Source organism: Cobetia sp. 5-11-6-3, assembly GCF_013374055.1.
Classification (GTDB): domain Bacteria; phylum Pseudomonadota; class Gammaproteobacteria; order Pseudomonadales; family Halomonadaceae; genus Cobetia; species Cobetia marina.
The window spans coordinates 57,672-115,342 of record NZ_BLWJ01000009.1; the positions used below are offsets into that span (position 1 = coordinate 57,672).

Genomic DNA, 57,671 nt, shown 5'->3' on the forward strand with positions numbered 1-57,671 from the left:
ATGCCTGCGCCACTGAGCACGACCAGATGCCGACCATGGCGCGCGCCAGGATCTCTGAAACCTTCACTCATCCAACACTCTCTCTCGCTGTGAACTTGATCGTGACGTCCCATTGCCGAGCCTGGGGGCGCTTCCTGTCCGAACGCAAGCCTTCAGTCATCGATGAAGTCCTGGCTGCGATCGACCCCGAAACGTCGCTTGTTGCGATAGGGGTAGACATCGATCACCCGTCCCGCCGTGATGGCATCCTGCAGCCCCTTCCACCAGCTGGCCTGGAAGATTTCCGGATGCAGCTCGTAGAACAGCTTGCGCAGCCCAAGATCCGCGAACAGGAAGGGGCCGAATTCTTCCGGGAAGATGTCGTTCGGTCCCACGGAATACCAGGGTTCGCTGGCCATCTCCTGCTCAGGGTAGAGCGCTTCGGGAATCTCGCGGAAATTGCACTCGGTGAGATAGTTGATCTCGTCGTAATCGTAGAAGACCACCCGACCATGACGGGTCACGCCGAAGTTCTTCAGCAGCATGTCGCCGGGGAAGATGTTGGCCGCGGCCAGCTGCTTGATCGCATTGCCGTAGTCATTGAGCACGGCGCGCGTCTCATCCTCATCACACTGCTCGAGATAGAGATTGAGCGGCGTCATCATGCGTTCGGTATAACAATGCCGAATCAGTACCTTGTTGCCGCGCAGCGTGATGGAGGAGCTGCAGACCTCCAGCAGCTCGGCCAGGCAGTCGGGATCGAAATGATCGCGTCCGACGGCGAAATTGGAGAACTCCTGGGTGTCCGCCAGACGGCCGACGCGGTCGTGGCGCTTGACCAGACGATACTTCTGGCGCACCTGGTCGCGGCTCATGTCCTTGCTGGGCGCAAAGCGATCCTTGATCAGCTTGAATACCAGTCGATAGCTGGGCAGCACGAAGACCGCCATCACCATGCCTCGCACGCCCGGCGCGATGATGAATCGGTCGGTGCGACTGGCGACATGGTCGTTGAGGCCACGGAAAAGTTCGGTCTTGCCGTGCTTGTAGAACCCGATGGCAGCGTAGAGCTCGCCGATGGGCTTGTCGGGCATCAGTGTCTGCAGGAAGCCCACCACCTCACCGGGCACCTCGATCTCGACCTGGAAGTAGGCGCGGGTGAAGGAGAAGATGATCGAGACTTCCTCGGGCTCGATGATCACGGTATCGAGATAGACGCCGTCGCGTTCGGTATGCAGTACCGGCAGCACCAGCGGCAGCGTCTGCCCGCCGCCCTCGATGCGTCCGATGAGGTAGGCCCCCTTGTTGCGATAGAAGACGCTGCGCAGCACCTCGAAGGTGGCATCGGAGGCCTCACGCACCTCGGGTGGCAACACCTCGAGCAGCATCTCGGCGCCCAATGTCACGTCGCGCCCCTGATGTTCGAAGGCGATCCCCAGCGGGGCCTCGCTCAATACCGTGTCCAGCGCCCCTGCCCAATCACCCTCGACCGGCACACGGTGGCTGATGCTCATCCCGGAGTGGCGAGCTGGCGCCTGCCGGGAGGATGACACGAACATCCAGTCGTCCCGGATATGACGGTGGGAAAAGACACTGCAGAAGATGGAGTTGTAGAAGGTCTCGGCCAGCTTGTAGTCCAGGCGCTGATCGATCAGCGTCATGTAATGGCGTCGGGCCTCGCCCCACAGGGTGCATTCGCTCAGACGCTCAGGCTCGAAGGCGCGCGCCAGACGCTCCATGGTCGCGGCGACCTTCTCGTCATAGAGATTGATGCGTGCCGCCGAGGCCTGCTGTGCCTCACGCCAGTCGGCCTCGATGAAACGCCGTCTGGCATCGCTGGAAATCTGCTTGAAGCGCGAGCGGTACTCATCAAAGCCATGCAGCACCGTCGCCGCCAGACGTTGGCCCTGCTGACCATTGCCACGTTCATCGACATCATTGTCCATCACCGCCCCCCTGCCCTTGGGTCATCCGACATCCTCAGAGCATGCGGACAGTTGCCCCGTCAGGCGAGACGACAATGGTCGCGGGCCATCAACTGTCGATGACGTTCCACTCACGCACGCCAGCGCTGTCCCGTCTTGCCATTTACGGATTACCGGCCCTGAAACGCACGACGCCACCTCGCGACAGGCGAGATGGCGTCGGGGATTCGCGGATGTCAGCAGGATCCGGGCTTAGAGCTCCCGGCCCAATGAGGCCGCAGTCTCGGAGGCAGTCTGAACACGGCGCTCGGCTTCGAAGAGGTCTTCTGCCATGCCGGCCTGCTCCGAGTCCATGTCCAGCGCATCGATACGCGTGGCCTGGAAGCGATCGCGCTTCTCATCCAGCCCCGCGAAGTCGAACAGCTCACGGTCCGCCAGGTGCGAGGGTGCCACGGAAGTGACGGCACGGAACATGGTCTCGAGACGCCCGGGATGCTGCGTCTCCCAGTCCTGCAGCATCTCCTTGACCACCTGACGCTGCAGGTTCTCCTGGGAGCCACACAGGTTGCAGGGAATGATCGGGAACTGACGCGCCGTGGAATAGGCTTCGATGTCCGATTCGCGGCAGTAGGCCAGCGGACGAATGACGATATGCCGCTGATCATCCGACAGCAGCTTGGGCGGCATCGTCTTGAGCTTGCCACCGAAGAACATGTTCAAAAACAGCGTCTCGAGAATGTCATCGCGGTGATGGCCAAGGGCGATCTTGGTCGCCCCTATCTCGGTGGCAAAGCCGTACAGCGAGCCACGCCGCAAGCGTGAGCACAGCCCGCAGGTCGTCTTGCCCTCGAGCACCTTCTCCTTGACGATGGAATAGGTGTCACGCTCGAGAATGTGGTATTCCACGCCCACTGACTCAAGCCATGCCGGCAGCACGTGCTCCGGGAAACCGGGCTGTTTCTGATCCAGATTCACCGCCACCAGACTGAACTGGACCGGCGCATTGCGCTGCAGGTTCATCAGGATGTCCAGCATGGTGTAGGAGTCCTTGCCACCTGACAGGCACACCATCACCTTGTCGCCATCGCGGATCATGCCGTAATCCGTGATGGCGGTGCCGACATTGCGGCGCAGCCGCTTCTGCAGCTTGTTCAGCTCATGCTTGGCATCCGCTGCGTCATGCGTGCGGGAGGTGGCGTCAGTTTCAGGTGTGAACATGGGGCATCAGACAGGCAGTTTGGGAGGGCACACAGTCTAGCATCGGCCAGTGTCACGTCACAGAGGCGGACGGCCTGCCGCAATACGCAAGACGCCCGCAGTCAGCGGGCGTGGGGGGATTCGTGCAGATGCCGGGAAGCGATCAGAACAGCCGCAGGACTTCCAGATAGCGGATGACCACTCCGCCCAGCATCACCATGATGCCGAAGCGCTGCAGTCGGAATTCGAGCGCGGTGAGCGCCAGCTTGCGAGACCAGAACATCAGTACTCCCCGGACATCCTGGGTACGACGGATGTAGAGGGAATAGGCAAACAGAACGATGGCAAGGCCAATGATCAATAACGTGTTGGTCGCGATCAGCATGTCGCACCTCGTGGGCAAGAACCCTGAATAGGCAAGAAAGGCAACAGCGCGTGGTGCCCAATCTGAAACCGGGCCTCAGGCAGGTGCCCAAGGCCCGGTGCCATCACCTGGCGTAGTGATGGCGATCCCGAGAGTGCATCCGTCATCGCGCAGGGCGAAGCGTTCACATCCCTCGGGCCTGACTGGGGCTGGCTGACAGCAGGTCTTCGTCGATCATGACCTCTGCACGCTGTCGCTACCCCGTTATGATTATCAAGCTGCTCGGTAATGCATCCTGCATGGCTGACCGTGTTGCTGGTCGGTACTGCACTGGCGTGTAATCCGGTTCGACAAGGGCTCGCGCATGCCTGTCACGATGAGGAAAAGCAGCGTGGCGTCGTCGTATGGGGCCAGTGTGGCCAAGCTGGTGATGTCTTGCCATTGGACATTCCGGCAACAGACCTTGGTTTATTAGCCAAGAGGTTTAACAACGACAGGGCCATCAATCGCAGGGCCATCAACCACAGGCTCGTCGCCCGGGCGACGCATGGACCAGGTGGTTCAGGCTCATGAGCCTGAACAGGCATCGTGACGTGGCACGACTTGAGTGACCGGCAGCATCAGGCGCTGCGCCATCATGGCGCTGGTCACGGCATCCCCCAGCGCAGTGTGCCGCCCGATCACCGGCACCTGCAGCGCCTCGGCCATGGCCTCGAAGCGCAGGTCCGGCGCGGCCTCGGGCTGAGCGTGACGACAGCGCTTCAGGTAGTCGCGCGCGAGATCATGACGCAGATTGGGCAGGTCGAAGCCGAAACGTGGCCGCAGGTGGCGATTGATCACCGCGACATCAAAATCGATGCACCACCCCACCAGCGGGCGATTGCCGATGAAGGCCAGCAACTGGTGCAAGGCGTCGCCGAGCGCCTCGCCACCATGCAGGTCGATTCCGCGCAGGCGATGAATCCGGATGGAGTCACCGCGCAGGCCTTCCGGACACTGGAGCTGCAACGACAGCGCGCTGGCCGTCCTCACCCGGCGCGCATCGAAACGTACCGCCGCCAGCGAGACCAGCTCGGCACGCTCGACATCGAGACTGGTGGTCTCGCAATCCAGTGCCACCCGCTCTCCCTCATGTTCACTGGCGTGCCAGGGTCTGAACAGCTCGGCAAACTCGCCATGCCCATGGCGGCGGCGGTCTGCCGCACGACGTAGCTGCTGGAACATGCCATCTCCTTGCGGCGCTCGGCCGCGCGTCAGTAATCCAGGTGATAACGATGGGTCAGGCGCTGCTTGAAATCCTTGACCCGACTCAAGGCATCGCGCAGCAGGTCCCGCTCCAGCGAAGACAACGACTGGGTGATGATGAGATTGGCACTGGCGGTGCTGGCGTCACCCCGTGCCTCGGACAGCTCTTGCTCAGCGTGTCTGCCAGCGTTGGCCGGCGCCTCCTCGAGATGCCGCAACTGCTGACGCAGACGCAGTTCGGAGAACAGCGACAGGGCCTCAGACAGATCTTCGCTGTCGCTGGCCTCGATACGCCCCTCCTCTACCAGCGCCTCAAGACGCGCAAAGGTGCCGGTCGCCATCACGCCACGCTCCAGCGCCATGGTGCGTACCCCATGCACGATGGGAAAGATGCCGCCCTTCTTGATGTCGATGCCATGGCGGGGTGAGCGCAGTGAGCCGAACAGCGTCAACGGCGTCGAGAACCGCAATGCCGGGCGCGCGAAGTGCGACAGCAGCAATTCATCACGTCGGGCATGCTGCACCAGGTGTCCGCGCAGACTGTCGACCAGCTCGGCATTGCCACCGCTGGCGCGTGCATCGAAGACGATGGCCAGATTCATCAGCGCCTCCCCATCGCGTCCGGCACACCAGCGCGCCACCTTGCCGCGCCAGCGGGATTCGGTCGCGACCCACTCTGGATTGGAGACCATGATGTTGCCCGGACACGGTGGATAGCCGAGGCGTGCCAGGGTAGCGCTGAAGGTCTGCATGGCGTCGCTGCAGTCTGGCCATTGATGTCCATCAGCGAGAATCAGCCCGTTGTCCTGGTCGGTCTTGAGCATCTGCTCGCCACGCCCCTCACTGCCCATCAGCATCAGACAGCAGGAGACTCGGTGCTGCTCTTCCACCAGCAGGGCGAAGGTGCGCTCGATCAGACGTCCATTGAGGGCGCTGAGCAGTGCCATGGCATGGCGCAGATGCGCGCCCTGGAGAACCAGCGCGCGGACCAGCTCCGGCAGGCGAGCACTGGCCAGCGCCAGCGCCTCCAGATCCGCCGCGCGCTCGATCTCGAGACTGACCAGCTGGCTACGATTGGAGAAGAAGCCCAGCACATCGGTCAGCTCGATGACTCCGACCACCTTGGCATCGGCAGCGAGCGATTCCTGCACCACCACGCGGGCGACCCGATGACGCGTCATCTGGACCAGTGCCTGAAACAGATAATCCTCGGCGGTGACCGCCACCAGCGCGAAGGTGCCCAGAGGGGCGAGACGATGCGTGGCAGGAAGTCCCTCCAGCACCAGTGCGTTGAGCAGATCGGTGCGCGTGACCACGCCACAACGGCCCTGTACCTCGATGATCAGACTGTCAGCACCAGCCTCTCCCATGGCCTTCACGCCTGCCTCGATGCTGCTGCTGGCTGGCATCACCAGTGGCGGACGCATGCAATCCATCACCCTCGCCAGCATGAAGCCTGTCTGGTCCCGGCTGCTGCCGAGTCGGGTGTCCCGATACGCCGCGAGCAGCCGGGCCTTGTCACGCAGGCTGTGCTGGAAATACTCCTCGAACCCGGGATTGTCTTCACACAGCTGATGGAAGTGGTCGGCCGGCAATTGATAGCAGAGCGTTTCCTGCTCGCAGACGAAGCGTGTCCGGCATTCGCCGTTGAGCAGGGTCAAGGCCCCGAACAGATCTCCCTTGCTGTAATGCCCGATGCGCAGACTCAGCCAGGCGTCGTGACCCTCACGTCGCGCCTGCTCCAGGGTGGCGGTGTCCGGCAATGGCGTTTCTGCCGCCAGCTCGACCACCTCGCCCTTGTGGATGATGAAGAGCGCCTCTCCCACCGCTCCCGGTATCAGCGGTTGCTCCAGGGCCGCGAAGTACTGCAGGTCGACGTTCTCGGCCAGGCGTGCCCGGCTGCGCTCATCCAGCAGACTGAACGGCGGCTCGCCGAACGGAATTTCGACTAATGTGGCTTGCATGACACGACTCCACTGGCTCTCCGTCCCGAAGGGCACGGATCATCAAGCCATGAGGCCCCGCCTGCGAATGCACGACGGGGCCTCGGGATATGTAGGGCCTGACCCGCAGACCGAGAGGTCAAGCGGGCCAGGCGCTGTCGTCAGGGATCAGTGATCCACTGCCGTTCCTGCCCCGCGCGGCACGCGGATGTCCTCGACGATATGCTGGATGTGCTCGGGCGGCGGCGGTGTCACCTTGCAGACGACGACCGCGACGACGAAGTTGAGCACCATGCCCAGCGAGCCGATCCCCTCCGGCGACACGCCCAGCAGCCAGTACTCCGCCGTGTTGAGCTCCGGCGAGATGAACTTGAAGTAGACGATGTAGCTGAAGGTGAACACCAGCCCGACCAGCATGCCCGCGATGGCGCCTTCCTTGTTCATGCGCTTGGAGAAGATCCCCAGCAGGATGACCGGGAAGAAGCTCGAGGCCGCGAGACCGAAGGCAAAGGCCACCACCTGCGCCACGAAGCCTGGCGGATTGATGCCGAAGTAACCGGCGATCACGATGGCCACCGCTGCCGCCATGCGAGCTGCCATCAACTCCTGTTTCTCGGTGATGTCTGGCTTGAAGGTCTTCTTGAGCAGGTCATGCGAGATGGCCGAGGAGATGACCAGCAACAGCCCCGCTGCCGTCGAGAGCGCCGCCGCCACGCCACCTGCCGCCACCAGCGCGATGACCCATGCCGGCAGATTGCCGATTTCCGGGTTGGCCAGCACGATGATGTCGCGGTCGATGTAGACCTCGCTCTCGTTGTCGGTGGGCGTGTTGCTCACCAGACGCTGACCATACTCACCACGAGCGGCCTGGCTGTCGGCGTCGCCTTCATAGCTCGGCTTGCCCGCGAAGGGGTCACCGCCGCGCATCTGGATGATGCCGTCGCCATTCTTGTCGACCCAGCCGATCAGACCGGTGTTCTCCCAGTTGTAGAACCAGCCCGGCAGTTCCTCATAGGCTGTCTCGTTGACGGTCTCGACCAGGTTCACCCGCGCAAAGGCACCCACAGCCGGCGCAGTGGTGTAGAGCAGTGCGATGAAGAACAGCGCCCAGCCAGCGGAGATACGTGCATCCCTGACGGTCGGTACCGTGAAGAAGCGCACGATGACGTGCGGCAGACCCGCGGTCCCGCACATCAGTGCCGCCGTGATGAAGAAGACATCGATGGTGGATTTGGAGCCTTCGGTGTACTCGCGGAAGCCGAGGTCAGTCACGACCTGATCCAGCTTCTGCAGCAGATAGACGCCGGTATCGTTGCCCTGTGCATCCACCAGCGTGCCGCCGAAGCCGGTCTGAGGCAGCACGTGTCCGGTCATCATGATCGACAGGAAGACGGCCGGTACCAGGAAGGCGAAGATCAACACGCAGTACTGCGCCACCTGGGTATAGGTGATCCCCTTCATGCCACCCAGAACGGCATAGAAGAAGACGATCGCCATGCCGATGACGACACCGACGTTCACGTCCACTTCAAGGAAGCGCGCGAAGACGATGCCGGTGCCGCGCATCTGACCCGCGACATAGGTGAAGGAAATGAAGATGACACAGACCACCGCCACGGTACGTGCGACGCTCGAGTAATAACGGTCACCGACGAAATCCGGCACCGTGAACTTGCCGAACTTGCGCAGATACGGTGCCAGCAACATCGCCAGCAACACATAGCCACCCGTCCAGCCCATCAGATAGACGGAGGCGTCATAGCCCACATAGGCGATGATGCCCGCCATGGAGATGAAGGAGGCGGCAGACATCCAGTCCGCAGCGGTGGCGGCCCCGTTGGCGATGGGATGGACCCCTCCGCCCGCCACGTAGAATTCCTTGGTAGAGCCGGCACGCGACCACACCGCAATGCCGATGTAGAGCGCGAACGAGGCGCCCACGAAAAGGTACGTCAGTAATTGAACATCCATTGGCGTTGTCCTTGGCGATATCGATCATCTTGTTGTCGTGAGAGATGAAACGCTCAGTCCTGTTCCTTTCCTGCAGAGCCGTCGCTGTAATTCATCGCAGACCTGACCACGAAAGCGGTTCAACACCGCTCATTGCTCGTGGAGGTCGAAGCGTTCATCCAGCTTGTTCATCGAACGGGCGTACAAGATGATCAGCGCGAGGAAGAAATAGATCGCCCCTTGCTGAGCAAACCAGAAACCGAGTTTGAAACCGAAGAACTGGATATTGTTGAGGACATCCACCAACAGGATTCCGCATCCATAGGACACGACAAACCAGATCACGAGATACCCCATGATCAGTCTGATATTGGCGGCCCAATACGCCTTGGCATTCTCTTCCTTCATGACGGAGTTCTCGCATTGTTATTGTGATTGGCGAGAGACCCATCGGCGATGAACCGATGAATGGTCTCCATTGACTGAATCATTCGTCCTCATGGAGTGAGTGATATTCCCTGCGTCTTGCGTTGCTTATCAGGAAACTTGGCGACTCGCTTCTGACAGTAGCCAAGGGGCCAGCTCATCGCAGGCTGACTTTAGTCGAGAGCATGAGCATCCGCTTGAAGACCTCATGACGCCTCTCATCAACTCCTTAAATAACAGATACTTGAAAGATAAACTAAAGACGCACTCCCTTGGTCTATTGGCCAAATGAGTAACGAAACACTCTCATGACGCGTCGGCAATGATGGCGAGACGGCCCCGCTCTTTCGTCATGTCACTGAAAGAAAGCGGCGCAATTTTCTGCCGGAGACACCTCAGGCCGGGTGAGAACGGACGAGCGAGAGCAGACATCTTGTCGTCTGATGGCCAGGAGGAAGCCCCGAGCGGCCTGCAAGGCTTGGGACTCATGGCCGGGCCTGCGTAGAATGGCGCTTCCAGAGAGGAGAGCAACATGTTCCAGGGGTGGTGGCTAATCGCAGTGGCGCTGGGCTATATCGCGGTACTGTTCATGATTGCGTGGCGAGGGGATCGCAACGCCAAGAAGCACGGGTCGGCCAGTCGCCGACCGGCAGTCTACAGTCTGGGGCTTGCGGTCTACTGCACCAGCTGGACCTTTTACGGCAGTGTCGGCCAGGCCGCGACCAGTGGCTGGAGCTACCTGAGCATCTTCATCGGGCCGATCCTGACCTGTCTGCTGTTCTGGCCGATCCTCTTGAAGATGATTCGCGTCGCCAAGCGACAGAACATCACCTCGATCGCCGATTTCATCGCCTCGCGCTACGGCAAGACGCAGTCACTGGCCGTGTTTGCCTCGCTGGTGGCACTGGTCGGCACCCTGCCCTACATCGCTCTGCAGCTGAAGGCGGTGTCGAGTGCCTATCAGGTACTGACCGACACCAGTGACGTCACGCGCACTGCCTGGCTGGGGGATACCGCCTTCTATGTCGCGGCGGTGATGGCGATATTCGCCATCCTGTTCGGCACGCGGCATACCGATGCCACCGAGCACCATGTCGGCCTGTTGCAGGCCATCGCCTTCGAATCTCTGGTCAAGCTGATCGCCTTTTTGACGCTGGGCGCCTATGTCACCTGGGGCATGTTCAATGGCCTGGGGGATCTTTTCACCAAGGCGGACACCTATCTGGAGCTCCAGCAACAGCTCGAGAACCAGACCTTCGGCTCCGGCTTCTGGGCCCAGACATTGCTGGCGATGCTGGCCATCTTCTGCCTGCCGCGCCAGTTCCATGTCGCGGTGGTCGAGAACACCCACCACTCGGATGCCCGCCGCGCCCGCTGGCTGTTCCCGATCTATCTGATCGCCATCTCCTTCTTCGTGCTGCCCATCGCCGCCGCCGGCCTGACGATGTTCCCGGATGGCTCGGTGTCACCGGACAGCTTCGTGCTGGCACTGCCGATGGCGGCAGATCAGACCTGGTTGACCCTGCTGACCTTCATCGGGGGCTTCTCGGCCGCGACCGGCATGGTCATCGTCGCGGCGGTCGCGGTCTCGATCATGATCTCCAACGAGATCGTCATCCCGCTGCTGTTCCGTTTGCGCTGGTTCGATACCGAAGCCCGCGACTACAGTCATATCGTGCTGCTGGCCCGCCGCCTGACCATCGTGATGATTCTCGGCCTGGCCTACGGCTTCTATCTTCTGATCGCCGAATACAGCACGCTGTCAGCCATCGGGCTGCTGTCATTCGCCGCCGTGGCCCAGTTCGCGCCCTCTCTGCTGGGCGGGCTCTACTGGAAGCGTGGCAATCGCCTGGGGGTCATCGTCGGCCTCAACCTCGGCTTCGCCGTCTGGGCCTGGACCCTGCTGGTTCCGGCACTGGCCCAGGCAGGCCTGATGCCCGCCGACATGGTCAATTACGGTCCGCTCGGCATCGACTGGCTCTCGCCGCATGGCCTGTTCGGCTTCCGCTTCAGTGACCCGCTGACCCACGGCGTGATGCTGTCTCTCGGCCTCAACCTGTTCGGCTATATCTTCGTCTCGCAGATGACGCCGCAACGCGTGGTCGAGCGCATCCAGGCATCCTTGTTCGTCGATAGCGTCGAGACGCGTCAGACCAGCGTCTCGCGCCCGTGGACCGGCTCTACCTCCGTCTCGGACCTGCGCGTACTCTGTGAGCGCTTCCTGAGCCATGAGCAGGTCGAACGCGCCTTCGAAGATTACGCACGCCGCAGCGGCCAGCCGCTGGAACTCCACGGGCGCGCGTCAATCGACCTGATCCAGTTCACCGAGCGCTTCCTGGCTTCCGTGCTCGGTGCCTCCTCGGCACGGATCGTGGTCAACTCCGCCCTGCAGGGGCGCGGCATCGGTATCTCGGATGTCATCTCCATCGTCGATGAAGCCTCACAGGTGCTGGAATTCAACCGCGCCCTGCTGCAGGCCACCATCGAGAACATCCACCAGGGCATCAGCGTCGTCGACCAGCACATGCGCCTGGTGGTGTGGAATCAGCGCTATCTGGACATGTTCCGCTTCCCTGACAACCTGATCCGTGTCGGCGCCCCGATTGATCGCATCTTCCGCTACAACGCGCACAATGGTGAATATGGTCCGGGCGACCCGGAAGAGCATGTCGATCAGCTGCTGGACGCCATCCGTGACGGCGAGCCGCATCGCTACGTGCGCTATCGCCAGGACGGCACCGTGATGGAGATCCAGGGCAACCCGATGCCCGGCGGCGGCTTCGTCTATACCTACCAGGACATCACCCAGCAGAAGCGCACCGAAGAGGCGTTGATCCGCTCGGAAAACAACATCCGCATCTACACCGACAATGTGCCGGCGCTGATCGCCTACTTCGACAAGGAGTGTCGTTACCTCTTCACCAACCGCGCCTATGAAGCAGTGATGGGCATCGACCGTACCGCCGTCATCGGCGAGCCGGCCGAGGCGGCGATGCCTGAAGACATCTATCGCCAGCGCGCCCCCTGGATGACGCGCGCCCTGGCGGGGGAGCGCGTTTCCTTCGAGATCTCGCTGGAAGCCCCCGAGGGCGGTGTGCGTTACATGCTGGTGACCTATACGCCGCACTTCAGCGGCAAGGGCAACATCCTCGGCTTCTTTGCGCTCTATCAGGACATCACCGAACGCCGCCTGGCCGAGATTGCCCTCAAGGAAACCAACGAGAATCTGGAAGAACGCGTTCGCGTGCGTACCCAGGAGCTGTCACAGGTCAACGAGGCATTGCGTACCGAGAACCGTGTACGTGCGGAAGCCGAGCAGGCACTGCGTCAGGCCAAGCAGCTGGCCGAGGATGCCAACGCCTCCAAGACGCGCTTTCTGGCCGCGGCCAGTCATGACCTGCTGCAACCCCTGAATGCCGCACGTCTGTTCACCTCCGCTCTCGCCCAGCAGGTGGAAGGCGAGATGAAGACCACCACCAATCACATCGACAACTCGCTGCAGGCCGCCGAGGAGCTGCTCAGCACCCTGCTCGACATCTCCAAGCTCGATGCCGGCGCGCTGGCGCCACGCCGCAGCGTGTTCCGCCTGTCGGATATTCTCAAGCCGCTGAAGGCCGAGTTCGAGGTGATGGCGGAAGACCGAGGGCTGGACCTGAAGGTGGTGATGACCCAGCTGGCGGTGGATTCTGACGGCCAGATGCTGCGGCGCATCGTGCAGAACTTCCTGTCCAACGCCGTGCGTTACACCCGTCAGGGCCACGTACTGCTGGGCTGTCGCCGCCTGGGGGATCGCATTCGCATCGAAGTCTGGGACACCGGCCCCGGCATCCCCGAGTCCAAGCTGACCGAGATCTTCCAGGAATTTCGGCGTCTCGATCAGAGCGAGCGTCACAAGGAGAGCGAGAAGGGGCTGGGGCTGGGCCTGTCGATCGCCGAGCGCATGAGTCGCGTGCTCGATCACCCGATCACGGTGCGCAGCTGGGTCGGTGTGGGGACGGTCTTCGCGGTCAGCGTCCCGATCAGCAAGACACTGCCGGCCGCTGAACAGCCGGATGCCGTCCCGGCCCGCAAGCGCGCCGGCAACAAGCTGACCGGCACCCGCGTGCTGTGCATCGACAACGAGAGCCTGATTCTGGAAGGCATGAAGGCGATGCTGTCCGGCTGGGGCTGCGAAGTCTTCACCGCCACGTCCATCGGTGGTGCCAAATCCGTGATTCGCAATCTGGATGGTGATCCGGATGCCATCCTCGCCGATTATCACCTCGACAATGAAGTGACCGGTCTGATGGCGCTGGATGCTCTGGATGAACGCCTGGCAGGCTCCGTGCCCGGCATCGTCATCACCGCGGATCGCACTGACGAAGTCGCCGAGGAGGTACGCCGTGCCGGCTATCACCTGCTGCTCAAGCCGGTGCGTCCGGCGGCGCTGCGCGCACTGCTGACGCGTACCCTGCAGGCCAATCGTGCCGAGAAGCATGCCAGCGGTACCTCGGATGAGACAGGCGGAGCCCCGGAGAACGGCGATGGCTGATCGCGGGTGAATCGCGCAGCGCCTGTGAACGAGCAGGCGCTGTATCCGCAAAAAGCCCGCCCTGTCAGTGACAGGGCGGGCTTTTGTCTTTCCGAAGCAGGATCATGCTCATCGAACGGGATGCATCATCCCGTCAATCACAGCCACTTCAGGAGCGAACCTTCGGCGGCTCGACTTCCAGACGCTGCGCCGCGATGACGGCCTGGGTGCGGGAATGCACGCCAAGCTTGCGCAGAATGGCGGTCACGTGCGCCTTGATGGTGGCCTCGGACACATTCAGCTCATAGGCGATCTGCTTGTTGAGCAGGCCTTCCGTCAGCATGTTGAGCACGCGGAACTGCTGTGGCGTCAGCGAGGCGATCGCTTCGGCAAAGCGGGACTCATCTTCGCTGGACTCGCCCATGGCTTCGGCGATATCCGTCGGCAGCCAGACTTCGCCTTCGAGAATCTCGCCGATCGCCTCGGCGATCACATCCAGACTTGCGGACTTGGGGATGAAACCGGAAGCGCCATAATCGATGGCGCGGCGCACCACGTAGGGCTCCTCGCTACCGGATACGACGGCGACCGGGATATCCGGCGTCTGACCACGCAGCTGGATCAGGCCTGAGAAGCCATGGGCTCCCGGCATGTGCAGGTCCAGCAGGATCAGATCAGCATCGGGGTGGCGGGCAACGATATCGTTGGTCGCGTCCATGCTGTCGGCTTCGACAATCTCTGCCTGTGAGGCCACTTGCCTGAGTGCCTGCGTCAGTGCGGCACGAAAGAGCGGATGATCGTCTGCAACGATGAACTTCTGGGCAAAGGCCATTGAGTCTCCTCCAAAACCCCGATGGTGATCATCACCGACCTTCCTGGCCGGTCAATGATCGCCGTTATTTTCTGGCATGTTACCCCATGGAACGCGCGTTTAACAAAGCAGCCCACCATCGGGAGACATACTGATGTTTCGCTCGGGGAACACGAGTATCGCACGGATTGCCCAATGATGAGTGGACAATGCACAAGTGAATTCTGACAGCATCCTGCGGATGGAGAGTCAGACCACCCTAACCGCAACGCGACTCGCATGCCAACCGACCAGTGCCACACCGGCAATCAGCAGGAAACCCATGAGGCTGGCAGCGTCCGGCACTTCTCCCCAGATCGCCCAGCCGGCCAATGCGGAGAACACGATGGTGAGATAGGAATAGATCGACACTTCCCCCGCGGGCGCCAGCCGATAGGCCGTGGTCATCAGGATCTGGCCACCGGCCGCGAAGACCCCGATCCCCAACAGGGCCAGTGCCTGCGGCGCACTGGGCATCACCGGATTCATCAGCATCGGCACCAGGGTGACGATGCTGGAGACCAGCGAGAAATGTAACACGATTGTCGCGGAAGCCTCACGCCCTCGCAGCGCCCGAATCAGCGTGTAGGCAGCGCCGGCCAACATGGCCGAGCCCAATCCGACCAGCGCCGGAAACAGTGCCTCCACACCTCCCTCGGCGAACGCCAGCTGCGGCTTGATGACCAGAGTCGCCCCCACGAAGGCAATCAGCATGCCTACCAGCCGCCAGCCGCCCAGGCGCTCTGCCAGAAACATGCCGGCAAACAGCATCACGAAAAACGGCGACAGCTTGTTTAGGATAGTCGCATCCGCAAGCAGCAGGTGATCGATGGCGTAGAAAAAGCTCATCACGCCGCCAAGCCCGATCAGCGAGCGCGCCAGCAGCAACGGCTGATGGTGCCAGTGTCCCAGCAGACGCGCACCCGCCATGCGTACCATCACGACGGCAACCACCAGGCTTACGAGATTGCGCACGAAGACCTTCTCGAACAGCGGCAAGTCACCGCTCAACTTGACCATCGCCCCCATCAACGCGAAGGAGATCGCCGACAGGCACATCAGCACGACAGCGCGTGGACGGTTCTCGCCCTCGGTGGATGACGATGATGCAACCTGTGAGGAAGTGGCGGGCTGAGACGTGGCGCAGGATGCATCCGACTTGCCTGCTGACATGGGGGCTGCCTTGATCATGAAGTGAATGAGGAAATGCTCAGGGAGGCCATCAGGCCCACCTGTCGCATGCGGGTTGTCGCATCATTATCAAGTCAGCCGCTCATCGATGGCCAACCTTTCCTGCTTCAGACACGGCCAGGATGTGCACGAGACAGACACTCACGAAACAGGCACCCACGAAACAGGAGCGCATGACCCGGACGCACACGAAAAAAACGCGGGAGCCAGGCTCCCGCGCTTCGATGTCGCGACGTATCTCGTCAGGCCTGCATGGCCGCCATCCGACGAGTTCAGCGGTTGGCGCGATGCTCGATCAGATCATCCACCACCGTCGGGTCCGCCAGCGTCGAGGTATCCCCAAGACCGTCGGTCTCGTTGGCGGCGATCTTGCGCAGGATACGCCGCATGATCTTGCCGGAACGCGTCTTGGGCAGTCCCGGTGCCCACTGGATGACATCAGGTGACGCGATCGGCCCGATGTCCTTGCGCACCCACTGGGTCAGGGTCTTCTTGAGCTCATCGCTTGGCTCGATGCCATCATTGAGCGTCACGTAGATGTAGATACCCTGCCCCTTGATGTCGTGGGGATAACCGACCACCGCGGCTTCGGCGACCGCCTCATGCGCGACCAGCGAGGACTCGATCTCGGCCGTGCCCATGCGGTGCCCGGAAACGTTGAGCACGTCGTCGACGCGTCCAGTGATCCAGTAATACCCATCCTCGTCACGGCGGCAGCCATCGCCGGTGAAGTACATGCCGGCATAGGTGGAGAAATAGGTCTGCACGTAACGCTCGTGGTTGCCCCAGATGGAGCGAGCCTGCCCGGGCCAGCTGTCGAGAATCACCAGATTGCCTTCGGTGGCTCCCTCGAGAATGTTGCCCTCGTTGTCGACCAGCGCCGGCTGCACGCCGAAGAACGGCAAGGTGGCGGAACCCGGCTTGAGATCCGTGGCACCCGGCAGCGGCGCGATCATGATGCCGCCGGTCTCGGTCTGCCACCAGGTATCCACCAGCGGGCAGTTGCCCTTGCCGATCACGCGGTGGAACCACTCCCATGCCTCAGGATTGATCGGCTCACCCACCGAGCCGAGCAGGCGCAGGCTGTCGCGGGAACTGGAGTCCATCACGCCATCGCCGTGTGCCATCAGCGCGCGCACGGCAGTCGGGGCCGTGTAGAGAATATTGACCTGATGCTTGTCGACGATCTCCCCCATGCGCCCGTGAGTCGGATAGCTGGGCACCCCCTCGAACATCAGCGTGGTCGCGCCGTTGGCCAGCGGTCCATAGACGATGTAGCTGTGCCCTGTCACCCAGCCTACATCCGCCGTGCACCAGTAGATGTCGCCATCGTGGTAGTCGAAGACGTAACGATGGGTCATGGCCGCATAGAGCAGATAGCCGCCCGTGGTGTGCTTCAGCCCCTTGGGCGTGCCGGTGGAGCCGGAGGTGTAGAGAATGAACAGCGGGTCTTCCGCGCCCATCGCTTCTGCCGGGCAGTCGCTGGACTGACGGTCGACCAGCTCGTGGAACCACAGATCACGACTCCCCCAGTGCACGTCACCCCCGGTACGCCGCACCACCAGCACGTGGTCGACGCAGCCGGTGCCATCGCGCTCCAGCGCATCGTCGACATTCTCCTTGAGCGGCACTCGCTTGCCACCGCGCAGCGATTCATCGGCGGTGATCACGATACGCGAGCTGGAATCGGCGATCCGTCCTGCCAGCGCGTCCGGCGAGAAGCCCCCGAAGACCACCGAGTGCACCGCACCGATACGGGTACAGGCCAGCATCGCCATGGCCGCTTCGGGGATCATCGGCATGTACAGGGTGACCACGTCACCACGCCCCACGCCCAGTTCCTTGAGGCCATTGGCGAACTGGCTGACGCGCGCATGCAGCTCGCGATAGGTGATCGACTGGGACTCACTGGGGTCATCCCCTTCCCAGATGATCGCCACCTGGTCGCCACGCTCCTGGAGATGACGATCCAGACAGTTGTGGGCCACGTTGAGCTGACCATCCTCGAACCAGCGCACATCGACATTCTCAGGGCCGAAGTCGGTACTGCGTATCACCGAGGGCGCCTTGAACCAGTCCAGCGACTGCGCCTGCTCGGCCCAGAAATCCTCGGGTGCCTCGACAGACTGCTGATACATGGCCTGATAGCGCTCACGATCTACCCATGCACGGGCGGCAACATCAGGCTTGACCGGGTGAACCTTGGCATCTTCGCTCATTGTTGTTCGACCTCTGGAAGTTGGCGGGCGACACGCCTCGGGCTGCCTCATACGACACGGGTACGCTGCGGACGAGTCATGGCTAGTCCGTTTCAGCTTAAACCCAAGCATGGGGGGGCCACACACTAGACCTTGGTAGACAATTTTTTCCCAATAATTTCAACTATTTATCAACAAATAACACCAAGGTCACAGCGACTTTCGCCGCAGAAAACCCGCACTCCAGAGGGACTGAGCGCGCCACGGCGGCATTGAAAACGGGAGGCAGGACAGCACGGAAGGCGATGGCAGGCATCAGGAATCGCTCAATGGCCCCTTGAGCGCTTTCCCGCACTGCCGGCATCGGTAACGCTGCCCACGAAGCGCATTGGCATGTCGACGATGACTCAGATAGTGCGGTGTCTCGCAATCGCATCCGTAGGCCCAGGGCATCGGACTCGCGCGGGAAACATCCATGCGGTGGGTCACCTCAGGTGCGACACCATAGAGATTCGTCATGACCTGCTGCCACTCCGGGCCATGCGGCTTGACCCGCTGGCCGCGCGCGCGCTCCACCACTTCCATCACCACCCAGTGCGCCACCTCATGAGGGACGGTCTGGCTCAGGAAGTGATGGCGGTTCTCGCACAGCAATTGCCAGTTGAAGCGCAGGCGCTGGCGCGCCGGTTCGGCTGTCCCGGCAGTGCGTCCTCTGAGACGACAGGACACGGCGGGCATGCGCATCTCGGGATAGTGCGCACGTGCGCGCGCCAGACAGGCCAGCACACGGGATTGCAGCATGGCATGCAGTTGCGGCTCGCTGAGGGCATCCAGTGTCTGCTCATCGGCCAACGGCAGGGGGTCGGCGACCGCATCACCGAGACACGCCAGTACATGGTCGACGGGAAAGCGATATCGACTGACGACACTGCCATCCACGGCGTGCGCGACACGGGAACAAGACATGAGACGACCCCTTGATGCCAGACGATCGAGGTGAACGGCAACCGCTGAAGAAAGTGGAGAATTCGACGATTCAGGGGCTTTCGTGGCAACGAAAACCCTTGCCACGAGATGATACACTAGCCACATTCGCAGTGGCCGCGACGCCCTGCCCGACTTCTATCCCGCATGTGAGACCTTCCCCATGGCCGAGCCTGTCCAGACCCAGCCGTTGCTGGATGATGAATCCCTCGACATCCTCGATGAGTTCCTTGAATCCGACCTGGTCGGCCCGGAAGCCCTCGACATCATCAGCGCGCATGGCTTCATGCTGGCACTGGCCATCGCACCACGCGAAGTGCCTTCCAGCCTGTGGCTGCCGGAGCTGTTCCAGGGGCAGCCCGCCTATGAAAGCCCCGAGCAGGAAGCCCAGGTGGTCGCGCTGTTCGAGCAGATGCGCGCCAATGCCATCGACGCCCTCGAGCACGGCATCCTGCCTGAGCTGCTGTTCGAGCTGGAACTCGGTGGCCTCGACCCCGTCGAGACGCCGATCGGTGACTGGTGTGCAGGCTTCATGGAAGGTGTCTTCATGGACGAGGAAGCCTGGTTCGGGACCCAGGAAGAGACCGCGGCCGAGCTGCTGCTGCCCTTCATGGCCATCTCGGGCGTATTCGACGATGAAGACCCGGAGATCGGCGAGCTGATCGCCGACCCCGTCGGTGCCCAGCGCTTCGTCAACCAGCTGCCGGAACTACTGCTGGATCTCTATCTGCTCTATCGCGTGCCGCCGGAAAGCCCCAAGCCATCACCGCGCCGCAAGGGAGCCGCAACGCCGGGCGCCGCGGGCATTCCGCGTGGCAAGCATGCGGGCGGCAAGGGCAGTGGCAAGGGCGGCGCGAAGAAGCCTGCTGGCAAGGGTGGCGGCAAGAAGCGCTGAGCCCCCGCCATCCCCCTCTTTGCGCCGTGCAGCGCCAGACACGACAACGCCGGACGCCCCTTGGGGTCGTCCGGCGTTGTCGTGTCACGAAGCAGTGTCTGACATCCGTGAACTGGCTAGCGCAGCCGCGTCACCAGGCTATCCAGGGTGCCATAGCCCCACTCGCGACAGCGTTGCGCCAGAGAGCGTCGCTGCCAGGCAGCCCGGGTGATCTCGACGCTGCGCGCGAAATGCTGCTCGAACAGCGCCGCCACCTCCGCCGCGAAGCGATGGTCCTGCACCTCCTGATTGGCCTCCAGATTCCATTGCAGGCTCCAGTGATCGAAGTTGCATGACCCCAGCGTGACCCAGTCATCCGCCAGCGAGAACTTGGCATGCAGGAAGCGCGGCTGGAATTCATGGATCCGCACGCCCGCCTTGAGGAGACTCGCATAGAAACGCTGCCCCGCAGAACGCACGCCGGGATGGTCGTGATGCTGTCCCGCGATCAACAGCTGCACATCGACGCCGCGCCGAGCCGCCCGCTTGAGGCGTCGACGCATGCTGAAGGTCGGCACGAAGTAAGGCGTGCAGATCCACAGCCGCTTGCGGGTGCTGCTGGCCTGATGCTGGAGCGAGTGGCGAATCGCCTGATAACGAAATCCATGGCCCCAGACGACACGCCCGCGCATCCCCAGATATCCCGTGACGACGTTGACCGCATTGATGTTGACGCTGCGCACGGCCTCACGACGCCCCTGCCCCTCGCTGGCAGCGGAATCCCAGACCCGCGCGAACAGCCTGACCCAGTCACGGATACAGGGCCCCTCGATGCGTATCGCCACTTCTGACCAGGCCTCGGCAAACTCATCGACCGCCCCGAAACCGCCAGTGAAGCCCACCTCGCCATCCACGACCAGCAGCTTGCGGTGATCCCGCGTCAGGTTGCGACCGAACCGCCACCAGCGAATCGGGTTGTAGAAGCGCAGGGCGATGCCGGCCTCGGTCATGCGCTGGCGATCCGCCTCCTCGAGCCCCAGCGAGCCGAAGCCATCCAGCAGCACCAGTACATTGACGCCACGCTGGCACGCAGCGCTCAAAGCCTCGATCAGGACCCGACTGAGGTGACCGCTTTCGGCCAGATACAGTTCGAGCAGTATCGAGTGACGTGCGCCTTCCACCGCCTCCAGCATGCTGGGCAGAAAGCGCGCCCCCTCCGGCAGCAGGGTAAATCGATTGCCTGAACGCCACATCCCGAGCATGACATGCCTCCCGTTGCTCCCGCACTGGGCAATGACAGCTGATATCGGCGTCATCGAACAGAATGCGTATAATGATCAATATCATGCATGCGGCGACCCAACGTCGATATCCTCGGATCGCCACTCCCGCATCCTGTGAGTCAACGCAAACGATCCTGCTTGTGACAGCGTCTCACCATCGAACTTTTCGAGTACACCTGCGAGGCTCCGCCATGTCGCCCGTCACCCTGTTATTGCGCCCTCTGCGCAACCTCAGCCGCCGTCTGCTGGACAAATGGGTGGAGCTGCGCGCGGTGGAACCCGACATCAACGCGCTGGACCACAGTGCCCTGAATCTCGACCCCGACCTGCCGGTGGTCTACGTCTTCCCCTATCAGGCGCTCTCCGATGAACTGGTGATCGAGCAGCTTTGCGAGGGGCGTGGCCTGCCGTCTCCCACTCTGCCCTTGAGCATAGGCGACATGCGCCTGAGTCACTCGCGGTTGCGCCTGCTGCGTCACTCACGCAAGGGCAAGGGCCTGCTCTCCCGACGACTCGCGCAGCTGATCGAGGCACTGGAGAACGCCCCGGATGAGGTCGAGGTCCAGCTGGTACCGGTCAGCGTGTTCTGGGGACGTGCGCCGGGCAAGGAATTCGGCTTCTGGAAGTTCATCTCCGCTGACAGCTGGCGTGTCACCGGGGTATTGCGTCGCGCCATCGCCATCCTCGTGCATGGTCGCTCGGTGGATGTGCACTTCGGCCAGCCGCTCAAGCTCCACGAGGTGCTGCGCGAGGGTCCCGAGGATCAGGCGCTGGCGCGCCGGCGCATCGCTCGTCTGCTGCGCGTGCACTTTCGTCGCGTGCGCACCCGACTGCTGGGGCCGGACCTCTCGCATCGCCACACCATGATCCGCAATCTGCAGAAGGCGCCCGCCGTACAGGACGTGATCAGCGAGCTGGCCCGCGACCAGAACCAGCGTCCCGCGCGTCTCGAGAAGCGCGCGTTGAGATACGGCCGCGAGATCGCCTCCAACATGGGCTATCCCGTGCAGCGCTTCCTGGCTCACGCCCTCAAGCGCTTGTGGCACAAGCTGTATGACGGCATCGAGATCCGCGGCATGTCGCGCGTCAAGGCGATCGCCGGGGACTGCGAGCTGATCTATGTGCCCTGCCATCGCAGCCATATCGATTATCTGCTGCTGTCCTACGTGCTGTTCCACGAAGGGCTGATGACGCCGCACGTGGCAGCCGGCAAGAATCTCGACATGCCGGTGATCGGCCCGATCCTCCGGCGTGGCGGCGCCTTCTTCCTGCGCCGCAGCTTCCGTGACAATCGCCTCTATGGCGCGGTCTTCGATGAATATGTCCACCAGCTGATCACCCGCGGGCACCCGGTGGAATACTTCATCGAGGGTGGACGCTCACGCACGGGCCGCATGTTGCCGCCACGTCCGGGCATGCTGGCGATGACGCTACGTTCCTTCCTGCGTGACACGCGCCGCGAGGTCGCCTTCGTCCCGGTCTACATCGGCTACGAGAAGGTCTTCGAGAGCCTCAGCTATCAGCGTGAACTGTCGGGCGCCAGCAAGAAGAAGGAGTCGCCGCTGGATCTGATTCGCGTGCTGGGGCAGCTCAAGCAGCCCTTCGGCAAGGTCTATCTCAACATTGGCGAGCCGCTCAAGCTGGGGGCCTGGCTGGACAAGACCACTCCCGAGTGGCAGGCCAGTCGCCACCAGCGGCGCCCGGAATGGCTGACCAGTGCCGTGCCGCGACTGGGCAACGAGATCGCCACGCGCATCAATGCCGCCGCGGCCCTCAACCCTGTCTCGCTGTCGGCGCTGGTACTGCTTTCCACCGCACACCACGCCATCGAGTCCAGTCTGATGCAGCGCCAGCTGGCCATGCTGGTGCGGCTGGCCGGCAAGCTGCCTGGCCGACAGGACCACAGCCTGCCCGAAGGCACGCCGGAAGAATGGATCGCGCACTGTGCGCACCTGGGGCTGGTCACCCTGCGCCCCCAGCACCTCGGTGAGCTGGTGATCGCCACACCGGAACAGGCCAGCCTGCTGACCTGGTACCGCAACAACGTCCTGCATCTGCTGGCGCTGCCGGCGCTGATCGCCTTCGCCTTCCGCAACACCGCCCAGTACACCCTGCAGGCGCTGGATGAGCAGATCAGCCCGGCCTGGCCCGTGCTGGTACGTGAACTGTTCGTGCCGGAAGCCCCGGAGCTGAAAGGCGATATCGCCGCCACCCTCGCGCTGCTCAGCGACGAGGGCCTGCTGGAGCACCAGCCGGCAACCGAGAACACGCCCGAACGCTGGTCGCGTCCGGTCGCAAGCCAGGAATCCTCCGAGCAGCTGCGGCTGCTGGCCCAGCCGGTCCAGCCGACGCTGGAGCGCGGCTACCTGCTGATCGCGGCCTTGCTGCAACACGGCAGCGGCACGCTGGATCGCGAAGCCCTCGAGACCCACTCCGGCGCGCTGGCAGAGCGGCTGACGCTGCTCTCGGGCCTCAACGCGCCCGAGTTCTTCGACAAGCGACTGTTCCGCGGCCTGCTGGATACCCTGCTGGAGCTGGACTTCATCTGGCTGGACGACAATCGTCTGTGCTTCGGCGAAGCGCTGGAAGACCTGCAGACCCGTGGGCGCGACCTGTTCGACCCGGCATTGCGCCATCGCTTGCAGCATGTGCGCCTGCGCGATACGCCGGACACGCCAGAGGACAATGCTGACTCGGCTGACGAACCACGCTGACAACGGTGCCACGCCATCCCTTCGCATGAACGACAGGACCCCGCTCGCGGCAGACGCGAGCGGGGTCCTGTCATCTTCAGAGCGGTCATGCACGTCAGGGTGCATCACCCGGCCTTCGCGGCTAGCGCAGCGCCTGCTTGACGTAGACGTCGTAGCGGCTGGTCTTCTCCTCCACCACATGACTCGGCGCGATGCCGCCGATCGGCTCAGCCTTGCGTGGACGCTTGACCACCACCCGATGGGTCGCGACCTCCAGTGCCGAATCCAGCAAGGCCGGCGCATCCGCGTCATCCCCCGCCAGGGCACGGAAGAGCCGCATCTCCTTCTTCACCAGCGCGGACTTGTCACGGTGCGGGTACATCGGATCCAGATGCACCACCTGCGGCGGCTGATCCCACAGCGCGACGAGCTCTCCCAGATCACGCGAGGCATCCCCCTGCAGCGCCTGCATGCGTAGCGCGATCTCACGTATCTCGTCGTCTGCACAGCCCTGCGCGCGGGTCAGGCCATCGACCAGGATCGCCGCCGTCGCGGCGACACGCTCGATCATCAGCACCGGCGATCCGAGACTTGCCAGCACGAAGGCATCGCGCCCCAGCCCGGCGGTGGCATCGACGATGCTTGGCAGCGCGCCGCGATTCAGGCCACAGGCCCGCGCGATCAGCTGATTGCGCCCCCCACCGAAACGCCGGCGGTGGTCCGCCCGACCAGCGACGAAATCCACATGCAGCGGTTTGCCGTACTCGCGCTCGTCACCGGCGATCACGACCCGCGGTACGCCCTGCTCGTCCTGCGCCACCTCGAGCCGCAGAGCCGGCAACGCATCATCGTCCCGGATGGCGATCCCGAAGTGCGCCGCCAGCATGGCGAGCTCCGGATGCACCGCCAGCTGCGAGCGAGCGATGGCGATCACGGGGGTCGCGTCAGCGGCGTCAGAGGAAGGAGCGAGGGGATCGGATGGCAGCATGAACGGGCTCTATGGAAATGAAGAGACGCTGGGACTCGCGAAAGACCAGCACAAAGGCGACATGATAAGCGCAAGCAAGGCTGACAGAAACGCCGACGGCGCCGCAAGAGCGACGCCGTCGGAGAAAGACTGAACCTGCCGTACGCGACTTACAGCAACAGCATGCCGAACAGCAGCACGCCCAGCAGCAGACGGTAGATGACGAAGGGCAACATGCCGATGCTGTCGATGGCCTTGAGGAACAGCTTGATGCACACCAGCGCCGAGACGAAGGACAGCACCACACCCAGTCCGACATCGAACAGCTGGGCTTCACTGCCGGTCTCGATCAGCTCCAGCCCCTTGAGTGAGCCCGCCGCGAGAATCAGCGGAATCGACAGCAGGAAGGAGAAGCGCGCGGCGCTCTGACGCTCGAATCCCAGCAGCAGTGCGGCAGTGATGGTGATGCCCGAGCGCGAGGTGCCCGGAATCAGTGCCAATGCCTGGAACAGACCGATGATCAACGCCCCCTTGAGCGTGAGCGTCGCCAGATCCCGCGTGCGCGTGCCCTTGGCATCCGCCCACCACAGCAGCAGACCGAAGACGATGGTGGTCGTGCCGATCACGGCAGTCGAACGCCCGGCCGTTTCCACCACATCGCCCAACAGGCCACCGAAGACGACGGCCGGCAGCGTCGCCAGCAATACCGCCCAGCCCAGACGGCTGTCGTCGGTCTGACGCGCCGCAAGCCCGCCAGAACCGCTGAACTGTCCGAACCAGCCAGCGAGGATATTGACGACATCCTTGCGAAAGGCCATCACCACGGCCAGCAGAGTACCGACATGGACCGCGACATCGAAGGCCAGTCCCTGGTCCGGCCAGCCAAGCACCTGGGAGGGCAGGATCAGGTGAGCGGAGGAGGAAATCGGCAGAAATTCGGTCAGACCTTGAATGACGGCCAACGCCACCACGTGCATGAGTTCCATGAAACATCCTTTTAAGAGTAACGGGCCTCAATGGCCCACACGGACGAAAGACATCGCCTGTGGCACTGCGAGGTGCGGTGATGACAGAACGGTTCCCTGTCAGCCGATGCGCGACCGACATCAGGGGGCCGCAGTGTGATGCTGAAACCTTACGGCAGCCTTGGCAGACCACCTGACTGACGCGAGAGGATGGCGATCCCTGGCGCCATCAGCGCCATGCCACCTCGTTGCGCAGATAGACAGGCTGCGCCTCGACGGCAGCGACTGCCTCGCCGCGCGCAAAGGCCTGCGCCGCCAGGATGACCATGTCCTCGGCATCCGGCTGCGGTGCCTCCAGACGCTGCACGATGCTGGCGCGCAAGGCTTCCGGCAGCGCATCGTGCATGACCAGCCCGGAACCGATGGCCAGCCAGTCGTGCTCACGAAGCTCCTGGGGCAACTCCACGAGTCCCGGCGCCACGACCTGCTCGGGCAGCAGCTGGCTGACCTCGACCTCACCTTCGGCGGAGGTCGCCACACGATAGGCGCCGGTGTAAAGCTCGCCCATGCGGGCATCCAGCATCGGCAACACGAAACGGGCGTGGTGATGGCGATGGGCCTGCAGCGCCAGCGCCGCCAGGGTCGAGACACCGATCACCGGCACCTCAAGCCCGAAGGCCAGTCCCTGGATGGTGCCAGCCGCGATGCGCAGGCCCGTGAAGGAACCCGGGCCGTGGCCATAGGCCAGCGCGTCCAGGTCCTTCAACGTCAGCTGGGCGTCTGCCAGCAGCGTCTCGATCATCGGCATCATCAGCTGGGTATGCTGACGGGGAGCTTCACAGCGCTCGGCAGTAACAACGCCGTCCTGCCACAGGGCAACGGAACAGGCGGAGGAGGATGCATCAATGGCCAGAAGCGTGGTCATGGGCGGTTCATCATCAGAAAAATGTGACGCGATTCTACCCGTCCCCCGCTAGCAGCAAAAGACGCAGGGTGTCCACGGCAGGTGTCGGCGCTGTGCGTCAGTCGTGCCACAGGCCGCGAACCTGCGCTGCAGAAGGGGTCTGTCGCAACACGCCATTTCGCTTTCGCGACCAAAGAAAACGCCCGCAGACAAAGCCTGCGGGCGTTTTCAAGGCGCTTGATACCGAAAGAGCACATCATGCGGGCCATGGCGGCGCCATAGTCCTCATGCCGTCTCAGGCAACGCGACTCACTGCTCCAGCGCGCTGACCAGCTGGGCACGAATGTCATCGACGGAGCCGATGCCTTCGATGCGATGGTAGGCCGGTGCCTGGGCATCGCCAGTGGCAGACCAGCTGGAGTAGTACTCGACCAGCGGCTCGGTCTGCTCATGGTAGACGGACAGACGGTTGCGCACCGTGGCTTCACGGTCATCTTCACGCTGGATCAAGGCTTCGCCAGTGACGTCGTCCTTGCCTTCCTCGCGCGGCGGGTTGTACTCGATGTGATAGACACGACCGGAATCCGGGTGCACACGACGACCGGACAGGCGCTTGACGATTTCCTCGTCCGCCACGGCGATCTCGACCACGTGGTCCAGCTTCACGCCCGCTTCCTTCATGGCGTCAGCCTGCGGAATGGTGCGCGGGAAGCCATCGAACAGGAAGCCGTTCTCGCAGTCGGGCTGGCTGATGCGTTCCTTGACCAGAGCGATGATGATCTCGTCGGACACCAGCCCGCCGGTATTCATGATCTCCTTGACCTTGAGCCCCAGCTCGCTGCCGGCCTTGACCGCTGCACGCAACATGTCTCCGGTGGAAATCTGCGGGATGTTGAAACGCTCGCAGATGAACTGGGCCTGAGTGCCCTTGCCGGCGCCGGGGGCGCCCAACAGGATCAAACGCATCGGTACTGCTCCTTGAGTGTGCAAATGAAAAGCGTGAAACAGGTGTAAATGGGTCATCCGGGCTTGTGTGCCCTGCCCTCGACGGCAGATGGCCATCCGAGGCGCTCTGGCCGCCGAGCGCTCAAGACGACTCGGCTCACGCGCTGACCTGCGCAGTGTCTCCCCATCGACATGACAGTGAAGGAGACAGCCACGGGGCCTCGAGCGGCTTGCGACCAGGATGAAACAGGAAGCGGACCGACTGGTGGCGTGACGAACACTCTCCACGCACTGACGATCTCATTATGTCATCGCTATGCAACGCAAGGGCTGACGATACCGCTCACACGGCCATCGCACAAGCACACCAAAGGCGCGCATGACGCCCCTTGGCACTGTTTTGGCTCATTGATGACGGACGAGGCGATCGGCGCGTGCAGCGCCTCGTGATCCAGCCTCACGATGGCATGACGCCCCCGCGGCACTCGGTCGCAGGGGCGTCATGGTAGGGTTCCACTCATTTCAGGGTTCAGGCGTCATGGCCTGGGGGTCATGACCTCACTCGGCGACCTCTTCCGCCTGGCTGCTGCGACGCAGCCGCACCGCCTTGGCCCGCTTGCCGCGTAGCCGGATGTTGAGCATTTCCACCGCCAGCGAGAAGGCCATCGCCACGTAGATGTAGCCCTTGGGCACATGGACGCCGAAGCCTTCGACCATCAACATCATGCCGACCATGATCAGGAAGGACAGGGCCAGCATCTTGATGGTCGGGTGGCGATCGACGAAATCACCGATCGGCTTGGCCGCCACCATCATGATGCCCACCGAGATGACGATCGCGATGATCATCACCGTCAGATGGTCGACCATGCCCACCGCCGTTATCACCGAATCCAGCGAGAAGACGATATCGATCAACGCGATCTGGACCATGATCGCCATGAAGCTGGCACCGCCCTTCTTCGCGCCCTCTTCCGCCGGGTCCTCACCCTCGAGGTTGGCATGGATCTCATGGGTGCTCTTGCCGAGCAGGAACAGCCCCCCGAAGACCAGGATCAGATCCCGCCCGGAGAAGCTGAAATCCAGCACGCTGAACAACGGTGTCGTCAGTGACATCAGCCACGACAACGACATCAACAGCACGATGCGCATGCCCATCGCCAGGCCGAGACCGATCATGCGGCCACGTTGGCGCTGAGCCTCGGGCAGGCGCGCGACCAGAATCGACAGGAAGATGATGTTGTCGATGCCCAGCACGATCTCAAGCGCGGTCAGGGTCGCCAGAGCCACCCATGCCGAAGGGTCCATCAACCATTCCATTGTCTTGCTCCTTGTGTGTTGCGAGAACCGGCCTTCCCGGGGAGTGCCAGCACGATGCGGCAGATCGCGGCAGGTTGGCGTGAAGCATCGCATGTTGTGCAGGGCAGCAACAGCTGTCGCCGCCCTGCCACGCCAACGGACATGCACAAAAAAACGGCCTCCCGAAGGAGGCCGTTCTGTCGACAGGCCATCTGGCACCTGCCCTTGTCATGCAAGGTACGGATCAGAGCAGCAGACGACGCACGTCGGTCAGCACCTGAGCCAGATACGCCGTGAAGCGTGCCGCATCCGCCCCGTTCACCGCACGGTGATCGTAGGACAGTGACAGCGGCATCATCAGACGCGGCTGGAAGGCAGCGCCATCCCACACCGGCTTCATCTGCGCCTTGGAGACACCCAGGATGGCGACTTCCGGCGTGTTGACGATCGGCGTGAAGGCAGTACCCCCAATGGAGCCAAGGCTCGAGATGGTGAAACAACCACCGGTCATCTCTTCGCGCTTGAGCTTCTTGGTCTGCGCCTTCTTGGCCAGCTCCACGGATTCGCGGGCCAGCTCCAGCAGGCTCTTCTGATCCGCATTGCGGATCACCGGCACCATCAGACCGTCCGGCGTATCCACCGCGATACCGATGTGCACGTACTTCTTGTGCACCAGCGTCTCGCCGTCAGACTTGAGGCTGACGTTGAACTGCGGATACTTGGCCAGCGCGTGGGCAGCCGCCTTGATCATGAACGGCAGCGGCGTGAGCTTGGCGCCTGCCGCTTCCGCCTCGGCCTTCATGGACTTGCGGAAGGCCTCGAGCTCGGTGATGTCGGCTTCATCGAACTGGGTCACGTGCGGGACGTTGAGCCAGCTGCGATGCAGGTTGGTGGCACCCGCCTTCATCAGACGGCCCATCTTCGACTCTTCGATCTCACCGAACTGGCTGAAGTCCTGATCCGGCACCTGCGGGATACCGGCACCGCCGGTGGCCTGCGCGGCAGGGGCTGCCGGTGCGGACTTGGCCTTCTGCATCATCTGCTTGACGTAGGCCTGGACATCTTCCTTCACCACACGGCCCTTCGGACCGCTGCCGGAGACGTCCGCCAGATCGACACCGAACTCACGCGCCAGCAGGCGAACCGCAGGCCCTGCGTGGACCTTGGCACCCTTGCTCGGCTTGTGGGCCGCCATCTGGGCTTCCGGGCTCGGCGTACCGGCCGGTGTCGGCTCAGGCTTCTGCTCGGCCTTGTCTGCCTTGGGCGCGGCCGGAGCCTCCGCCTTGGCAGCCTTCGGCGCAGGCTTGGCACCGGCGACCTCGAGGTAACCGATCAGGTCGCCCTCGGACACGGTGTCGCCTTCCTTGACGGAAAGCTCCACCACCTTGCCCTTGTAGGGGCTCGGGATGTCCATGGTCGCCTTGTCGGATTCCAGCGTGATCAGCGCGTCTTCCTCGTTGACCTCATCACCGACGGCCACGGCCATCTCGATGATCGGCACGCTGTCGCTGCCGGAGAGATCCGGGACACGCAATTCCTTGCGCTCCGGCTCACCGGAGGCCGGCTCTTCTTCGGCAGCCGGCGCTTCAGAGGCGGTCTCTTCAGACGCAGACGCAGACGCGGAGGATTCTTCCGCCGGCGCTGATTCCGCCGCACTGTCACCGCCTTCACCGGCGATTTCCATCTGACCGATGACATCACCGGACGCGACGTTGTCGCCTTCCTTGACGGTCAGCTTGACGATCTTGCCCTTGTGCGGGCTCGGGACGTCCATGCTGGCCTTGTCGGACTCAAGCGTGATCAGCGCATCCTCGGCGTCGACTTCGTCGCCTTCGGAGACCGCCATCTCGATGATCGGCACGGCCTCGGAGTCGCCCAGGTCCGGCACGACGATGTCGACGGTCCGGGTACCACCGGAAGCGGCCTTCGGTGCAGCAGCGGCCTCTTTCGGCGCCTGCTGCTCAGACGCTTCCTGCTTGGGAGCCTCTTCCTTCGGCGCTTCCTGCTCGTCAGAAGCGTCAGAGGAGGTGTCACCACCGCCTTCCGCTTCCAGCTCCAGGATGTCGTCGCCTTCGGAGACGGTGTCGCCTTCCTTGACGAGAATCTTCACCACCTTGCCGCCCTTCGGTGCCGGCACATCCATGCTGGCCTTGTCGGACTCAAGAGTGATCATGGTGTCTTCGGCGGAGATAACATCTCCGACCGCCACCGGTATCTCGATGATCTCGACATCGGAACTACCGCCAATGTCGGGAACCTTGATGATTTCGCTGCTCAAGATCGTGCTCCTTCCAAAACGTGCACGGGGAGCGACACCCGAATCACCTTCGCATCATCTTGATGTCGAGGATGGAGTGCCGCTCGCCTGTTCCGCGATCTCCGCTCAGACGCTCAGCGGATTCGGCTTGTTGGGGTCGATGCCGTAGGTCTTGATCGCTTCCGCGACCACCTTGCGGTCGATCTCACCACGATCCGCCAGCGCCTTCAGGGCCTGGACGGTGACGAAGTTGCGGTCGACTTCGAAGAAGTGACGCAGCTTCTCGCGGGTATCGGAACGACCGAAACCATCGGTACCGAGCACGTGATAGTCAGCCGGCACCCAGGCGCGAACCTGGTCAGCAAACAGCTTCATGTAGTCAGTGGCCGCCACGACCGGGCCGTCACGTCCTTCCAGGCACTGGGTGATGTGCGGCTTGGCCGGGGTCTCTTCCGGCTTGAGGAAGGCCTGACGATCCAGTTCCAGCGCTTCGCGACGCAGCTCGTTGAAGCTGGTGACGCTCCAGATGTCGGCATCGACACCGTAGTCGTCCTTCAGCATCACGGCAGCGGCTTCGACTTCACGCAGGATGGTGCCGGAACCCAGCAGCTGAACGCGTGCCTTGCCGTCCTTCGCGCCTTCCTTGAGCAGGTACATGCCCTTGATGATGTCGTCTGCGGGCACCGTTTCAAGCTCCGGCTGCTCGTAGTTCTCGTTCATCACCGCCAGGTAGTAGAAGACCGGCTCGTGCTGCTCGAACATGCGCTTCATGCCGTCCTGCACGATGACCGCCACTTCGTGAGCGTAGGTCGGGTCGTAGGTGCGGCAGTTCGGGATGGTCGAGGCCAGGATATGGCTGTGGCCATCCTGGTGCTGCAGACCTTCACCGTTCAGGGTAGTACGCCCGGCGGTCCCACCGACCAGGAAGCCCCGTGCCTGCAGATCGCCCGCGGCCCACGCCAGATCACCGATGCGCTGGAAGCCGAACATCGAGTAGTAGACGTAGAACGGCATCAGCGGCAGGTTGTGGTTGGCGTAGGACGTTGCCGCCGCCACCCACGCGGACATGGCGCCCGCTTCGGAGATACCTTCCTCGAGGACCTGACCTTTCTGGTCCTCGCGGTAATACATGATCTGACCCTTGTCGACCGGCTCGTACTTCTGGCCTGCCGCGGTGTAGATGCCCAGCTGACGGAACATGCCTTCCATGCCGAAGGTACGCGCTTCGTCAGGAATGATCGGCACGACACGCTCGCCGAGGGTCTTGTGCTTGACCAGACCGTTGAGCACGCGCACGAAGGCCATGGTGGTGGACACTTCGCGACCGTTGGAGCCCTTGAGCTGGGACGCGAAGATCTTGTCGTCCAGCGGCGGGATTTCCAGCGTTTCATACTCGGTGCGACGCTGCGGCAGGTAGCCGTTGAGACGTTCGCGCATGAGGTGCATGTACTTCATTTCCGGGCTGTCGTCCGCCGGCTTGTAGTACGGCACTTCCTCGAGCTGCTCGTCGGTCAGCGGGATACCGAAGCGATCACGGAAGGTCTTGAGCGCTTCGTGCTCCATGGTCTTGACCTGGTGGGCTTCGTTGGCCGCTTCGCCATCGCCCATGCCCATGCCGTAACCCTTGACGGTGTGCGCCAGGATGACGGTCGGACGACCATTGGCGTTGTTGACCGCCTCGTGATACGCCGCGTAGACCTTGTACGGGTCGTGGCCACCACGGTTCAGACGCCAGATGTCGTCGTCTGACATGTCCTTGACCAGATCGGCCGTCTCCGGGTACTTGCCGAAGAAGTGCTCACGCGTGTACGCGCCGCCATTGGCCTTGTAGTTCTGGTAGTCGCCGTCGACCGCCTCGTCCATGCGCTTCTGCAGGATGCCTTTCTTGTCCTGCTCGAACAGCGGATCCCAGAAGCGCCCCCAGGTGACCTTGAGCACGTTCCAGTCGGCACCACGGAAGACGCCTTCCAGCTCGTCCATGATGCGGCCGTTGCCGCGCACCGGACCATCAAGACGCTGCAGGTTGCAGTTGATGACGAAGATCAGGTTGTCGAGGTTCTCGCGACCCGCCAGCGAGATGGCACCCAGGGATTCCGGCTCGTCACACTCGCCGTCACCCATGAAACACCACACCTTGCGGTCGTACATGGACTTCAACTCACGCGAGTTGAGGTACTTCATGACGTGCGCCTGGTAGATCGCCTGGATCGGGCCCAGACCCATGGAGACGGTCGGGAACTGCCAGTAATCCGGCATCAGCCACGGGTGCGGATAGGAGGACAGGCCATTGCCGTCGACTTCCTGACGGAAGCTGTCCATCTGCTCCTGGCTGAGACGACCTTCCAGGAAGGAACGTGCATAGATACCCGGTGCCACGTGGCCCTGGATATACAGCAGGTCACCTTCGAAATCGCCTTCCGGTGCACGGAAGAAGTGGTTGAAACCTACATCATAAAGCGTCGCACTGGACATGAAGCTCGAGATGTGACCGCCCAGGCCCTTGTGGGCACGGTTGTTGCGGATCACCTGAGCGATGGCGTTGTAGCGGATAAGCGAACGGATACGACGCTCCATGAACAGGTCGCCCGGCATGCGCGCTTCGCGGTGCACGGGGATACTGTTGCGATGGGGCGTGGTCACCGAGAAGGGTACTTGATGGCCATCACGACGCAGGCGGTCGGCCAGGCGTGACATCAGGTACTGGGCACGATCCTCACCCTCACGATCCAGAACCGATTCCAGGGAGTCCAACCATTCCGTGGTTTCGATCGGATCGAGATCTTCTCTTGCCTCCAGACTCATAGACGTCTCTCCGAGTGAAGAAATTTTTTGTCAGTTGTTCCGACGAAATGCTACATCGGAACCAGTGGCGCTCTTCAGTGTGGGCACAGCCTTCTGAGTGGGCCGCGTCTCCGATAAAACCGCGGCAACCGGAGACTCCGGCTGCCAGATGCGTTGTGCTTCGTGCGTCAAAGCAGGGCACAAGATGCAGTCATTTGGCGTGAAAGATACCGCAAACACCCCCCCGTGCCAATTCGGTGCGCATGGCTGCGCAGCCGTGCGCCATGGACTGGCACCGCCGTGGCCGTGCGGGTCTCGGCCAGTGCCGAGCGGGATTTCCCGCCGCATGCCAGCCGTCGCCTGGAGCACGTCTTGTAATAAAACTACCAACGCGCCCCGTGGCTACGCTCCCTGACCGGAATCCGGCCCCTGCATGCTGCATTGCACCATCGCGAGGCACTTGCGACCTTAGTCCTGAATGTCGTCCAGCAGGCGATCGAAGTAAGCCCAATCAAAGGCGGGACCAGGATCCGTCTTGCGCAACGGCGCAATCCGCGCATGCGAGGTGATGCGCTCACGGGTCAGCGCCGGGTAGCGGGCCATCAGGCCGGCGACCGTCCGTGCCAGCGTCCGGTACTGCACCTCGCGGTAGGGGTGCACCTCATCGCCCTCGAGCTCGATGCCGATGCTGAAGTCATTGAGCTCCACGCGCTCACGCGCTCCGTCATGCCAGCGCGACCGCCCCGCATGCCAGGCACGACGATCGAAGGGCACGAACTGCACCAGACGACCATCACGCTGGATCAGCACATGCGCCGAGACGCGCAGATGATGAATGTCGGCAAAGTAGGGATGGGCACCGGGGTCGAGCTGATTGGTGAACAGCTGCTCGATGGCCGGCCCCCCGAAGCGCCCCGGTGGCAGGCTGATGGAATGCAGCACCAATGCCGAGACCTCGCCCTCGGGACGCGCATTGTGGTTGGGCGACGGCACCTGACGGGCATTTTCCAGCCAGTGCTCAGGGGTGACGGCCAGTCGCGCCAGCTGGCCCGACCATGGGGAGGAAGACGAGGGGGGCATCGATGACTCCAGACGGGAACGACATTGCACGCGGGGCGTGAGTTTCATGACGGCCTGATCGTGACCCTGCCGGCCCGGTGCACCGTCAGGCGAGATATCGCACCGGTATCGCACACAGGGACTGACCGCCCGCGCGGCTTTTCCTATAATGGCGCACATTATGGCATGCTCGGCAGCCATGGGTCTGTGTCGGGGGGCTTCCTGCGGCGCGATACCAGCTCCGGCAGCACTTCTTGCACAAGGATCAGACGCGCATGAACTTCCACGACGCCCTCGCCGAGGATATCCGCACCAGCGCCGCCCGCCTGCTCGCCGAAGATGTTGGCGGTGGCGACATCACCGCCGAGCTGATTCCCGAAAGACAGTGGGCCAAGGCCCGGGTGATCAGCCGTGAGGCGGCCATTCTGTGCGGCGTGCCCTGGGTGGATGAGCTCTTTCGTCGCCTCGACTCGCGTGTCAGTCTCAAGTGGCTGGCCAGCGATGGTGACCGACTCGAGGCCGACACGCCCTTCCTTGAGCTGGAAGGCCCCGCTCGCTCGCTGCTGACCGGAGAGCGCGCAGCACTCAATCTGCTGCAGACGCTGTCCGGTACCGCGACCCGCGCCCACCACTACGCTTCACTCGTGGAAGGCAGCGGCGTGCGTCTGCTGGATACCCGCAAGACGCTGCCCGGCATGCGAGTGTCCCAGAAATACGCCGTCAGCTGCGGGGGCGGCCACAATCATCGCATCGGCCTGTATGACGCCTTCCTGATCAAGGAAAACCATATCGCCGCCTGTGGCAGCATCGCGGCCGCCGTCCGTGAAGCACGCGATATCGCCTCGGACCTGACCTGCGAAGTGGAAGTCGAGAATTTCGCGGAGCTGGAACAGGCGCTGGATGCCGGTGCCGACGTCATCATGCTCGACAACTTCAACAACGATCAGCTCATCGAGGCCGTCGCGCGCAACAAGGCGCATGCCCAGCCAGCCGTGCTGGAAGCCTCGGGCAACGTCAACGAGAGCACCCTGGCCGGCATCGCCGCCACCGGCGTGGATTGCATCTCGATCGGCGCGCTGACCAAGGACGTGACGGCCATCGACCTATCGATGCGCATCTACACTGTCGAGACCCGCTAGCCAGATGACAGGTGAGTGTCTTCCTGCTGGTCAGCTCCTGTCCTGCTGATGCCACCGGTGACGCCGGCCCATCTTCATGACGCCTTGCCATACCGCCAGGGAGGCGCCCCATGTCCTCGCCATCTCCTCATCAGCGTCCGCCTGCCGCCTCCACGGTGTCAGGCGGACGCTGGCAGACCCGCCGCTGGAGCCTCTACGCACCGATCTACGACCGCGTGGCAGCGCGTGTCCTGCGCTCGGCACGCCGAGACGCCATCGCGACACTGGACCTGAAAGCCGGGACTCGCGTGCTGCTGCTCGGCGGCGGTACCGGGCTCGACCTGCCCTTCCTGCCCCGTGACATCGAGCTTGAGGTGGTCGATGCCTCGCCCGCCATGCTGCGCCGCTGCCGCGAGCGCGCCGAGGCGCTGGGCTTCGATGCCAACGTCAAGCTGGGCGATGCCATGGCACTCGACTTTCCCGATGGCCACTTTGACGTCGTGATCGCCCACCTGATCTTCGCGGTCGTGCCAGAACCGCAGACAGCCTTCGATGAAGCATTGCGCGTGCTGGCATCGGACGGCGAGATGTCCCTGCTCGACAAGGGCTTGCGCGGTCAGCAGCCAGCCGGGGTGATCCGGCGGCTGCTCAATCCGCTGGCCCGCCTGCTGGCCACCAATCTCAGCGTGCCTCTAGATGGCCTGCTGGAAGGGCATGCCATACAGCGCATGGAAGACCGCGACCTCGGGCCTGGCGGCCTGTTGCGTCACATGCACCTTCGCAAGATCTGATCCGCACCGGCGCTGCCCCTTGCATTGCGCGCCCGGCACCGCCACGCAACAAGGACATCCAGATGACAGCAGCGAGCCGATTCGTGACCGTTGTCCCGGCACTCACCCAGGTGCCAGGCCATCGTGTGCGAACGCCGTCGCTTGCCGTGAAGGAGGTTGCATGCAGATTGATCTACACGGACGCAGCGCCATCATCAGTGGTTCCACCGCCGGCATCGGCCTTGCCATCGCGACGGGACTCGCCCGCGCGGGTGCCAGCGTCACCCTGACCGGCCGTACCCAGGCACGTGTCGATGACGCCATCGCCCAGCTCAAGCGTGATGTCCCTGACAGCAAGGTACAGGGCGTGGCCGCGGACCTGGGCTCGCGCGAAGGCTGCGACACGCTGATCCAGACCGTCCCGAACACCGACATCCTGATCAACAATGTCGGCATCTTCGCCCCACAGGACTTCTTCGAGACCGACGACGACACCTGGGAGCAGTTCTTCCAAGTCAACGTGATGTCGGCGGTACGCCTGTCCCGCCACTATGCGCGCGGCATGAAGGAGCGCGACTGGGGGCGCATCCAGTTCCTGTCCAGCGAGTCGGCGCTCAACATCCCCAGCGAGATGGTCCATTACGGCATGACCAAGTCCGCCGTCCAGTCCGTCTCACGCGGGCTCGCCAAGGTGCTGTCCGGCACGCAGGTCACCGTCAACGCCATCCTGCCGGGGCCGACCCGCTCCGAGGGCGTGCTCGAGATGCTCAAGAAGAACGCCGAGGAGCAAGGCAGGACGCTTGAGGAGGTCGAGGCCGACTTCGTCCAGCAGACCCGCCCCACCTCCATCCTCCAGCGCATGGCAAGCCCCGAGGAAGTCGCCAACATGAGCGTCTACGCGGCCTCCGAGCAGGCCAGTGCCACGACAGGTGCCGCGCTGCGGGTGGAAGGCGGTATCGTCGATACCATGGCCTGATCGCCAGCCAGGTCCGTTACCCTGTCGAACGCAAGACGCCCCCACCGGGTGACCGGTGGGGGCGTCTTCATGTCCGATATCACCGTGACGCACGCGTCACTCGTCGAGACGTTTCTCGAAGCGCTCGCGCTTGAGGCAGATGCTGCCTCGCTTGACGTGCTCAAGCCCCAGACTCTCCCAGCCGCGGCGTGCAAGCCCTGGCGACAGCATCAGACTGGCCTCCAGACTCACCACCCGCACCTTGCGTCGGCGAAGGTCCTGTTCGGCCTCCTCCAGCAAGCGGGTGCCTATCCCCTGCCCGGTCAGCCCCGGGTAGACGTAGAGCATCTCGATCCGGGCCAGCGGCCATTCAGGGGCATACTCGCAGAAGGCGATGCAGCGCCCGTCCCGTTCGGCCACCAGCACTTCGAAGCGATGCTGGCGCGCCGCCCAGCGCTCGGCATCCCTGGGCACACGGGACGCCCATTGCTGGCGTTGCGCCAGATCATAGTGACTGGCCGCTCCCTGCATCACGGCCTGATAGAACACCTCGGCCTGATCCGCGGCGTGGCGCGGCTGCGCGGTCACGATGCTGATGCGCGAGGCTGCTGCGCGGCTATCGGTCTGGCTGTGCAATCGTAGGTCCTCCTTGTGCCCCGGGACGGGGCGATTCGCTTTCGGGAATGCGGCTGACTCGCGGTGGCGCAGAGGGTGTCGAGAGACGTCTGATCAGCGACTGCCTCTCACCCGCTGAAGGACACTTCATCGAAGCGACTGGCCTGAGGGTGATCCCCCGTGACCATGCCGGGCTCACGGACCAGCTGCCAGGTCTGGAAGCCGGCGGCCGCGGCGGCATCGAGCTCAGCCACCACATCGGACAGAAACAGGATCTCGGCACCCGGCAGGCCCAGATGCGCGGCAATCCGACGATAACTCTCGGCCTCCTGCTTCGGCCCTGTCGTGGTATCGAAGTAGCCCGCGAACAGCGGTGTGAGATCCCCGGCATCCGAGTGACCGAACAGCAGCTTCTGCGCCTGGATCGAGCCTGAAGAATAGACATGCAGGGACAGCCCGCGTTCCTTCCAGTCACGCAATCCCTTCACGGCATCGGGATACACATGGCCGGTGAAGTCGCCGTCCGCGTAGCCCTTCGCCCAGACCATGCCTTGCAGGGCCTTGAGTGGCGTGGCCTTGCGATCGGCATCGATCCAGCCTTCCAGGATGCCGATCACGGTTTCGAGGTCTGCCTCGGGCGCCTTGGCCAGCTCACGGGTGGCTGCCAGCTGCTCGGCGACATCGTCGCGCTCGGCATTGGCGCGCAGGAAATCGCCCAGATTGGCGCGCGCATAGGGGAACAGCACCTGATGCACGAAGCGAATCGAGCCGGTGGTGCCCTCGATGTCAGTGACGATGGCGCGAATCATGCGGACTCCTGGGAATGCGGGGCGGCAGTCTGGGTGAAGTGTTCCGCCAGCGCTTCATGACGCGGGAAGCGGGCGGCGATGTCGTTGTCGGTGAAGTTGGCGACCCAGCCCTCCGGATTGGTGAACAGGCGGATGGCGGTGAAGTCCGGCGTCGGTCCCATGTCGAACCAGTGCGCGGTACCGGCCGGCACGGCGATCAGGTCATCCTTCTCGCAACCGACCGCCAGCACCCGCTCACCCAGATGCAGGTAGAAGATGCCGCTGCCGCGCACGAAGAAGCGCACCTCGTGCTCCGCGTGGCGATGCTCATCGAGGAACTTGCCCCGCAGCGCTTCCCGCTCGGGGTGATCCGGCGTCAGACCGATCACGTCGGCGGTCACGAAGCCGTTTTCCAGCTTGAGACGCGCGACATCGTCGGCATAGGCCGCCAGCACCTGAGCCTGGTCGGTGGGATCACGCAACTCGCAGCCCGCCGTCCAGCGCTCGAAGCGGATGCCTTCGGCCTCGAGTTCGCTGGCGATCCGCGCGCCATCGGTCGTGATCAACTGTGGACGCGAGGCGTCCTGTTCGGCGTAGATGGCCAGAAAGCTCATCGCTGTCTCCTCAGTTCCAGTTCACAGCCCATCAGGAAATCGAGCGCTTCGACATGCCGGCGGCAGGCCGTCATGCTGCTGGCCCAGGTATAGAGGCCATGACCACGAATCAGGTAGCCATGCAGGCCGGCATCCGCCTTGAGGCGGGCCCGCACGTCCAGCGCCAGCGCATCGATGTCCTGAGTATTGTCGAACACCGCCAGACGTACTGGCGTCTCATGGCTCTTGATACCTTCCAGGGCCTTGTTGAGCTCGAAGCCCTCCAGGTTCAGGGTGTCGCCCTCATGACACAGCGACAGCACGGTGGCGGCCCTGGAGTGGGTATGCAGAATCGCCTGCGCCTGCGGCAGATCCTCGTAGAGCTGGCCATGCAGGCGTGCCTCGTCCGAGGCCTTGCGTGATGTGCCCAGCAACCTGACGGCGAAATCGCTGACCAGGATATCGCCACTGGTCAGGCGGCCCTTGTGGCAGCCCGAGGCAGTCACCGCCATCAGGCGATCACTGAGGCGACAGGAGAAGTTGCCGCCCGTGGCGGGCACCTGACCGGCAGCGTCCAGTGCGCGCCCGGCCTCGATCAACTGCTGGCTCGCCTGCGCCAGATGATCAAGATCCAGCGTCGGCTGCAGGCCATCGGCGGTGGCGGCAATGGCGATGGGGTCTGACATGGTCTGATTGGCCCTCAAGAATCGCGTGGAGCGCTCTCGCTCCGACGCCAGCATCACGACTCAGTGCCGCTGGGCACTGCTCTCGCGGCAGACTACACAAGCCAGCCCGGCGAGACCAGTCATGCCGTACGACGACGAGCATGGCATCATGGCGGCCCGGGATGTCACACGACACCCTGCCCCGTCATCACTTCAGCCTCTGCCACGGTCTTGCCATGTCCTCTTCCGATCAGCCCGCCAGCCCCCATTCGACCGCCGACACGGCCGAGCGCCCGATGAGCGATGCCGCACTGGCCAGGCGCATGCCGCAGCTGCCCCCTCATCTGCGTGAGCAGGCCATGGCACTGGGGCAACAGACCATGCAGCCGGTGGGCATCATCGAGAGCTGCTACCCGGACAAGTTCGGCATTCCCCGCCAGCCGGGTCTGGCACGCCATGCCACCGCCATCCTGCACCTGCTGCCGCCCTTCGATGACCCGGACTGCGTGCGCGACATCGACGGCTTCAGCCACCTGTGGATCCACTTCCTGTTCCACGCCAGCCCCACACGCTGGACGCCGCTGATCCGCCCGCCACGCCTGGGTGGCAATGCACGCACCGGCGTGTTCGCCTCGCGCAGTACCCATCGCCCCAACCGACTGGGCCAGTCGGTGGTCGAGCTTGCAGGCGTCGAGACAGGCGCCAGCGACAGGCCGGGGGGCAGACAGACGGGCAGGCACAGCGGCGTGCGCCTGCTGCTGCGCGGCCATGACCTGCTGGATGGCACGCCGGTGATGGACATCAAGCCCTATCTGCCGTGGGTCGATGCCGTGCCCCAGGCACGTGCCGGTTACGCGCCTGCCCCGCCGCCACGCCATGCCGTCATGTTCAGTGACGAGGCCGAACAGCAGCTTGAACAGCGCTCCGACAGTGCCACGCTGCGCGCGCTGATCGAGGAAGTGCTCGCCCAGGACCCGCGCCCCGCCTACCACGCCGCCAAGACTGCCGATGGCAAGCGTCAATATGGCGTACAGCTGGTGGACGTGGATGTGCGCTTCACGGCGTACACCCAACCCGACGGCAGCCTGACGATGCAGGTCGCCGCCATCGTGGCCAGCTGAACGAGAGAGCGGCGCCAGATCAGGACAATGCCAGATTGCATTGGCGAACCGTCACGACTCCTGACCATACTGGGCGTGCATTCCAGCATCTTCACGTGTTCCACCGGGAGTCCGTCGCATGAGTATTCGTCTGCTTGCCTTTGCCGCCAGTACCCGCAAGGCCTCCGTCAATCGGCGCCTGATCACTCGCCTCGCCCATCTGGCCGGTGATCAGGGAGCCGAGATCAACCTGCTCGACCTCAACGACTTCCCGATGCCGCTCTACGATGGGGACAGCGAAGAAGCCAACGGGCGTCCTGCCAGTGCAGACCGTCTGCAGGCCCTGTTTGCCAGCCATCAGGGGCTGTTGCTGGCCACCCCGGAATACAATGGCTTCTTCAGCCCATTGCTCAAGAACACCTTTGACTGGCTGTCGCGTCCGGACACCGAAGGCCAGAGCGGCATGGATGCCTTGCGCGGCATGCCGGTAGGCATCGTCTCGGCGTCCCCGGGCGGGATGGGCGGCATGCGCGCCCTGCCGTTCGTGCGACTCTATCTGAACAACCTCGGCATGCTGGTCGCGCCCCAGCAGATCGCGGTATCCCGGGCAGGCAGTGCCTTTCGCGAGGATGGCAGCCTGGATGACGAAGGTCAGGATCACGCGCTGGCGAGTGTCGCACAGCAGGTGATCGAGCTGGCGAGACTGCGCCACGGGTAACGCCTCCGTACCGCTTCACCTCTGCACATGCAAACCTCTGCACATGCAAACCTCTGACACGAGACGACCCTCCTGCCACTGGCAGGAGGGTCGTCTCGTTCATGCGTGCATCGTGAGTGAGGCGGCGGCCTCACGCCATGCTCACGCCGTGAAATCGATCCCGATACGACGGCCGACTTCCTCGTAGGCTTCGATCACGCCGCCCAGCCCCTGACGGAAGCGGTCCTTGTCGAGCTTCTCGCGCGTCTCGGCATCCCACAGACGGCAGCCGTCCGGCGAGAATTCGTCACCCAGCACGACCTCACCCTTGAAGACACCGAACTCGAGCTTGTAGTCGACCAGCAGGATGCCGCCATCGAGGAACAGCTGCTTGAGGATGTCGTTGACCTGGAAGGTCAGTTCCTTGGCGCGCGCCAGGTGCTTGGGCTCTGCCCAGCCGAAGGTCTCGACCAGCGATTCGTTGATCATCGGATCGCCCTTCTCGTCGTTCTTGAGGAACAGCTCGAAGGTCGGCGGATTGAGCTCGAGGCCTTCCTCGACACCCAGACGACGCACCAGTGAGCCGGCGGAGATGTTACGCACCACGCACTCCACCGCCATCATGTCGAGACGCTTGACCAGACACTCGTTGTCGCTGACCAGACGCTCGAAGTGGGTCGGGATACCGGCCGCCTTGAGCTTCTCCATGATGAAGGCATTGAACTTGTTGTTGACCATGCCCTTGCGGTCCAGCTGCTCGATACGCTTGCCGTCGAAGGCACTGGTATCGTCGCGGAATTCCAGCAGCAGAAGATCCGGATCGTCGGTGACGAAGACGGATTTGGCCTTGCCAGCGTAGAGCTCTTCACGCTTTTCCATGAGATTCCCCCTGATGACGCTAGTCGCGTCGAGTGTTGAGGCGGTCGACGATGAATCGATCACGCTTGAGTCTGTCACGCCCAGTCGAGAAGGACCGTGGCGTTGGTGTATGGCGTGATTCGAGAGCTGTCCATCTGGTCAGCTCATCCAGAATCACAAACGCCCGATCGCGAAGCGACCGGGCGTCATGAGTATCAGGCTATGGCCTGCCAGCCAAAGCCGCTGTCCTGCGCGGAGATGATCAGGCGGCTATCGTCATCCGCAAGCCAGGGGGCCAGTGCCTCCCGGGCCAATGACGGATGATTGTTGCTCTCCGACAGGTGCGAGGCGACCAGCCGCTGCAGGCGCTCCAGCCCCAGATACGGCAGCGCGGCACAGGCCTGGGCGTTGGCCAGATGGCCGAGCCGTCCACCGACCCGCCGCTTGAGGCTGGGCGGATAAGGGCCACTGGCCAGCATCTGCGGGTCGTGGTTGAACTCCAGCACCAGACCATCGCAGTCGGCAAAGCAGCTCAGCACGTGCTCGCTGACGTGACCGAGGTCCGTCAGCACGCCCAGACGCCGCGTGGCCGTCTCGCCACGTCGGCTGAACACGAACTGCACTGGCTCACGTGCATCATGCGGCACGGTCACCGGCAGGATCTCGAGATCCTTGATCGCGAATTCCTGCTGCGGCGTGATCAGATGACGGCTCGGCAACGTGCCCAGCTTCTTCGCGCGGCCGGCAAGCCAGGTGCCCGTGGTCAGATGCACCGGCACACCATGACGGCGCGCCAGCGGCCCGATGCCTCCCAGATGGTCACCATGTTCATGGGTGACCAGCACGGCATCCAGCTGCGAAGGATGCACCCCGAGCCGCGCCAGACGCGCCTCGCTCTCCTTGAGCGTGAAGCCACAGTCCACCAGCACCAGCGCCTCGCGCGTGCGTATCAGCGTGCCGTTGCCCTTGCTGCCACTGCCCAGCGAGGCCATCGACATCACGCCGCTGCGGGCCGGCGCCGAGAACGCAGCCGCCTCATCCGACGCAAGGTCGAATGAGGCGGCAGACGCATCAAGCAGCATGCTCAGCGCAGCGTCGACGCCACGGCGTCGAGTAGCTCGCGGGCCAGTGCAGGCGTGGTCTCTTCACCGTCGGCGCGCTTGGCTGTGACCAGCGTATGATCCTGCTCGCCACGCAGCGTGAGCACCATCGGCAGCGGCTCGCCATCCCCGCCGATCCCCAGCCAGCCACCGTCGCGATCTTCCCGCGGGATGTAGTTGACCATGAATTCGCCACGTGAGCGGTTCTGATCCACCAGCTTCTGGTAGTCGGTGTTGAAGTTCTTCTGCAGCTGGTAGAGCAGCTCGGCCCAGCTGCGCTCGGTATCCAGTGCAAGGTCGATCTGCCAGGTACCGTCACGGCCTTCCAGACGGACCCGGTCGTCACGGCTGAGCGACTGCGCCGCCAGCGAGACACCGCTGTCTGCAGGCGAGGCGGCCAGATAGCCACGCAGCGCGTTCAGGCAGCTGCCGGAGACGTCACCGCCCTGCTGACAACGCACTTCAGAGGCGTCGGCACGCAGGCCCTGATTGACGCTGATCACGCCCTGGCTGGTGGTGATCTCGCCCTTGCCGGCATCGATGCTCTGCACGTCCAGCTGCTGGTCACGCGCGAAGGTCTGCAGGCGCGTCCAGACCGCCGCAGGCGCGGCATTCACCGCCAGCCAGCGGGCATCGCCACTCTGACGCAGGGCGACGAATTCACGCTGTCCCTTCTCGCTGGTCGCCAGCGGCTGCGGACGCGGCGCCTCGAAGTCATCGCTGGCCAGGAAATCGCTGCTGGCCTGTGGCACCGGCATCGAGTCCTGATACTCGGCGCGATTGCGTGTCTCGGGCAGCTCGAGCGGCGGCGCGATGCTGGCGTCCGCATACTCGCTGTTGCGGTCATAGTAATAACCATCACTGGAGCAGCCGGCGACCGCGAGAGCCGTCAGCAGGGCCAGTGGCACAAGACGCTGACTCATCAGTTGAGCACCTCGGCCAGTTGCAGCGCTTCATCGACCGTGGAGTGATACTGCTCGGACAGCCAGGTCAGCGGCAGACGCACGCCAGCTTCCGGTGCCAGCCCCATGCGATGCATGGCGTACTTGACCGGAATCGGGTTGGATTCGACACCCATCGCGGAGTGCAGCGGCATCAGGCGCGTGTTGATCTGATGAGCACGCTCGGCATCGCCGGCGACGGCGGCGGCGCACATCTCGTGCATCAGGCGCGGTGCGACGTTGGCCGTCACGGAGATGTCACCGTGGCCGCCCATCAGGATGAAGTCGCAGGCCGTGGGGTCATCACCGGAGTAGAGCGCGAAATCGGTGCCCTTGAGGCGGTCGATCAGCTCCTGACCACGCTCCAGATTGCCGGTGGCATCCTTGAGGCCGACGATGTTGTCGAGCTCGGCGAGGCGGAAGACCGTCTCGTTGTAGATATCGGAGCAGGTACGACCCGGCACGTTGTAGAGAATGACCGGAATGCCGGCCTGCTCGGCGACGGCCTTGAAGTGCTGATAGAGCCCTTCCTGGGTCGGCTTGTTGTAGTACGGCGCCACGGAGAGGCAGTAATCCGCACCGACTTCCTTGGCATAACGGGCAAGCTCGACGGCTTCGGAGGTGGCGTTGGCGCCAGTCCCGGCGATGACCGGAATCTTGCCGGCGACCGTCTCGACCACACAGCGGATCACATCGAAGTGCTCCGCGAAGGACATGGTGGTCGGCTCGCCGGTAGTGCCGGCGGCGACGATGGCATCGGTGCCATTTTCGAGGTGGAAGGCGACCAGCTGGCGCAGGGCGTCCCAGTCGATCTCGCCGGTGGCCTTCATCGGGGTCGCCAGTGCGACAATGCTACCTGTGATCATCCCTCGAATTCTCCTCTGGTGCCTGATGCGCCAGGCGTGTCCCTGTGCTGTTGAAACAGCAGATCCCGGGGACAGACATCTGACATAGATTGGTTGACGCAGGACTCTGATTGCGTGGGCACGCCGACACGCGAGTCGCGCCAAGGGTGATGATGTTACAAAGACCATCGAAGCCTGTACAGACGCCATCTGCACCGGTTGTGCAAAGCGATGGATTCCCTCGCCTGTCCACGGGACAGATGCACGCCGGACGGGCCCGATGACGCCGGTCGCCAAGGCGGTGAAACACAAGAGTTCTGCCCCGTCTTTGACAAGTTCGGGCGCCCTGCGTGTAATGCAGGACATACCGCAGAACCGGGCAAGCGCGATGCCCATGACTGCCGGTTTTTTTCCTCATTCCACACTGTCAGCCGCCACATGGCCGTCAGTCATCGCCAGGAGAGCACGATGAGCGTCAGCCTCGGTCAGCCAATTCCCGATTTTACCGCACAAGCCACCAGTGACACCGAAGTCACCCCGGCGAGCCTCAAGGGCAAGCAAGCCGTCATCTATTTCTACCCGAAGGACCACACGCCGGGCTGTACCACCGAAGGCGGTGACTTCCGCGACCACCTCAAGGAATTCGAAGCGGCCAACACCGTGATTCTCGGCGTCTCCCGCGACAGCCTGCGCACCCACGAGAACTTCCGGGCCAAGCAGGGCTACCCGTTCGAGCTGATCAGCGACCCGGACGAGACCCTGTGCAAGATCTTTGACGTCATTCACATGAAGAAATTCATGGGCAAGGAAAGTCTCGGCGTGGTGCGCTCCACCTTCCTGATCGACGCCGACGGCAACCTGGCGCGCGAATGGCGTGGCGTGAAGGTCAAGGGCCATGTCGAGGAAGTGCTGGACGCCGCCCGCGAGCTCGACGCCGGCAAGTGATGCTCGCCGGAAGGCTGCCAGCCCCGAGCGTCAAGGCCTGCCTGTGCGCAAGGGTCCTGCTGGAGGGCCATGGCGGTGAAACGCCGCCACTCGCCCATGAAAAAGCCCCGCCGATCGGCGGGGCTTTTTCATGCAGGCGACACGGGACGAGGCCCGGGACATGCGCTCATCCCTGCACTTCTTCTTCGGGCAGGCCTGCCTCGGCGCGGGAACGACGCGGCCAGGCGTAGAGCAGCGACTTCATCAGCGTGGCCAGCGGGATGGCGAAGAACACGCCCCAGAAGCCCCAGATCCCGCCGAAGAACAGCACGGCCAGAATGATCGCCACCGGGTGCAGATTGACCGCCTCCGAGAACAGCAACGGCACCAGCACGTTGCCATCCAGTGCCTGGATGATGCCGTAGGCGATCATCACGTACATGAAGGTATCGCCCAGCCCGAAATGGAAACCGGCCACGGCGGCCACCGGCAGGGTCGCCCCCGCCGCCCCGATGTAGGGAATCAGCACCGAGAAACCGACCACGATGGCCAGCAGCGCCGAGTACGGCAATCCGAAGATGACGAAGGTGACGTAGCTGACGCCACCGACGATGACGATCTCGATCACCTTGCCGCGCACGAAGTTGGCGATCTGGTCATCCATCTCGTTCCACACCCGACTCATCAGCAGGCGCTTGCGCGGCAGCAATGCCAGCGTGAACTCCACCAGCCGCTCGCGATCCTTGAGCATGAAGAACACCAGGATCGGCACCAGCACCAGATAGATCACCACGCCCATCAGGTTGCCGAGCGACGCCAGCGACAGGGACACCGCACGTTGCCCGAACTGGGTCAGCTCACGCCCGGCGGCGCCGACCCACTGCTGGACCTGCTCCGGCGTGATCAGGCCGGGGAAGCGCTGCTGCAACTCGCCCAGCCAGCGCTGACCCGAGGCGAACATGCCGGGAATCTCCTGGATCAGATTGGCCAGCTGATGCCAGACCAGCGGCAACAGGATCAGCGCACTGGCCAGCATGATGCCCATGAACACCAGCGTCATCAGACTGACGGCGGCCAGACGCGGCAAGCCGAACCGCTCCAGAAAGCTCACGCCGCTCTGCAGCAGGAAGGCGACGATCAAGGCCGTGAAGAATGGCGCCAGCATGCTCCCCAGCCAGATGACGGCCGCGAAGACCAGCACCAGCACCAGAAACAGCACCACCGCCTCCTCATCGGAGAAATAGCGCTCCAACCAGCCACGCAACAGGGTCTTCATGGTCATGAGGGGTCATCCTCCGTGAGCGCCTTGATCACGAAGCGATAATCACCCGCGGCCGTCTCTTCACGCGAGACCAGCGCGTGATCGCTCAGCGCCAGATAGGCAGGGATGTCGCCCCAGGCACCGGCGTCGCTGGCGAGGACCTCGAGTTGCTCGCCGGCACTCATGCCAGCCAGTGCCAGCTTGGTGCGCAGCAGCGGCAACGGACAGTGCAGGCCGCGCGCATCGAGCGTTGTCAGGTGGGTATCGGCCGTGGAATCAGCCGTCGGATTCGCAGTCTCAGCGCCAGGTCGTTCGAATGCCATCTGCCCTTCCGTTCTCGTTATGATGTTCTGCCACACGCATGAAGGGTGCAGCTTGAAAACGCCCCGATTTAAGGGCACCTTGCCTGACAAAGCAACTTTCCGCCCCGCCACCCCCTGAGAGTGAGGGGTCGCCAGGTCAGTCCGGCTCACTTCATGTGTCGTGCGGGCCGACTGTGCCTTGCACCTTATTGAAGAGGATTGCCTGCATGTCGTTGCTGTCCCCCTTGAGCGGTCGCGTTCGTCACGCACGCACCACACGCGTCACCCTGTCCAGCCTGCTGCTCAGCCTGACGCTGATGGGTGCCTCCCTGGCCAGCCCCTCCGCCGTGGCGCAGAACGACTATGGACTGCCGGATCTGGGCAGCGCCAGCGGCGGCATTTCCAGCAACGATGAATATCGTATCGGACGCGCCTGGCTGCGCCAGTTCCGCGCCCACGTGCGTGAATGGGATGACCCTATCACGCTGGACTGGATCAATGGCATCGTTCGCAAGCTGGCGCCCTGGAGTGAGCTGGACCGCAATGACTTCATCATCACCCTGGTGGCCAGCAGTCAGCTGAACGCCTTCGCCGTGCCCGGCGGCGTGGTCGGCGTCAATACGGGGCTGTTCGCCTTCGCGCCGGACCGCGACGCCTTCGCCTCGGTGCTCGCCCACGAGCTGGGCCACCTCTCCCAGCATCACTTTGCCCGCAACATGGAACGTCAGGCTGAAACTCGCCTGCCGACACTGGCCGGTTTTCTCGCCGGCATGGTGATCGCGGCCGGCGGTGGCGGCTCGGCCGGTCTCGCGACCATGGCCGGCACCCAGGCGGCGGCGATCTCGGATCAGCTGGCCTACTCACGCCGCTTCGAACAGGAGGCCGACCGTGTCGGCATCGAGGCGCTGGCGCGTGCCGGCTTCGACCCCGAGGCCATGCCCCGCATGTTTCGCGCCATGCAGCGCATGGCCAGCCTGCAGGGCAGCAACGCGCCGGAATTCCTGCTGACGCACCCGGTCACCGAAGCACGTATCGGTGACACCCAGGCGCGTGCCGATGCCCTGGAGACCGCGACCCCTGATCCGCTGGGCACGCTGGCCTACGAGATGATACGCGCCCGTGCCCTGCTGGCGCTCAACCTGAGCCAGCCCTCCCAGGGGCTGGTGACCTTGCGTGAGGATTCAGCCGATCCGGATGCCATCGCCTACTACCAGGCACTGGCGGCCGCCGAGAATCACGAGATCGACAGCGCCCTCGCGGCGCTGGACCGCCTGCACGACAAGCATCCCGACCTCACCCTGATCAGCGCCAGTGCCATCGAGGTCGCCCGGGATGCACGTCGCTATGACGAGGCCACGCAACGCGCCAGACGCCTGCTGCGCCTGCAGCCGGATTACCTGCCGACACGCCTGGCACTTGCCGAGGTCAGGCTGCAGCAGGACCCCGCCAGCGCACGCCAACAGCTGGAAGACATGCGCCGCGAACATCCCGATGATCCCAAGGTCTGGAATCTGGCGGCCGAGGCCAGTGGCCGCAGCGGGCATCAGGCCGAAGCCTTCCTGTACCGGGCGGAATTCGAGCAGCTCGAGGGACGCATGGACAGTGCCTTCGCCCAGCTGAAACTGGCCGATGAGGCGGCGCGCAAGGCAGACGACTTCGCGCTGGCCAATCGCATCAATGCGCGGCGTGAGGACTTCAAGGACTACCGCAACGCCATCGAAGCGTTCTGATCTCCCCCGCCCCTTCCCGCCGACAATGAAAAACCGCCGCCCCGACTCCTCGGGTGCGGCGGTTTGCGTCGCCTGCCTGCAGCGCCTCTCGTCGATCAGGCGTCGGCGTGATCAGCCACGATTGAACTCCAGCATGCGGGTCAGCGGCTTGAGCGCGCGCTCACGCAGGCTGTCGTCGACGAAGATTTCCTCGCCGTTGGCCTCGGCGGGATCACGGCGCAGCACCGCGGCCAGATTCTCGAGACCATTCATCGCCATCCACGGGCAGTGCGCACAGCTCTTGCAGGTCGCGCCACTGCCGGCGGTCGGCGCCTCGAACAGCTGCTTGCCCGGTGCTGCCTGCTGCATCTTGAAGAAGATGCCGCGGTCGGTGGCGACGATCATCTGCTCGTGAGGCAGCTCGACGGCGGCCTTGATCAGCTGGGACGTGGACCCCACCACGTCGGCAAGCTCCACCACCGACTGCGGCGATTCCGGGTGCACCAGCACCGCGGCGTCAGGGTGGACCTTGAGCAGGTCGGTGATGCCCTGGGCGCGGAACTCGTCATGCACGATGCAGGCACCATCCCACAGCAGCATGTCAGCGCCGGTCTGCTTCTGCACATAGGCGCCCAGATGCTTGTCCGGGGCCCAGATCAGCTTCTCGCCCTTCGCGTGGAGGTGCTCGATCACGTCAACGGCGATGGAGGAGGTCACCACCCAGTCGGCACGCGCCTTCACCGCCGCCGAAGTGTTGGCGTAGACGACCACGGTGCGATCGGGATGGGCATCACAGAAGGCGGCGAATTCGTCTTCCGGGCAGCCCAGATCCAGCGAGCAGGTCGCCTCCAGCGTCGGCATCAGCACGCGCTTCTCCGGGGAGAGGATCTTGGAGGTCTCGCCCATGAAGCGAACGCCGGCGACGATCAACGTCGAGGCGTCATGACGGGCGCCGAAGCGCGCCATCTCGAGGGAATCCGCGACACAGCCGCCGGTGTCCTCGGCAAGCTGCTGGATGGCGTCATCGCAATAGTAATGGGCGACCAGCACGGCATCACGCTTGATGAGCAGCTGCTTGATCTCGGCGATCAGCGCAGCATCCCCTGCCGCGGGACGGGTCGGGCAGTACGCACGGGCGAGGTGCTCTCGCACCTGCTCGCGGACGCTATCGTGGGCCTCACGACCCGGCATGGCATTTGTCAGGCTGTTCATGTGTCTCTCACCTAGCCCACAGGGGCTCCCCCTGTGCTGAGTGGGTCAGGGCCCGGCCATGAGCACGAACGGCGCGTGGCGGCCCTCCCTTGCGCTGCAGCTGGGCTCCCCAGACTGCAACTGGTGCCTTGGGCGTCTATCGCCCTTGGCGGTGTCCTGTCGAGCGTCATCCTCTGAAGGACATGAGCCGTGGCTCGCGCACAAGGATACGCCTGCCACGCTCCCCGCTCCAGTCGACCTCACGCCAGGTACCCGGGCGTGCGTCGAGGCAACGCCGCGGAATCTTTCTGACGCATAACAAAAATTGCCCCGCGCCAATGAAGGCACGGGGCAAGATCTGGTGGGTCGTGAGGGATTCGAACCTTCGACCAATTGGTTAAAAGCCAACTGCTCTACCACTGAGCTAACGACCCAAAACTGGGTGGCGGATGGTGGGTCGTGAGGGATTCGAACCTTCGACCAATTGGTTAAAAGCCAACTGCTCTACCACTGAGCTAACGACCCGCCGCCGGGTGCTTTGCAAGAGACCATTTCGAGAAATGGTGGGTCGTGAGGGATTCGAACCTTCGACCAATTGGTTAAAAGCCAACTGCTCTACCACTGAGCTAACGACCCTTGCGAAGCGGGGCGTAAGATACCGCCATTCCTGAGACGACGCAAGTCTTTTGCAAAAAAACTTCAAGCAAATGACCAGCTTGACCGCTCATGGCGCCCCGAGATCCCCACGCCATCCACCGTCCAGATGCACGCAAGCCCGCGACAGGCGCGGGCTTGCGAGACTTGCCGACGGCATGTCGAGGCTGACATGCACGTCAGGCCCACGGAAAGCCAGCCGGAGATGGCGAGCGCAAGGCACGCGATCTCCGCAGAGCCTCAGCGCGGCTTGCGTGTGCGCTGCGGCGGCTTCTTCATGGCGCGCACTGGACGACGCTTCTGCTTGTCGCGGCTCCAGCGGTTCTGCTCGTCCGGCGTCAGGGCCGGCGCCTTGCGGTGCTCGAGACCTGCCAGCGTGGACAGTTCATCGATCTCGCTCTGCTCCATCTCCACCCACTCACCGGCGCGAGCGCGCTTGTCGAGGAAGATGTTGCCGTAGCGCACGCGCTTCAGGCGGCTGACGGTCAGCCCCTGGGAGTCCCACAGACGACGAACCTCACGGTTGCGGCCTTCCATGATCACCACGTGGAACCAGCTGTTGATGCCTTCGCCGCCGAATTCCTGCACGTCGGTGAAGCGCGCCGGGCCATCTTCCAGCATGACGCCATTGACCATGTTGACGACGTGCTCGCGCTTGACCTCACCCATGACACGCACGGCGTATTCACGCTCGATCTGGGTCGACGGGTGCATCAGACGGTTGGCCAGCTCACCATCGGTGGTGAACAGCAACAGACCGCTGGTGTTGATGTCCAGACGACCGATGGCGATCCAGCGCTCACCTTTCAGGCGCGGCAGACGCTCGAAGACGGTACGACGGCCTTCCGGGTCCTTGCGCGTGCACAGCTCGCCTTCCGGCTTGTTGTACATGATGACGCGGCGCGCACTTTCCTCGGCGCCCTTGAGGTTCTGCGGGCGATCATCGAGGCTGACCTGGTCGTTGGGGCCGACGCGGTCTCCCAGCTGGGCGACCTTGCCGTTGACCTTGACGCGGCCGGCGCTGATCGCGACTTCCATCTCACGGCGTGAGCCGAGACCGGAGCGCGCCAGCACCTTCTGCAGCTTCTCGTCGTCGGCCAGCTTGTCGCCCTTGGCCTGCGGCGGCAGCGGACGCAATTCCGGGGCTTCGGCGGCGGCCGGCTTCTTGCCGACATTGGCCTTGCTGCCACGGGTGGACTTGCCCATGTCGCGACGCGGCTGTGCGCCGTCCTTGCTGGCAGCGTGCTTGCCAGCCGCCTTGCTGTCCGTCGCCTTGCCGCCCGCGAAGGCCTTGCCAGTGGTCGACTTGCCGTCGTTCTGGCGTGACGCCTTGCGCTTATCAGTGTCTGTCTTGCTCATGACATGAACCATTTCATCAATAGGAATTTCGCTTACGCAGGGTCGTCATCATCGACGGTCCCGGCAGCGGAGGAGTCATTGGGTGGCGTATCGCCAGCCCCGTCCTCATCTTCTGCACCGCGCAAACGTTGGCTGAGGCGCGCTTCGATCGTGGCGAAGTCGAACCCCGAGCCGGTGGACGCCATCCCGGCGTGATCATGTTCCGCCTGTGAGGCGGAGGGTCCTGCGGTATTCGGTGAATCATCCGCGACATCGAGCGCGCGCGCCTTCAGCGCCTCCTCCAGCTGCTCGGCGGTGATCTCCGGCGGCTGCCAGTCGGCGGGCACCTGAGCCCCCCTCGTCTCTGACGATGTCTCGTCTGAAGACGTCTCGTCCGAGAAAGTCTCGCTCGAGGAAGTCTTGTCCGAGGAAGTCTCGGCTGACGGCGCATCAACGGCTGTCGCATCAACGGCTGCCGCATCGGGGCCAGACGGGGCGGAATCCGGCGCATCATCGGCCGATGCCTCCCCGTCGCCCTCGCCATCCGGGTCTTCCGGCAGCGGCAAGGTCTGTGAGGGCGGCACATCATACAGCTCCGCTTCCAGCTGTTCGAGTCCTTCGAAGCCTTTCAGTTCATGCACCGGCGGCAGCTCTTCCAATGTCTTGAGCCCGAAGTCGTCAAGAAACTGGCGCGTGGTGGCGAAGACCGCCGGCCGCCCCGGCACGTCACGGTGCCCGACCACCCGCACCCAGCCGCGCTCGACCAGGGTACGCATGATGGAAGAGCTGACCGTCACGCCACGCACCTGCTCGATATCACCACGGGTCACCGGTTGACGATAGGCCACCAGCGCCAGCGTCTCCAGCAGAGCGCGAGAATAGCGCTGCGGGCGTTCTTCCCACAGCCGTGACACCCAGGGAGAGAACTGCTGGCGAACACGCAGCCGCCAGCCACTGGCGGTCTCGATTAGCTCCAACGCACTGGCGTCGGCCGGATGGCGCTCTCCCAGCCGGCCCAGTGCCTCACGCAGCGCAGGCTTGGTGGGGCTTGAATATTCATCGAACAATCCCGCCAGACGCTCCAGCGTCAGCGGTTCACCGGCAGCCAGCAGTGCCGCTTCGATGATCTGGTCGAGGGGGGCATCGCGCGAACTCATGACGGCGCGTTCTCCTGCTCGTCGGATGGGGGGAAGGAAGGTGACGTCTGCGCATCCTCGAACGCCGCGTCATCGTACGCTGCGTCATCGTACGCTGCGTCATCGAACGCCCCCTGGTCGGCCGCCACCTCGTCTTCGTCGGCGAATTCCAGTGCCAGCCAGTCCTCGTCGTTCTCGCTGTCAGGCTCCGGCGTACGAGCACGCACGTGAATGGGCGACAGCGGCGCATTCTGCACGACCTCGATCAGCGCCTCCTTGGCCAGCTCCAGAATCGCCATGAAGCTGACCACCACGCCGGCACGCCCCTCTTCGAGCGTGAACAGTCTCTCGAAGGGCGTGAAGTGCTCGTGGCTCAGCAGATTCATGATCGCCAGCATGCGCTCACGGGTCGACATCACCTCACGCGAGATGGTGTGCGCCTGGACGAGATCCGCCTGACGCAGGAGACCGGACAGCGCGCCGAGCAGCTCCGAGAGGTCCACTTCAGGGTGGACGACACGCGTCTCCAGCTCCGGCAGCTCCGCCGTGGCGACGAACCAGTCACGCCCCTGGCGTGGCATCTCGTCCAGCCCCTCGGCGGCCAGCTTGGTCTGCTCGTACTCCTGCAGACGCCGGATCAGCTCGGCGCGCGGGTCCTCTTCCTCGTCATCATCACTCTCCTTCGGCTGGCGCGGCAGCAGGCTGCGCGACTTGATCTCCGCCAGCATGGCGGCCATCAGCAGATATTCCCCGGCAAGGTCGATCTGCATGGCGTGCATCAGCTCGACGTACTCGATGTACTGATGCGTGATGGCCGCGACGTTGATGGCGAGGATGTCGAGGTTCTGACGACGGATGAGATACAGCAGCAGATCCAGCGGCCCCTCGAAGGTCTCGAGAAAGACCCGCAGTGCCTCAGGCGGGATGTAGAGATCCTGCGGCATCTCGGTGAGCGGCGTGTCGTTGACGCGCGCCAGCACGGCCGATCCCGCTGCAGGTGCGGTGATCAGCGGTGCGGGCTGATGCCCATCGGTCAGGGAAAAGCTGGCGCCATCGAGCAGGTCGCTCATGAAGTCTCCTGCAGGAGGCTGAAGTCGGGAGAACCAGGGCGGAGGATGCACCGGGTCGTCGGAGGCACCATCGAGCCGCACGGCGACCGGGGGACGGGCATTCTAGCCGTTCAGGGCCCATCCCCCAAGTCATGATGGTACCGAGAGTCGCGATGGGGTCGAAGGTCATGGTGGCGCGGGGACCTGCCGGATTCGCGACGCCCTGTACAAGGCCGATCACCGATAGGTGAGGCCGATCACGCGTCGCAGCTCATCCAGAGTATCGCGAACGGTGTCCCGGGCACGCTCGGCACCCTCGGTCATCATGGTACGTACCTTGCCATGCTCGCCTTCCAGCGCCTCGGCGCGATCGCGGATCGGCGTCAGGGTGGCATCGATATGCTCGACCAGACAGCCCTTGCAGTCCAGGCAGCCGATACTGGCCTCACGACAGCCTGCGGCCGCCCACTTGCGGTCCGCTTCGGGAGTGAAGCTTTCATGCAGACTCCACAGCGGGCAACGTTCAGGGTCGCCCGGATCACTGCGCCGCACCCGCGCGGGGTCGGTGGGCATCTCGCGCACGCTGGCGTCTATCTCGGCACGCCCACTGCGCAGGAAGATGGCCTCCTCATGCGACGATAGCCGGGTCTTGAGTTCCATGCCCAGCAGCGGCTGGCTGTCCCCCTGCCAGTGTTCCGGCTCACCGAGGATGCGCCGCCCGCCGCCTTCCAGATAGCCGAGCAGGCGCTCCTGCTGATTGCGGTTGAGCTTGCTGGTCTCGGCCAGCAGTCCACGCGCGCGCTCGAATGCCTCGAGATCCCCCTCTTCCTGATAGTCACTCAGCCATTCGCGATACAGGCGACCACTCTTCTTGCCGAGCCGCGCGATGGCCCGCTCCGCCTGCTCCTCGAAGCCGGCGTCGCGTCCATAACGATGGTTGAAGCGCCTCGCCACCTCGCGGGTGAACTCGATGTGCGCGCGCTGTTCCGGTCCGGCGGGCACGACCTCGCCCCGCAGCGCCAGGATGTCGGCCGCCTGCATCAGAGGGGCACCCAGCATCGCGAAACTGGCCCCCTGCTGCTCACCGAGTCCCGCCACCATCTCACGATAGCTGGGTAGACGCTCCAGCCATGCCTTGGGCGTCACGCTGGACAGGATCATGTGCACGTCGGTCAGCTCCGGCACCCACGACTGGATGAACAGGGTGGCGACCTTGGGGTTGATCCCACAGGCAAGGCAATCGATGACCATGGCCCAGCTGTACTGCTCGATTTCATGGGGCGCATGCCCACTGACCGCCAGCGCGTTCCAGTCGGCGATCAGAAAATAGGCATCGTGGTGGTACTGCAGCTCGGTCCAGCGTCGGATCACGGCATGATAGTGTCCGAGCGTCAGGTGTCCGCTGGGGCGTAAGCCGGACACCAGCCTGGCCGAGGTATCGGTGGCACTCACCTTGTGAGTTCTCCCTGAAACGTATGAAGCGGCCAGTCTAACAATCCCGGCCCCCGATCAGCATCCCCGTGACGTCGTGTCTCGTACGGGAGGCGTCATGCTCTGCGTCACGCAGACGACTCACCCCGCCGCGATGCCGGTGCGATAGCGCCCGGCGTAATCGAACAGCTTGTCACGGATCTGCCAGTAGCGGCCGCTCTTGCGCCCGATGACGAAGTCAGGGGCCTTGAGGCGCTCCTCACCGGCCAATACCTCGGCGATGTCCTTCGGCGCCCAGTCACTGCCCGGCGCCCGCAGGTGCCGGGCGAGAAAACTCAGGCGAAAGGCATGGCGCTGAGCGGACGTCTCGAGCGCGAACCACTCTGACAGATCGGTGCCATCCTCGTCGTAATAGGTCACTTTCAGACGCGGCAGTCCCCGCCCGTTGCGCGTCTCCTCCAGCTGCCAGCCGCTGACGCGCAGCACCCGTGCATCACGCAGCTTGAGCGCATCGCGCAGCTTGTCATCCGGGTCCACCAGCCGCGCCTGACAGGCGTGACAATGACGGGCGGCGATGTCATTGGCCTCGCCACACTGCGGACAGGCCTTGGCGCGATAGCGGAAATCACACTGCACCAGCGGCTTGCCCTCGCCGTCGGGCGACTCCACCAGCCCCTGGCAACGCCGCCCGAAGTGCTCCACCACCAGCTCTCCATCCTTGCGCCCCCAGAACAGATTGGCATTGCCGCACACGGGACACTCGACCTGCACGATCTCGGTATCCCCTGCCGGTTTGGGTGTGGTGACTTCCGGCGCGTAGAGATCCCAGGGATTGCCGGCGT

Annotated in this window: 47 protein-coding genes and 3 tRNA genes (2 of these 50 cut by a window edge); 10 read left to right on the forward strand and 40 right to left on the reverse strand. The window is 63.6% G+C overall.

Features of this window, described 5'->3' with window-relative positions:
* The 8 genes from HXS66_RS14590 to HXS66_RS14625 all read right to left on the reverse strand — a co-directional run.
* On the reverse strand, positions 1-71 hold the start of the coding sequence (locus HXS66_RS14590) for a Sir2 family NAD-dependent protein deacetylase (protein WP_077380110.1). The gene continues 679 nt to the left of window position 1, outside the view; 71 of the gene's 750 nt are visible here — the first part of the coding sequence; its start codon is at positions 69-71; its stop codon lies beyond the left edge, outside the window.
* 81 nt (positions 72-152) lie between these two features.
* Positions 153-1,925, reverse strand: a complete 1,773-nt coding sequence (aceK, locus tag HXS66_RS14595) for a bifunctional isocitrate dehydrogenase kinase/phosphatase (protein ID WP_077380112.1) — start codon at positions 1,923-1,925, stop codon at positions 153-155.
* A gap of 231 nt (positions 1,926-2,156) precedes the next feature.
* Positions 2,157-3,122: a tRNA 2-thiocytidine(32) synthetase TtcA gene (ttcA, locus tag HXS66_RS14600; protein WP_176503939.1), complete on the reverse strand. Its 966-nt coding sequence runs from the start codon at positions 3,120-3,122 to the stop codon at positions 2,157-2,159.
* Between the two features lie 142 nt (positions 3,123-3,264).
* Positions 3,265-3,486 (reverse strand): hypothetical protein, encoded by a 222-nt coding sequence (locus tag HXS66_RS14605; protein ID WP_077380116.1) that lies wholly within the window; start codon positions 3,484-3,486, stop codon positions 3,265-3,267.
* 546 nt (positions 3,487-4,032) lie between these two features.
* A complete protein-coding gene (locus tag HXS66_RS14610; protein ID WP_077380118.1) occupies positions 4,033-4,689 on the reverse strand; it encodes a 3'-5' exonuclease in 657 nt (218 codons plus the stop codon).
* A 29-nt stretch (positions 4,690-4,718) separates the two neighbouring features.
* Positions 4,719-6,674, reverse strand: a complete 1,956-nt coding sequence (locus HXS66_RS14615) for a DUF294 nucleotidyltransferase-like domain-containing protein (RefSeq protein ID WP_176503940.1) — start codon at positions 6,672-6,674, stop codon at positions 4,719-4,721.
* Positions 6,675-6,821: 147 nt separating this feature from the next.
* Positions 6,822-8,624 carry a sodium:solute symporter family protein gene (locus tag HXS66_RS14620; protein ID WP_077380122.1) on the reverse strand — a complete coding sequence of 601 codons (1,803 nt, stop codon included), beginning with the start codon at positions 8,622-8,624 and terminating at the stop codon, positions 6,822-6,824.
* A 129-nt stretch (positions 8,625-8,753) separates the two neighbouring features.
* Complete coding sequence (locus HXS66_RS14625) at positions 8,754-9,011, reverse strand: DUF4212 domain-containing protein (RefSeq protein ID WP_077380124.1); 258 nt, start codon at positions 9,009-9,011, stop codon at positions 8,754-8,756.
* A 550-nt stretch (positions 9,012-9,561) separates the two neighbouring features.
* Here HXS66_RS14625 and HXS66_RS14630 point away from each other — a divergent pair.
* Complete coding sequence (locus HXS66_RS14630; RefSeq protein ID WP_077380126.1) at positions 9,562-13,560, forward strand: NahK/ErcS family hybrid sensor histidine kinase/response regulator; 3,999 nt, start codon at positions 9,562-9,564, stop codon at positions 13,558-13,560.
* Positions 13,561-13,708: 148 nt separating this feature from the next.
* On the opposite strand, the gene HXS66_RS14635 is transcribed toward HXS66_RS14630, so the two are convergent.
* From HXS66_RS14635 to HXS66_RS14650, 4 genes are all read right to left on the reverse strand, one after another.
* Positions 13,709-14,371 (reverse strand): response regulator transcription factor, encoded by a 663-nt coding sequence (locus HXS66_RS14635; RefSeq protein ID WP_077380128.1) that lies wholly within the window; start codon positions 14,369-14,371, stop codon positions 13,709-13,711.
* Positions 14,372-14,599: 228 nt separating this feature from the next.
* Complete coding sequence (locus HXS66_RS14640) at positions 14,600-15,562, reverse strand: DMT family transporter (protein WP_240704366.1); 963 nt, start codon at positions 15,560-15,562, stop codon at positions 14,600-14,602.
* A gap of 290 nt (positions 15,563-15,852) precedes the next feature.
* Positions 15,853-17,799, reverse strand: a complete 1,947-nt coding sequence (gene acs, locus HXS66_RS14645; protein WP_176503941.1) for an acetate--CoA ligase — start codon at positions 17,797-17,799, stop codon at positions 15,853-15,855.
* Between the two features lie 294 nt (positions 17,800-18,093).
* Positions 18,094-18,744 carry a SprT-like domain-containing protein gene (locus HXS66_RS14650; RefSeq protein ID WP_167592963.1) on the reverse strand — a complete coding sequence of 217 codons (651 nt, stop codon included), beginning with the start codon at positions 18,742-18,744 and terminating at the stop codon, positions 18,094-18,096.
* 181 nt (positions 18,745-18,925) lie between these two features.
* Between HXS66_RS14650 and HXS66_RS14655 the strand changes: the two genes are divergently transcribed.
* The gene (locus tag HXS66_RS14655; RefSeq protein ID WP_077380132.1) at positions 18,926-19,657 is read left to right on the forward strand and encodes a YecA family protein; all 732 of its coding nucleotides are present in this window, start codon (positions 18,926-18,928) and stop codon (positions 19,655-19,657) included.
* A 116-nt stretch (positions 19,658-19,773) separates the two neighbouring features.
* Here HXS66_RS14655 and HXS66_RS14660 read toward each other — a convergent pair whose 3' ends face one another.
* Positions 19,774-20,898, reverse strand: coding sequence for a phosphatidylserine/phosphatidylglycerophosphate/cardiolipin synthase family protein (locus HXS66_RS14660; RefSeq protein WP_084207890.1), 1,125 nt, complete (start codon positions 20,896-20,898; stop codon positions 19,774-19,776).
* A gap of 212 nt (positions 20,899-21,110) precedes the next feature.
* Here HXS66_RS14660 and plsB point away from each other — a divergent pair, with 212 nt between their 5' ends.
* A complete protein-coding gene (plsB, locus tag HXS66_RS14665; RefSeq protein WP_176503942.1) occupies positions 21,111-23,633 on the forward strand; it encodes a glycerol-3-phosphate 1-O-acyltransferase PlsB in 2,523 nt (840 codons plus the stop codon).
* Positions 23,634-23,754: 121 nt separating this feature from the next.
* Here the strand turns inward: plsB and HXS66_RS14670 are convergent, their stop codons facing one another.
* The 8 genes from HXS66_RS14670 to ampD form a co-directional block, all read right to left on the reverse strand.
* Entirely contained in the window at positions 23,755-24,498 is a 744-nt protein-coding gene (locus tag HXS66_RS14670) for a class I SAM-dependent methyltransferase (protein ID WP_084209594.1), read from the reverse strand.
* 251 nt (positions 24,499-24,749) lie between these two features.
* Positions 24,750-25,565: an undecaprenyl-diphosphate phosphatase gene (locus tag HXS66_RS14675; RefSeq protein WP_077380138.1), complete on the reverse strand. Its 816-nt coding sequence runs from the start codon at positions 25,563-25,565 to the stop codon at positions 24,750-24,752.
* A 208-nt stretch (positions 25,566-25,773) separates the two neighbouring features.
* The gene (tsaB, locus tag HXS66_RS14680) at positions 25,774-26,469 is read right to left on the reverse strand and encodes a tRNA (adenosine(37)-N6)-threonylcarbamoyltransferase complex dimerization subunit type 1 TsaB (RefSeq protein ID WP_077380140.1); all 696 of its coding nucleotides are present in this window, start codon (positions 26,467-26,469) and stop codon (positions 25,774-25,776) included.
* A 288-nt stretch (positions 26,470-26,757) separates the two neighbouring features.
* Positions 26,758-27,414, reverse strand: a complete 657-nt coding sequence (gene adk / locus HXS66_RS14685; protein ID WP_077380142.1) for an adenylate kinase — start codon at positions 27,412-27,414, stop codon at positions 26,758-26,760.
* Between the two features lie 537 nt (positions 27,415-27,951).
* A complete protein-coding gene (locus HXS66_RS14690) occupies positions 27,952-28,713 on the reverse strand; it encodes a TerC family protein (RefSeq protein WP_077380144.1) in 762 nt (253 codons plus the stop codon).
* Positions 28,714-28,936: 223 nt separating this feature from the next.
* Positions 28,937-30,970, reverse strand: a complete 2,034-nt coding sequence (gene aceF, locus HXS66_RS14695; protein ID WP_176503943.1) for a pyruvate dehydrogenase complex dihydrolipoyllysine-residue acetyltransferase — start codon at positions 30,968-30,970, stop codon at positions 28,937-28,939.
* Positions 30,971-31,075: 105 nt separating this feature from the next.
* Positions 31,076-33,751, reverse strand: a complete 2,676-nt coding sequence (aceE, locus tag HXS66_RS14700) for a pyruvate dehydrogenase (acetyl-transferring), homodimeric type (RefSeq protein WP_077380148.1) — start codon at positions 33,749-33,751, stop codon at positions 31,076-31,078.
* A 447-nt stretch (positions 33,752-34,198) separates the two neighbouring features.
* Entirely contained in the window at positions 34,199-34,810 is a 612-nt protein-coding gene (ampD, locus tag HXS66_RS14705; protein ID WP_084207887.1) for a 1,6-anhydro-N-acetylmuramyl-L-alanine amidase AmpD, read from the reverse strand.
* 254 nt (positions 34,811-35,064) lie between these two features.
* Between ampD and nadC the strand changes: the two genes are divergently transcribed.
* From nadC to HXS66_RS14720, 3 genes are all read left to right on the forward strand, one after another.
* On the forward strand, positions 35,065-35,928 hold the full coding sequence (gene nadC, locus HXS66_RS14710) for a carboxylating nicotinate-nucleotide diphosphorylase (RefSeq protein ID WP_077380152.1): 864 nt from the start codon (positions 35,065-35,067) through the stop codon (positions 35,926-35,928).
* A gap of 110 nt (positions 35,929-36,038) precedes the next feature.
* Positions 36,039-36,698, forward strand: coding sequence for a class I SAM-dependent methyltransferase (locus HXS66_RS14715; RefSeq protein ID WP_077380154.1), 660 nt, complete (start codon positions 36,039-36,041; stop codon positions 36,696-36,698).
* Between the two features lie 160 nt (positions 36,699-36,858).
* On the forward strand, positions 36,859-37,653 hold the full coding sequence (locus tag HXS66_RS14720) for an SDR family NAD(P)-dependent oxidoreductase (protein ID WP_176503944.1): 795 nt from the start codon (positions 36,859-36,861) through the stop codon (positions 37,651-37,653).
* Between the two features lie 96 nt (positions 37,654-37,749).
* Here HXS66_RS14720 and HXS66_RS14725 read toward each other — a convergent pair whose 3' ends face one another.
* From HXS66_RS14725 to HXS66_RS14740, 4 genes are all read right to left on the reverse strand, one after another.
* Positions 37,750-38,268 carry a GNAT family N-acetyltransferase gene (locus HXS66_RS14725; RefSeq protein WP_255303292.1) on the reverse strand — a complete coding sequence of 173 codons (519 nt, stop codon included), beginning with the start codon at positions 38,266-38,268 and terminating at the stop codon, positions 37,750-37,752.
* 107 nt (positions 38,269-38,375) lie between these two features.
* Entirely contained in the window at positions 38,376-39,056 is a 681-nt protein-coding gene (mtnC, locus tag HXS66_RS14730; protein WP_176503945.1) for an acireductone synthase, read from the reverse strand.
* Entirely contained in the window at positions 39,053-39,649 is a 597-nt protein-coding gene (locus HXS66_RS14735) for an acireductone dioxygenase (RefSeq protein ID WP_077380160.1), read from the reverse strand. The genes mtnC and HXS66_RS14735 overlap by 4 nt, the downstream gene beginning before the upstream one ends.
* A complete protein-coding gene (locus HXS66_RS14740) occupies positions 39,646-40,314 on the reverse strand; it encodes a methylthioribulose 1-phosphate dehydratase (protein WP_136939652.1) in 669 nt (222 codons plus the stop codon). Before HXS66_RS14740 ends, HXS66_RS14735 begins: the two co-directional genes overlap by 4 nt.
* A gap of 215 nt (positions 40,315-40,529) precedes the next feature.
* On the opposite strand from HXS66_RS14740, the gene tsaA reads away from it, so the two are divergent.
* Both tsaA and HXS66_RS14750 read left to right on the forward strand, forming a co-directional pair.
* Positions 40,530-41,414: a tRNA (N6-threonylcarbamoyladenosine(37)-N6)-methyltransferase TrmO gene (tsaA, locus tag HXS66_RS14745; protein WP_373996131.1), complete on the forward strand. Its 885-nt coding sequence runs from the start codon at positions 40,530-40,532 to the stop codon at positions 41,412-41,414.
* A 118-nt stretch (positions 41,415-41,532) separates the two neighbouring features.
* Entirely contained in the window at positions 41,533-42,111 is a 579-nt protein-coding gene (locus HXS66_RS14750; protein ID WP_077380162.1) for an NADPH-dependent FMN reductase, read from the forward strand.
* A gap of 141 nt (positions 42,112-42,252) precedes the next feature.
* Here HXS66_RS14750 and purC read toward each other — a convergent pair whose 3' ends face one another.
* The 4 genes from purC to dapA form a co-directional block, all read right to left on the reverse strand.
* Positions 42,253-42,969 carry a phosphoribosylaminoimidazolesuccinocarboxamide synthase gene (gene purC, locus HXS66_RS14755; RefSeq protein ID WP_077380164.1) on the reverse strand — a complete coding sequence of 239 codons (717 nt, stop codon included), beginning with the start codon at positions 42,967-42,969 and terminating at the stop codon, positions 42,253-42,255.
* Positions 42,970-43,163: 194 nt separating this feature from the next.
* Positions 43,164-43,946: an MBL fold metallo-hydrolase gene (locus HXS66_RS14760; RefSeq protein WP_077380224.1), complete on the reverse strand. Its 783-nt coding sequence runs from the start codon at positions 43,944-43,946 to the stop codon at positions 43,164-43,166.
* An 86-nt stretch (positions 43,947-44,032) separates the two neighbouring features.
* Positions 44,033-44,971 carry a hypothetical protein gene (locus HXS66_RS14765; RefSeq protein WP_077380166.1) on the reverse strand — a complete coding sequence of 313 codons (939 nt, stop codon included), beginning with the start codon at positions 44,969-44,971 and terminating at the stop codon, positions 44,033-44,035.
* Positions 44,971-45,855: a 4-hydroxy-tetrahydrodipicolinate synthase gene (gene dapA / locus HXS66_RS14770; RefSeq protein WP_176503946.1), complete on the reverse strand. Its 885-nt coding sequence runs from the start codon at positions 45,853-45,855 to the stop codon at positions 44,971-44,973. The genes HXS66_RS14765 and dapA overlap by 1 nt, the downstream gene beginning before the upstream one ends.
* A gap of 447 nt (positions 45,856-46,302) precedes the next feature.
* On the opposite strand from dapA, the gene HXS66_RS14775 reads away from it, so the two are divergent.
* Positions 46,303-46,779: a peroxiredoxin gene (locus HXS66_RS14775; RefSeq protein WP_077380170.1), complete on the forward strand. Its 477-nt coding sequence runs from the start codon at positions 46,303-46,305 to the stop codon at positions 46,777-46,779.
* Between the two features lie 166 nt (positions 46,780-46,945).
* Here the strand turns inward: HXS66_RS14775 and HXS66_RS14780 are convergent, their stop codons facing one another.
* Both HXS66_RS14780 and HXS66_RS14785 read right to left on the reverse strand, forming a co-directional pair.
* A complete protein-coding gene (locus tag HXS66_RS14780) occupies positions 46,946-48,040 on the reverse strand; it encodes an AI-2E family transporter (protein WP_084207883.1) in 1,095 nt (364 codons plus the stop codon).
* Positions 48,037-48,342 carry a sulfurtransferase TusA family protein gene (locus HXS66_RS14785; protein WP_077380174.1) on the reverse strand — a complete coding sequence of 102 codons (306 nt, stop codon included), beginning with the start codon at positions 48,340-48,342 and terminating at the stop codon, positions 48,037-48,039. The genes HXS66_RS14780 and HXS66_RS14785 overlap by 4 nt, the downstream gene beginning before the upstream one ends.
* A 206-nt stretch (positions 48,343-48,548) precedes the next feature.
* Between HXS66_RS14785 and HXS66_RS14790 the strand changes: the two genes are divergently transcribed.
* A complete protein-coding gene (locus HXS66_RS14790; protein ID WP_136939651.1) occupies positions 48,549-50,051 on the forward strand; it encodes a M48 family metalloprotease in 1,503 nt (500 codons plus the stop codon).
* Between the two features lie 111 nt (positions 50,052-50,162).
* Here the strand turns inward: HXS66_RS14790 and nadA are convergent, their stop codons facing one another.
* The 9 genes from nadA to HXS66_RS14835 form a co-directional block, all read right to left on the reverse strand.
* Positions 50,163-51,242 (reverse strand): quinolinate synthase NadA, encoded by a 1,080-nt coding sequence (gene nadA / locus HXS66_RS14795; protein WP_255303293.1) that lies wholly within the window; start codon positions 51,240-51,242, stop codon positions 50,163-50,165.
* A 338-nt stretch (positions 51,243-51,580) separates the two neighbouring features.
* Positions 51,581-51,655: transfer RNA gene (locus HXS66_RS14800), tRNA-Lys, on the reverse strand.
* A 16-nt stretch (positions 51,656-51,671) separates the two neighbouring features.
* Positions 51,672-51,746, reverse strand: a tRNA-Lys gene (locus HXS66_RS14805).
* A gap of 36 nt (positions 51,747-51,782) precedes the next feature.
* Positions 51,783-51,857, reverse strand: a tRNA-Lys gene (locus HXS66_RS14810).
* Between the two features lie 258 nt (positions 51,858-52,115).
* A complete protein-coding gene (rluB, locus tag HXS66_RS14815; RefSeq protein WP_240499734.1) occupies positions 52,116-52,976 on the reverse strand; it encodes a 23S rRNA pseudouridine(2605) synthase RluB in 861 nt (286 codons plus the stop codon).
* Between the two features lie 290 nt (positions 52,977-53,266).
* Positions 53,267-54,370, reverse strand: a complete 1,104-nt coding sequence (scpB, locus tag HXS66_RS17610) for an SMC-Scp complex subunit ScpB (RefSeq protein ID WP_176503947.1) — start codon at positions 54,368-54,370, stop codon at positions 53,267-53,269.
* Positions 54,367-55,419 carry a ScpA family protein gene (locus HXS66_RS14825; protein ID WP_176503948.1) on the reverse strand — a complete coding sequence of 351 codons (1,053 nt, stop codon included), beginning with the start codon at positions 55,417-55,419 and terminating at the stop codon, positions 54,367-54,369. Before HXS66_RS14825 ends, scpB begins: the two co-directional genes overlap by 4 nt.
* 216 nt (positions 55,420-55,635) lie before the next feature.
* The gene (locus tag HXS66_RS14830) at positions 55,636-56,850 is read right to left on the reverse strand and encodes a tryptophan--tRNA ligase (protein ID WP_169477286.1); all 1,215 of its coding nucleotides are present in this window, start codon (positions 56,848-56,850) and stop codon (positions 55,636-55,638) included.
* A 120-nt stretch (positions 56,851-56,970) separates the two neighbouring features.
* Positions 56,971-57,671: the end of a DEAD/DEAH box helicase gene (locus HXS66_RS14835; RefSeq protein WP_077380184.1), read on the reverse strand. It continues 1,075 nt past the right edge of the window; only the last 701 of its 1,776 coding nucleotides appear in the window; its start codon lies beyond the right edge, outside the window; it ends in the stop codon at positions 56,971-56,973.

Coding starts and splice junctions, on each gene's coding strand:
- aceK (WP_077380112.1), bottom strand. CDS start 1,925: ATGGACAATGATGTCGATGAACGTGGCAATGGTCAGCAGGGCCAACGT.
- ttcA (WP_176503939.1), bottom strand. CDS start 3,122: ATGTTCACACCTGAAACTGACGCCACCTCCCGCACGCATGACGCAGCG.
- HXS66_RS14605 (WP_077380116.1), bottom strand. CDS start 3,486: ATGCTGATCGCGACCAACACGTTATTGATCATTGGCCTTGCCATCGTT.
- HXS66_RS14610 (WP_077380118.1), bottom strand. CDS start 4,689: ATGTTCCAGCAGCTACGTCGTGCGGCAGACCGCCGCCGCCATGGGCAT.
- HXS66_RS14615 (WP_176503940.1), bottom strand. CDS start 6,674: ATGCAAGCCACATTAGTCGAAATTCCGTTCGGCGAGCCGCCGTTCAGT.
- HXS66_RS14620 (WP_077380122.1), bottom strand. CDS start 8,624: ATGGATGTTCAATTACTGACGTACCTTTTCGTGGGCGCCTCGTTCGCG.
- HXS66_RS14625 (WP_077380124.1), bottom strand. CDS start 9,011: ATGAAGGAAGAGAATGCCAAGGCGTATTGGGCCGCCAATATCAGACTG.
- HXS66_RS14630 (WP_077380126.1), top strand. CDS start 9,562: ATGTTCCAGGGGTGGTGGCTAATCGCAGTGGCGCTGGGCTATATCGCG.
- HXS66_RS14635 (WP_077380128.1), bottom strand. CDS start 14,371: ATGGCCTTTGCCCAGAAGTTCATCGTTGCAGACGATCATCCGCTCTTT.
- HXS66_RS14640 (WP_240704366.1), bottom strand. CDS start 15,562: ATGTCAGCAGGCAAGTCGGATGCATCCTGCGCCACGTCTCAGCCCGCC.
- acs (WP_176503941.1), bottom strand. CDS start 17,799: ATGAGCGAAGATGCCAAGGTTCACCCGGTCAAGCCTGATGTTGCCGCC.
- HXS66_RS14650 (WP_167592963.1), bottom strand. CDS start 18,744: ATGTCTTGTTCCCGTGTCGCGCACGCCGTGGATGGCAGTGTCGTCAGT.
- HXS66_RS14655 (WP_077380132.1), top strand. CDS start 18,926: ATGGCCGAGCCTGTCCAGACCCAGCCGTTGCTGGATGATGAATCCCTC.
- HXS66_RS14660 (WP_084207890.1), bottom strand. CDS start 20,898: ATGCTCGGGATGTGGCGTTCAGGCAATCGATTTACCCTGCTGCCGGAG.
- plsB (WP_176503942.1), top strand. CDS start 21,111: ATGTCGCCCGTCACCCTGTTATTGCGCCCTCTGCGCAACCTCAGCCGC.
- HXS66_RS14670 (WP_084209594.1), bottom strand. CDS start 24,498: ATGCTGGCGGCGCACTTCGGGATCGCCATCCGGGACGATGATGCGTTG.
- HXS66_RS14675 (WP_077380138.1), bottom strand. CDS start 25,565: ATGGAACTCATGCACGTGGTGGCGTTGGCCGTCATTCAAGGTCTGACC.
- tsaB (WP_077380140.1), bottom strand. CDS start 26,469: ATGACCACGCTTCTGGCCATTGATGCATCCTCCTCCGCCTGTTCCGTT.
- adk (WP_077380142.1), bottom strand. CDS start 27,414: ATGCGTTTGATCCTGTTGGGCGCCCCCGGCGCCGGCAAGGGCACTCAG.
- HXS66_RS14690 (WP_077380144.1), bottom strand. CDS start 28,713: ATGGAATGGTTGATGGACCCTTCGGCATGGGTGGCTCTGGCGACCCTG.
- aceE (WP_077380148.1), bottom strand. CDS start 33,751: ATGAGTCTGGAGGCAAGAGAAGATCTCGATCCGATCGAAACCACGGAA.
- ampD (WP_084207887.1), bottom strand. CDS start 34,810: ATGCCCCCCTCGTCTTCCTCCCCATGGTCGGGCCAGCTGGCGCGACTG.
- nadC (WP_077380152.1), top strand. CDS start 35,065: ATGAACTTCCACGACGCCCTCGCCGAGGATATCCGCACCAGCGCCGCC.
- HXS66_RS14715 (WP_077380154.1), top strand. CDS start 36,039: ATGTCCTCGCCATCTCCTCATCAGCGTCCGCCTGCCGCCTCCACGGTG.
- HXS66_RS14720 (WP_176503944.1), top strand. CDS start 36,859: ATGCAGATTGATCTACACGGACGCAGCGCCATCATCAGTGGTTCCACC.
- mtnC (WP_176503945.1), bottom strand. CDS start 39,056: ATGATTCGCGCCATCGTCACTGACATCGAGGGCACCACCGGCTCGATT.
- HXS66_RS14735 (WP_077380160.1), bottom strand. CDS start 39,649: ATGAGCTTTCTGGCCATCTACGCCGAACAGGACGCCTCGCGTCCACAG.
- HXS66_RS14740 (WP_136939652.1), bottom strand. CDS start 40,314: ATGTCAGACCCCATCGCCATTGCCGCCACCGCCGATGGCCTGCAGCCG.
- tsaA (WP_373996131.1), top strand. CDS start 40,530: ATGTCCTCTTCCGATCAGCCCGCCAGCCCCCATTCGACCGCCGACACG.
- HXS66_RS14750 (WP_077380162.1), top strand. CDS start 41,533: ATGAGTATTCGTCTGCTTGCCTTTGCCGCCAGTACCCGCAAGGCCTCC.
- purC (WP_077380164.1), bottom strand. CDS start 42,969: ATGGAAAAGCGTGAAGAGCTCTACGCTGGCAAGGCCAAATCCGTCTTC.
- HXS66_RS14760 (WP_077380224.1), bottom strand. CDS start 43,946: ATGTCGATGGCCTCGCTGGGCAGTGGCAGCAAGGGCAACGGCACGCTG.
- HXS66_RS14765 (WP_077380166.1), bottom strand. CDS start 44,971: ATGAGTCAGCGTCTTGTGCCACTGGCCCTGCTGACGGCTCTCGCGGTC.
- dapA (WP_176503946.1), bottom strand. CDS start 45,855: ATGATCACAGGTAGCATTGTCGCACTGGCGACCCCGATGAAGGCCACC.
- HXS66_RS14775 (WP_077380170.1), top strand. CDS start 46,303: ATGAGCGTCAGCCTCGGTCAGCCAATTCCCGATTTTACCGCACAAGCC.
- HXS66_RS14780 (WP_084207883.1), bottom strand. CDS start 48,040: ATGACCATGAAGACCCTGTTGCGTGGCTGGTTGGAGCGCTATTTCTCC.
- HXS66_RS14785 (WP_077380174.1), bottom strand. CDS start 48,342: ATGGCATTCGAACGACCTGGCGCTGAGACTGCGAATCCGACGGCTGAT.
- HXS66_RS14790 (WP_136939651.1), top strand. CDS start 48,549: ATGTCGTTGCTGTCCCCCTTGAGCGGTCGCGTTCGTCACGCACGCACC.
- nadA (WP_255303293.1), bottom strand. CDS start 51,242: ATGAACAGCCTGACAAATGCCATGCCGGGTCGTGAGGCCCACGATAGC.
- scpB (WP_176503947.1), bottom strand. CDS start 54,370: ATGAGTTCGCGCGATGCCCCCCTCGACCAGATCATCGAAGCGGCACTG.
- HXS66_RS14825 (WP_176503948.1), bottom strand. CDS start 55,419: ATGAGCGACCTGCTCGATGGCGCCAGCTTTTCCCTGACCGATGGGCAT.